Origin of the sequence: Paenibacillus contaminans (genome assembly GCF_003285015.1) — a bacterium.
Lineage (GTDB): Bacteria > Bacillota > Bacilli > Paenibacillales > NBRC-103111 > Paenibacillus_V > Paenibacillus_V contaminans.
Map to the genome: position 1 here is coordinate 1 of NZ_QMFB01000053.1, position 44,387 is coordinate 44,387.

41 protein-coding genes and 9 tRNA genes are annotated in these 44,387 nt (G+C 53.8%); 43 read left to right on the plus strand and 7 right to left on the minus strand.

Annotated features, from left to right (window positions below; translation table 11 throughout):
- The 9 genes from DQG23_RS43330 to DQG23_RS39990 all read left to right on the plus strand — a co-directional run.
- On the plus strand, positions 1 to 208 hold a 208-nt coding region (locus DQG23_RS43330; protein ID WP_238178247.1), incomplete at its 5' end, for a hypothetical protein.
- Positions 170 to 260 (plus strand) — tRNA-Ser (locus DQG23_RS39955). The genes DQG23_RS43330 and DQG23_RS39955, both read left to right, overlap by 39 nt.
- Before the next feature lie 69 nt (positions 261 to 329).
- Positions 330 to 406, plus strand: a tRNA-Met gene (locus DQG23_RS39960).
- Between the two features lie 36 nt (positions 407 to 442).
- Positions 443 to 518, plus strand: a tRNA-Val gene (locus DQG23_RS39965).
- Positions 519 to 536: 18 nt separating this feature from the next.
- Positions 537 to 612: transfer RNA gene (locus tag DQG23_RS39970), tRNA-Thr, on the plus strand.
- Between the two features lie 15 nt (positions 613 to 627).
- Positions 628 to 704, plus strand: a tRNA-Asp gene (locus DQG23_RS39975).
- 28 nt (positions 705 to 732) lie between these two features.
- A tRNA-Phe gene (locus tag DQG23_RS39980) sits at positions 733 to 808 on the plus strand.
- Between the two features lie 62 nt (positions 809 to 870).
- Positions 871 to 955: transfer RNA gene (locus DQG23_RS39985), tRNA-Tyr, on the plus strand.
- Positions 956 to 962: 7 nt separating this feature from the next.
- Positions 963 to 1,038: transfer RNA gene (locus DQG23_RS39990), tRNA-Lys, on the plus strand.
- A 194-nt stretch (positions 1,039 to 1,232) separates the two neighbouring features.
- On the opposite strand, the gene DQG23_RS39995 is transcribed toward DQG23_RS39990, so the two are convergent.
- Genes DQG23_RS39995 through DQG23_RS40005 form a run of 3 tightly spaced genes read right to left on the minus strand, consistent with a single transcriptional unit; the run spans position 1,233 to position 3,848 of the window.
- Positions 1,233 to 2,819 carry a GMC family oxidoreductase gene (locus DQG23_RS39995; protein WP_238178248.1) on the minus strand — a complete coding sequence of 529 codons (1,587 nt, stop codon included), beginning with the start codon at positions 2,817 to 2,819 and terminating at the stop codon, positions 1,233 to 1,235.
- Between the two features lie 37 nt (positions 2,820 to 2,856).
- Positions 2,857 to 3,450, minus strand: a complete 594-nt coding sequence (locus DQG23_RS40000) for a gluconate 2-dehydrogenase subunit 3 family protein (RefSeq protein ID WP_113036649.1) — start codon at positions 3,448 to 3,450, stop codon at positions 2,857 to 2,859.
- Positions 3,451 to 3,455: 5 nt separating this feature from the next.
- A complete protein-coding gene (locus DQG23_RS40005; RefSeq protein WP_113036650.1) occupies positions 3,456 to 3,848 on the minus strand; it encodes a hypothetical protein in 393 nt (130 codons plus the stop codon).
- 239 nt (positions 3,849 to 4,087) lie between these two features.
- Here DQG23_RS40005 and DQG23_RS40010 point away from each other — a divergent pair, with 239 nt between their 5' ends.
- The 24 genes from DQG23_RS40010 (at position 4,088) to DQG23_RS40125 (ending at position 29,007) form a co-directional block, all read left to right on the plus strand.
- Entirely contained in the window at positions 4,088 to 4,903 is an 816-nt protein-coding gene (locus DQG23_RS40010) for an NlpC/P60 family protein (protein ID WP_158560951.1), read from the plus strand.
- 182 nt (positions 4,904 to 5,085) lie between these two features.
- Complete coding sequence (locus DQG23_RS40015) at positions 5,086 to 6,195, plus strand: PucR family transcriptional regulator (RefSeq protein WP_113036652.1); 1,110 nt, start codon at positions 5,086 to 5,088, stop codon at positions 6,193 to 6,195.
- Positions 6,196 to 6,287: 92 nt separating this feature from the next.
- Positions 6,288 to 7,409, plus strand: coding sequence for an ABC transporter ATP-binding protein (locus DQG23_RS40020; RefSeq protein ID WP_113036653.1), 1,122 nt, complete (start codon positions 6,288 to 6,290; stop codon positions 7,407 to 7,409).
- A gap of 412 nt (positions 7,410 to 7,821) precedes the next feature.
- Positions 7,822 to 8,766, plus strand: coding sequence for an HPr(Ser) kinase/phosphatase (hprK, locus tag DQG23_RS40025; RefSeq protein WP_113036654.1), 945 nt, complete (start codon positions 7,822 to 7,824; stop codon positions 8,764 to 8,766).
- A 24-nt stretch (positions 8,767 to 8,790) separates the two neighbouring features.
- A complete protein-coding gene (gene lgt, locus DQG23_RS40030; RefSeq protein WP_113036655.1) occupies positions 8,791 to 9,783 on the plus strand; it encodes a prolipoprotein diacylglyceryl transferase in 993 nt (330 codons plus the stop codon).
- An 87-nt stretch (positions 9,784 to 9,870) separates the two neighbouring features.
- Entirely contained in the window at positions 9,871 to 10,530 is a 660-nt protein-coding gene (ppaX, locus tag DQG23_RS40035) for a pyrophosphatase PpaX (protein ID WP_113036656.1), read from the plus strand.
- An 85-nt stretch (positions 10,531 to 10,615) separates the two neighbouring features.
- Positions 10,616 to 11,116 (plus strand): acyltransferase, encoded by a 501-nt coding sequence (locus DQG23_RS40040; RefSeq protein WP_113036657.1) that lies wholly within the window; start codon positions 10,616 to 10,618, stop codon positions 11,114 to 11,116.
- 210 nt (positions 11,117 to 11,326) lie between these two features.
- Positions 11,327 to 12,523 carry an ATP phosphoribosyltransferase regulatory subunit gene (locus tag DQG23_RS40045; RefSeq protein ID WP_113036658.1) on the plus strand — a complete coding sequence of 399 codons (1,197 nt, stop codon included), beginning with the start codon at positions 11,327 to 11,329 and terminating at the stop codon, positions 12,521 to 12,523.
- 93 nt (positions 12,524 to 12,616) lie between these two features.
- On the plus strand, positions 12,617 to 13,252 hold the full coding sequence (hisG, locus tag DQG23_RS40050) for an ATP phosphoribosyltransferase (RefSeq protein WP_113036659.1): 636 nt from the start codon (positions 12,617 to 12,619) through the stop codon (positions 13,250 to 13,252).
- Positions 13,253 to 13,369: 117 nt separating this feature from the next.
- Positions 13,370 to 14,650, plus strand: a complete 1,281-nt coding sequence (gene hisD, locus DQG23_RS40055; protein ID WP_113036660.1) for a histidinol dehydrogenase — start codon at positions 13,370 to 13,372, stop codon at positions 14,648 to 14,650.
- 2 nt (positions 14,651 to 14,652) lie between these two features.
- Positions 14,653 to 15,243, plus strand: coding sequence for an imidazoleglycerol-phosphate dehydratase HisB (gene hisB / locus DQG23_RS40060; protein ID WP_113036661.1), 591 nt, complete (start codon positions 14,653 to 14,655; stop codon positions 15,241 to 15,243).
- A 3-nt stretch (positions 15,244 to 15,246) separates the two neighbouring features.
- Entirely contained in the window at positions 15,247 to 15,876 is a 630-nt protein-coding gene (gene hisH / locus DQG23_RS40065; RefSeq protein ID WP_113036662.1) for an imidazole glycerol phosphate synthase subunit HisH, read from the plus strand.
- Positions 15,876 to 16,640, plus strand: a complete 765-nt coding sequence (hisA, locus tag DQG23_RS40070) for a phosphoribosylformimino-5-aminoimidazole carboxamide ribotide isomerase (protein WP_113036663.1) — start codon at positions 15,876 to 15,878, stop codon at positions 16,638 to 16,640. Before hisH ends, hisA begins: the two co-directional genes overlap by 1 nt.
- A 31-nt stretch (positions 16,641 to 16,671) precedes the next feature.
- Positions 16,672 to 17,430 (plus strand): imidazole glycerol phosphate synthase subunit HisF, encoded by a 759-nt coding sequence (hisF, locus tag DQG23_RS40075; RefSeq protein WP_113036664.1) that lies wholly within the window; start codon positions 16,672 to 16,674, stop codon positions 17,428 to 17,430.
- Entirely contained in the window at positions 17,427 to 18,128 is a 702-nt protein-coding gene (gene hisIE, locus DQG23_RS40080; protein WP_113036665.1) for a bifunctional phosphoribosyl-AMP cyclohydrolase/phosphoribosyl-ATP diphosphatase HisIE, read from the plus strand. Before hisF ends, hisIE begins: the two co-directional genes overlap by 4 nt.
- Positions 18,129 to 18,740: 612 nt before the next feature.
- Positions 18,741 to 19,691, plus strand: a complete 951-nt coding sequence (locus DQG23_RS40085; protein ID WP_113036666.1) for a ribose-phosphate diphosphokinase — start codon at positions 18,741 to 18,743, stop codon at positions 19,689 to 19,691.
- Between the two features lie 163 nt (positions 19,692 to 19,854).
- Positions 19,855 to 21,621, plus strand: coding sequence for a tetratricopeptide repeat protein (locus tag DQG23_RS40090; RefSeq protein ID WP_113036667.1), 1,767 nt, complete (start codon positions 19,855 to 19,857; stop codon positions 21,619 to 21,621).
- Between the two features lie 137 nt (positions 21,622 to 21,758).
- Complete coding sequence (gene trxB / locus DQG23_RS40095; RefSeq protein WP_113036668.1) at positions 21,759 to 22,706, plus strand: thioredoxin-disulfide reductase; 948 nt, start codon at positions 21,759 to 21,761, stop codon at positions 22,704 to 22,706.
- Positions 22,707 to 22,874: 168 nt separating this feature from the next.
- The gene (locus tag DQG23_RS40100; RefSeq protein ID WP_113036669.1) at positions 22,875 to 23,819 is read left to right on the plus strand and encodes an ROK family glucokinase; all 945 of its coding nucleotides are present in this window, start codon (positions 22,875 to 22,877) and stop codon (positions 23,817 to 23,819) included.
- 47 nt (positions 23,820 to 23,866) lie between these two features.
- Positions 23,867 to 24,754 (plus strand): RNase adapter RapZ, encoded by an 888-nt coding sequence (rapZ, locus tag DQG23_RS40105; RefSeq protein WP_113036670.1) that lies wholly within the window; start codon positions 23,867 to 23,869, stop codon positions 24,752 to 24,754.
- Positions 24,755 to 24,766: 12 nt separating this feature from the next.
- Entirely contained in the window at positions 24,767 to 25,747 is a 981-nt protein-coding gene (locus DQG23_RS40110; RefSeq protein WP_113036671.1) for a gluconeogenesis factor YvcK family protein, read from the plus strand.
- A gap of 5 nt (positions 25,748 to 25,752) precedes the next feature.
- Positions 25,753 to 26,682 carry a DNA-binding protein WhiA gene (gene whiA, locus DQG23_RS40115; RefSeq protein WP_113036672.1) on the plus strand — a complete coding sequence of 310 codons (930 nt, stop codon included), beginning with the start codon at positions 25,753 to 25,755 and terminating at the stop codon, positions 26,680 to 26,682.
- 142 nt (positions 26,683 to 26,824) lie between these two features.
- Entirely contained in the window at positions 26,825 to 27,094 is a 270-nt protein-coding gene (locus tag DQG23_RS40120) for an HPr family phosphocarrier protein (protein ID WP_113036673.1), read from the plus strand.
- A gap of 131 nt (positions 27,095 to 27,225) precedes the next feature.
- Positions 27,226 to 29,007: a stalk domain-containing protein gene (locus tag DQG23_RS40125; protein ID WP_113036674.1), complete on the plus strand. Its 1,782-nt coding sequence runs from the start codon at positions 27,226 to 27,228 to the stop codon at positions 29,005 to 29,007.
- A gap of 288 nt (positions 29,008 to 29,295) precedes the next feature.
- On the opposite strand, the gene clpP is transcribed toward DQG23_RS40125, so the two are convergent.
- The 4 genes from clpP to DQG23_RS43565 all read right to left on the minus strand — a co-directional run bounded on the left by clpP (position 29,296) and on the right by DQG23_RS43565 (position 31,486).
- The gene (gene clpP / locus DQG23_RS40130) at positions 29,296 to 29,877 is read right to left on the minus strand and encodes an ATP-dependent Clp endopeptidase proteolytic subunit ClpP (RefSeq protein WP_113036675.1); all 582 of its coding nucleotides are present in this window, start codon (positions 29,875 to 29,877) and stop codon (positions 29,296 to 29,298) included.
- Positions 29,878 to 30,028: 151 nt separating this feature from the next.
- Positions 30,029 to 30,103: transfer RNA gene (locus DQG23_RS40135), tRNA-Arg, on the minus strand.
- A gap of 334 nt (positions 30,104 to 30,437) precedes the next feature.
- Positions 30,438 to 31,274: a transglycosylase domain-containing protein gene (locus DQG23_RS40140; RefSeq protein ID WP_113036676.1), complete on the minus strand. Its 837-nt coding sequence runs from the start codon at positions 31,272 to 31,274 to the stop codon at positions 30,438 to 30,440.
- Between the two features lie 80 nt (positions 31,275 to 31,354).
- Positions 31,355 to 31,486 carry a hypothetical protein gene (locus DQG23_RS43565; protein ID WP_272949092.1) on the minus strand — a complete coding sequence of 44 codons (132 nt, stop codon included), beginning with the start codon at positions 31,484 to 31,486 and terminating at the stop codon, positions 31,355 to 31,357.
- Positions 31,487 to 31,983: 497 nt separating this feature from the next.
- On the opposite strand from DQG23_RS43565, the gene DQG23_RS40145 reads away from it, so the two are divergent.
- The 10 genes from DQG23_RS40145 (at position 31,984) to DQG23_RS40195 (ending at position 44,297) form a co-directional block, all read left to right on the plus strand.
- Positions 31,984 to 32,472, plus strand: a complete 489-nt coding sequence (locus DQG23_RS40145; protein WP_113036687.1) for a PCYCGC motif-containing (lipo)protein — start codon at positions 31,984 to 31,986, stop codon at positions 32,470 to 32,472.
- Positions 32,473 to 33,300: 828 nt separating this feature from the next.
- On the plus strand, positions 33,301 to 34,872 hold the full coding sequence (locus DQG23_RS40155; RefSeq protein WP_113036678.1) for a methyl-accepting chemotaxis protein: 1,572 nt from the start codon (positions 33,301 to 33,303) through the stop codon (positions 34,870 to 34,872).
- A gap of 266 nt (positions 34,873 to 35,138) precedes the next feature.
- Positions 35,139 to 36,179: a sugar-binding transcriptional regulator gene (locus tag DQG23_RS40160; RefSeq protein ID WP_113036679.1), complete on the plus strand. Its 1,041-nt coding sequence runs from the start codon at positions 35,139 to 35,141 to the stop codon at positions 36,177 to 36,179.
- A 67-nt stretch (positions 36,180 to 36,246) separates the two neighbouring features.
- Positions 36,247 to 37,251, plus strand: a complete 1,005-nt coding sequence (gap, locus tag DQG23_RS40165) for a type I glyceraldehyde-3-phosphate dehydrogenase (RefSeq protein WP_113036680.1) — start codon at positions 36,247 to 36,249, stop codon at positions 37,249 to 37,251.
- Between the two features lie 260 nt (positions 37,252 to 37,511).
- Complete coding sequence (locus DQG23_RS40170) at positions 37,512 to 38,693, plus strand: phosphoglycerate kinase (RefSeq protein ID WP_113036681.1); 1,182 nt, start codon at positions 37,512 to 37,514, stop codon at positions 38,691 to 38,693.
- 58 nt (positions 38,694 to 38,751) lie between these two features.
- Positions 38,752 to 39,504 (plus strand): triose-phosphate isomerase, encoded by a 753-nt coding sequence (tpiA, locus tag DQG23_RS40175; RefSeq protein ID WP_113036682.1) that lies wholly within the window; start codon positions 38,752 to 38,754, stop codon positions 39,502 to 39,504.
- Positions 39,505 to 41,052 carry a 2,3-bisphosphoglycerate-independent phosphoglycerate mutase gene (gpmI, locus tag DQG23_RS40180; RefSeq protein WP_113036683.1) on the plus strand — a complete coding sequence of 516 codons (1,548 nt, stop codon included), beginning with the start codon at positions 39,505 to 39,507 and terminating at the stop codon, positions 41,050 to 41,052.
- A 98-nt stretch (positions 41,053 to 41,150) separates the two neighbouring features.
- Positions 41,151 to 42,437: a phosphopyruvate hydratase gene (eno, locus tag DQG23_RS40185; protein ID WP_113036684.1), complete on the plus strand. Its 1,287-nt coding sequence runs from the start codon at positions 41,151 to 41,153 to the stop codon at positions 42,435 to 42,437.
- Between the two features lie 250 nt (positions 42,438 to 42,687).
- Complete coding sequence (locus tag DQG23_RS40190; protein ID WP_113036685.1) at positions 42,688 to 43,386, plus strand: M50 family metallopeptidase; 699 nt, start codon at positions 42,688 to 42,690, stop codon at positions 43,384 to 43,386.
- 152 nt (positions 43,387 to 43,538) lie between these two features.
- Positions 43,539 to 44,297: a sugar phosphate isomerase/epimerase family protein gene (locus tag DQG23_RS40195; protein ID WP_202866028.1), complete on the plus strand. Its 759-nt coding sequence runs from the start codon at positions 43,539 to 43,541 to the stop codon at positions 44,295 to 44,297.
- Positions 44,298 to 44,387: the final 90 nt, after the last annotated feature.

Genomic DNA, 44,387 nt, shown 5'->3' on the forward strand with positions numbered 1-44,387 from the left:
CCGACAGGAGAGGGACTACGAAGAACAGGATGAACAAAGCAAACACTTCGCATCTAGTTTTCAGGGAATCAAGCCATCGTTTGACTGCGACAAGCGCGCAGGAAGGCGTAGCAAGACCGCATTTGGCGATGCGGACGGCCCTGTCCATAAAGACGTTAATAATGAGCTTGGAGAGATACCCAAGAGGCTCAAGGGGACCCTCTGCTAAGGGGTTAGACTGCGTAAGTGGTGCGAGGGTTCGAATCCCTCTCTCTCCGCCATCTCTATCTTACCTGAATGTGGCGGCGTAGCTCAGCTGGCTAGAGCGTANCTCTATCTTACCTGAATGTGGCGGCGTAGCTCAGCTGGCTAGAGCGTACGGTTCATACCCGTAAGGTCGGGGGTTCGATCCCCTCTGCCGCTACCATTATTTTTAATTCATACGCAATATTTTGATCATCAAGGGCGCTTAGCTCAGCTGGGAGAGCATCTGCCTTACAAGCAGAGGGTCGGCGGTTCGATCCCGTCAGCGCCCACCATTATCTAAACATGTACATGCCGTTGTAGCTCAACTGGTAGAGCAACTGACTTGTAATCAGTAGGTTGGGGGTTCAAGTCCTCTCGACGGCACCAGTAACAACCTCATATGGAGCTGTGGTGTAGAGGCCTAACATGCCTGCCTGTCACGCAGGAGACCGCGGGTTCGAATCCCGTCAGCTCCGCCATTTTCTTTTTTTGTTTGAAGGCTTATACGGCTCGGTAGCTCAGTCGGTAGAGCAGAGGACTGAAAATCCTCGTGTCGGCGGTTCGATTCCGTCCCGAGCCACCATTTACCTTCTAAAACCTTAATAAACCGGTGTTTATTAGGGAAAACCAAGGTAACGGCATTATGGAGGATTAGTGAAGTGGCTAAACACGGCAGACTGTAAATCTGCTCTCTTCGAGTTCGGTGGTTCGAATCCATCATCCTCCACCATTTCCATGAGGCATTAGCTCAGTTGGTAGAGCACCTGACTTTTAATCAGGGTGTCGTAGGTTCGAGTCCTACATGCCTCACCAGTTTTTTGACATGACAGAGCCCTTTAGGGGCTCTTTTTTCATATGTGACTTAAGGTGCACAATACAGTACTCAATGTGCGGTAGTTAGTGTCCAATACCATCCCTGCAGAAAAAAGCTTCCGAAGCTAAGACACCGGCTAACAAATAAAAACCTTCCCTTTGACCACAGGTAAAGGGAAGGTTTTTTGCTGTCTTTATTTGGCCGAAGCCAGCTCCATTCGTTTCGCTTTGCTTTTAATGTGATCGGCTGTACGGGCCGCTAACGCCATGACGGTGTTGGTCGGATTGGCTCCTCCGGACGTCACGAAAACGCTGGCATCGCATATGTATAAATTCGGAATATCATGCGATTGGCACTGCGCGTTTACGACCGATTGCTCCGGATCGCTACCCATGCGGCATCCTCCCATTAAGTGCCCGGTATCCTCGGTTACAAATTCGACCTTTCCTTCGGCTGCCCGCAGGATCGAGCTCATCGTTTCGACAGCATGCGTTATCAGTTTGCGGTCATTGTCGCCGTAGCTGAATGTAACTTTAGCGCGCGGGATGCCGTTGTCATCCTTATTGTCTGTAAGCGTAACGCGGTTCGATGCACTCGGAAGCACTTCGCCCACCATCGTAACCCTGCCGTAAAAATTGAAATCGAGCGCGGTTTGGCGGAGCTGTTTTCCCCACACCGGCGTACCTGTCATCTGGGATATTCCCTCTGCAAAACCGACCGGACGAGTACCGTGCGCATGCAGCGTATACCCACGCACATAACCGCGGCTGCGGTCCGTTTCATAAAACTGCTGGGTGCTTGCAAGTACGGGCGTTCCTTTGTACAGACGGATTTCTTCTTCAAATTTGGCATAGACGTCATTGCTGCTATGGGGCATGACCGCTTTTCCGACCCAGCCGCTGCTGTTAGCGAGTCCTTCGGGGAACATCGCATTCGCGGAATGAAGAAGAAGGCGCGGGTTTTCGACGACGAAGGCGGAGAGGATAACGATTTTCGCCCGCTGCTCGTAAGTGTTTCCGTTATGCACGAACGTTACGCCCTTGGCTAGCCCGTCTTTGCCCGTTAAAACTTGCGTCACCGTGCAGTCGGGCAGAACCTCGGCTCCGGCACGAATCGCTTTTGGAATATGGACGATAAGCGTGCTGAATTTGGCGTTCGGCATACAGCCCTGGTTGCAAAAGCCGCGGTTGATGCACGGCGGCCGGTCCTCGAACGGAGCGGACAAGATGGCAAGCGGCGTCACGGAGCTCTCGATCTGCAGCTTGCTGCAGCCGTTCTGAAACATATAGGCGTTCGGGCTTAGCGGATCGCGCTCCGGGTAAGGATAAGGCCCGCGAAAAGGTCCCCAAGGAAAATAGCGGGGTCCGGATACGGCGAGCTCTTTTTCGATTTTATCGTAGTAGGGCTCCAGGTCGGTATATCGGATCGGCCAATCTTCGGCGACGCCGTCCAGCGTGCGGACCATAAAATCGGATTCGTGGAAACGTAGAAATACGCCGGTAAAATGGACAGTGCCGCCTCCCACGCCGCGGCCGGAATTGTTATGCCCCAGCTTGATCGGATCATTGCCGTCTACAATCCGGGTATCCTGCCAAGCCAGGTTTTTCATGGACAACTCGTCGCTTGCGAAATCATTTTGCGGATCCCGCATCGGTCCGGCATCCAACACGACCACCCGCATGCCGGCTTCGCTCAGCTCCTTGGCCAATACGCCGCCGGCCGCCCCGGCTCCTACGATGACGGCATCGACTTCCTCGTTCGCATACTTTCGTTTTAGCACACAAGCCCCCGCCTTTCTTTCATAATGGCCCATAACATCATGTCATTCTGACGGCTTCCCAAGGGTCGGTTTGCCCGATTGCCGTCCGTACGTAGCCTCTCGGATAAGCAGGACCGCCGTAGCCCATCTCGGACCATACTTGGGGATGCGAGAAGTAAGCGTCAACCGTAAGCGACAGCAGCTTATGAAAAAGGTCCTTCGGCTTAACGATCCAATGTTCGCCGATGTCCAGCGTTCCTTCGCTCCAGTCCCTCACGAACTGCAGTTGAACGGCTTCCTCCAAGTCATAAAACGACCGTGTATGCTTGCCGAGGGTGAACGCCTCGATCGACTTCAAACCGTTGCGGACAAGCGTCCTTTCTTCGGGCACTCCGGCTTTGCGCTGCCCTTCTCCCACGGCTCGAGACAAGGTTTCGTCAATATGCCCGATGACAAACCGAATGATTTCCCCGCGGGAATCGTCGACCAGAAGCGCGCAGATCGAGCGGAGCAGCTCCGCTTCTTCGAGAGTGAGATACTTGTAATCCGTGGATCCGGTCAAACGGCTTTCGACGATTGTTTGCGTGTGGGGATCCCAGTTCGGTTTTTCCTTCATGACATCATAATCGGTGTAGTGAGTTGTTTGGGACATAGCGGCTACCCCCAGTAAACGGCTGCCAGCCCGAGTGCGCCGACGGCGGAAAATAAGAGCGGCTGAATAACTGGCGGACCGACTAGAAAATTGCGGGGCGCCCAGCCGCCTACTCGAATGCGGACACCGTGAAAATGGTAATAAAATCCGCCTATGCCGGCGACGATGGCGACCCACATGAGCAGAGCAAACAAGGTGAACAGCCATTCGCTTCTGGCCATGGCAAGCATGAGCCCCGTTATCGTGAAAATCGGCGATGCGACAACGGGAGCCCACATCGCTTTATGGTGGAAATTTTGCCGGTAATGCGACATCGTCACTTGCACGCCTATCAATAAATAGGCTATGGCGACGAATAAAATGAGAAACCGTTCGATCGTCCAGCCGGTCCAATTCATGAGTATCCTACCTTTCTATATAGGGAGGGTAATCTTTCCTGCCCACATTATCCCCGTTCTTCATACAAACCATCCGCGAAGTTCCTATCGGGGTATGAGAGCCAAATTTTACATGGGATATTGCATGAATCTTGTGTTAAACGGGGATTCTAGTTTTGGTTTGGACGGAAGACTGCATCTCAATTAACTCCAGGAGGTATTCAAGCGTTTTTATGAGGAAATGGATCAAGAGCAGTACGATGTGCGTAACAGCAGCACTGGCTCTGGCGTCAGGGTTGTTTGGGTATGAACGGTCGGCCGGTGCGGCAGCGGAACCGGTACCTGCGTCGGCAGGATCGGGAGCCGTAGCGAAGGCTTCGTACAAGCAAGCACGGAATGCGCATGCGGAGAGCTATATTTTTGACGCTTACGAGACGCTTCGATATCAATTGCCGGAGAAGCCGGATAGTCCGGAAGCGCTTGGAAAGCCCGCTGTCCGAACGCTGGGGGAGCTGGAAACCGGAGATGTCGTTTACTTCGGAGAAGGCGGGCAAGTTGACGAAAGAGGCATATATATCGGGAACGGAAAATATGTGAGCGACGCGGATAACCGCAGCGAACGGACGGTACAAAGCGTAGGCGCCGAACACGAGGCGCAGTTTCTCGGCGGCAGGCGTATTTTGTCCGACCGCGACAAGCTGCGAGTCAAGCTGATTCTCGATGCCAACGGCTATGTGGGAACGCCTTATGTCTATGGAGCGCCTTACGGTCAAACGAGAACGTTTGACTGCTCGTCTTTTACGAAGACGATATACAGTCAGAACGGCATCACGCTGCCGCGCGTTTCGCGGGATCAAGCGAGGCTGGGAACGCATGTAAGCAAGAGCGATCTGAAGACGGGCGATCTCGTCTTTTTTACGGATAAAAGCCCGAAAGGTCAAATCAGCCATGTCGGCATTTATGCGGGTGACGGCATGATGATCCATACATACCAGGACAAAGGCGTCACCTATTCAAGCATTAGAAATAACTGGTGGGCAAATCATTACGTGACGGCGCGCCGAATTATCGATTAAATCGTTTTTAACAAAATTTTATGGAAAATGAAACCCCTGTACCGCTCTTTGAAACGGCTTAGGGGTTTCTTTCGTATTGCAGAGCGGGTATCATATTACGTACAGGCAGTCGAATATGCTGATGTATGGGGATGCCTATGTAACCAGCGTTGGTTTCTCGGCAAACCTTGGAGGTATCGCTTATGGAATGGGAACGGATTAGAGTGCAGCTGGGGGCCATTTTACAAGCGCCGGTTCAGCTCGGCAAGCTGCAGCAGCAAGAGTGGGTCCGGCTGGCGCAGGAGCAGTCGGCAGGGAACAAGCCGGGTGCAAGCGTTACCGATAACGGGCAGCTATACTTTATGCTGGAATCCGCTGGCAGTCAAGCGAGCGTGTTTTCCGTTGAGGAGGTGCTGCTGACATCTGCCGAAAGGAAGCTTGTCGAACTGATGATCGAAGCTTGCCGGACGCAGGAGAAGCCCAAAATGTCCGCCGCCGGAGAAGATGAACGCAAGGCGAATCTCGTCAAGGATTGGTTTTATCGTCAGCTGGAGCTTGCGGATCCATACGGGGAAATGCCCGATTCGCTTGCCGCCCAATTGTCGATGTACGCTACCAAAATACCGCTGCTGCTTTACGGCGATTATTCGGATAACCGGAACGTGCAGTATCAGGATTTGAAGAAGCTGCTGGATTCGTTCTTCGACGCCGAGATCGTGCTTATTCCCTTGATGGATAAAGAGTGGCTGATACTCGGGTCCGAGCATTTGCTGTCGGAAAGCGGAGAAGACAGGGAGAACGACGGCGATGAAAGCCTCGAGGATTCGCTCGCTTCGATCTGCTCCGGCTTGTATGAGATGCTTTCCAGCGAATGGGTCGGGGAATGTCACTTATCCGTCCATTATCCGATCATTCCGGCCAAATCGCTGATGAGCACGATTCTGCAAATGCGCGAAACGATGGCGCTCGGGAGGACGTATGAGATCGGGAGCAGCATTCATCTGCCGTGGAAGCTGCATTTGGAGAAGCTTCTAATCGCGGTGCCCGAGACGGAGAAGCAAAAATTCGTGGAACGGGTTCTGAAGCACGTCGATCACATGCTCGATGCGGAGACGCAATCGACGCTGGAGCAGTTTTTCACTCTGGACTGCAATGTCAGCGAAACGGCCAAAAAGCTGTACATTCACCGCAACACGCTGTTGTACCGGTTGGATAAGTTCAAGCAAGAGACCGGACTTGACGTCCGGAATTTTACGGATGCCGTACTTGTGAAGGTAGCGATGCTTTTGTATAAAGTGACGAAAAGGAAGTAATTTTTTTGTACAGATTGTGCATAGCCATTTGGGCGCGGGTCAGTTAAGATAAGAATATACTTTTTGATAAACGAAATGTGGGAGGAATAGACATGGCAGGCGTACGCTTACACCATATTGTGAAGAAATATCCGGGTAACGATGAAGCAACGGTTAAAGACTTCCATCTCGACATTAAGGACAAGGAATTTGTTGTTCTTGTAGGTGGATCCGGTTGCGGTAAATCGACGACGCTGCGGATGATTGCCGGTCTTGAAGAAATTACTGCAGGCGAGCTGTACATCGGCGACCGCCTCGTAAACGACGTGGCTCCTAAAGACCGCGACATCGCGATGGTATTCCAATCGTACGCGCTGTATCCGCACATGAACGTTTATCAGAACATGGCGTTCGGATTGAAACTTCGTAAATTCAAAAAAGCCGACATCGACGCACGCGTTCGCGAAGCGGCTAAAATTCTCGATATCGAGCACTTGCTTGACCGTAAACCGAAAGCATTGTCCGGCGGACAACGTCAACGTGTCGCCCTCGGCCGTGCGATCGTTCGTGAGCCGCAAGTGTTCCTGATGGACGAACCGTTGTCCAACCTTGATGCTAAGCTCCGTGTTGCGATGCGTGCTGAGATCAGCAAGCTGCACAAACGCCTTGGCACAACCGTTATCTACGTAACGCATGACCAAACAGAAGCAATGACGATGGGCGAGCGGATCGTCGTTATGGAGAGCGGCGTTATTCAACAAGCGGCTACTCCTGAAGAAATCTACAACCACCCGGTCAACATGTTCGTAGCCGGCTTTATCGGATCGCCTTCGATGAACTTCATCACAGGCACATTGGCAGAGCAAAGCGGCTCCGTTCTGTTCAAAGCAAACGGCGTAAGCGTTGAACTTCCGGAAGGCAAAGCGAAAGTTCTTCGCGACAAAGGTTATGTAGGCAAAGAAATCGTCCTCGGCGTTCGTCCGGAAGACATCCACGAAGAGCCGATCTTCCTGGAAGGTTCCCCGAACACGATCGTGAACGCGTTCATCGAAGTTGCCGAGAACCTTGGTCACGAAATGTACCTGTACCTGAACGGCATGGGCAAAGATAGCGTAATCGCTCGTGTTGACGGCCGTGCAGGCTTCAAAGAAGGAACGAACGTTAAGCTTGCGCTCGACATGAACAAAGCGCACTTCTTCGATAAAGACTCGTCGCTTTCGATCTTCGCTAACTAATCGATCCGGCGTACCAAGAGGTCAGCTCATCAGAGCTGGCCTCTTTTTGAAAATATAAGACTTTATACGTTTTACATAACAAGCGCTAATATTTCAACGGTAAACGCGCGCGTCCCAGCTTCTGCTTACGAAGTTGCTTTCTTCGAAAGTGTTTAGGACGGCGAAACCGTTTATCCTTGAATCTCTGGAAGATTAACCTTGCCGATTGTTCGATGTCCCGGTAAACGACAACTTCACTCGGAAAAAACGTCGCAGCCGTTTATCCTTGGTTGATTTCATCTTCCAATTGAATTACGATGGAATTATCGTTGAAAAAATCGGGTTCGATTTCATAAATGGTTCCTGACAGCAAGCAAATGCCATCGAGCGTTCGAGTGGGGACGCAGGGCGTATCGGAGAGGAGTCTGGGGAGATGCCTAAAAAAATAAAGGTGTCAGACCTTGTGCAGCGGTTTTCGATGGAGGTCGTGTGCGGCGAGGCGGGATTAAAGCGTGTGATTACGGTTTCCGATTTGTATCGTCCCGGACTTGAGCTTGCGGGATATTTCAATTATCATCCCCGCGAACGGGTACAAATTTTGGGTAGAACGGAGCTTGCTTTCTTCGAAACGCTTACCATAGAAGAACGCAAAGAGCGAATGGGACTGCTTTGTTCGGAGGAAACGCCGTGTATATGCGTAACGCGGGGGCTGACGGTTCCCGAGGAGCTGATTGAAATTGCGACGGAACGCGGATTTACGGTGCTTCGCAGCAACCACCCGACGACTACGCTCTCCGGCAATATAACGGATTTCCTAGAGGGCCGATTGGCGCCATCCACGACGATACACGGCGTTCTCGTTGACGTATACGGAATCGGGATGCTCATTTCGGGAACGAGCGGAATCGGGAAAAGCGAGACGGCGCTTGAACTCGTCAAACGCGGTCACCGGTTGATAGCCGATGATGCGGTAGAAATTCGGCAAACGGCTGAAAATATTTTAATCGGCAATGCGCCGGATTTGATCAAACACCTGCTCGAAATACGCGGCGTCGGCATCATCAATGTCATGACGCTATTCGGTGCCGGCGCGATCCGGACGAATATGAAAATCAACGTCGTCGTCAAGCTGGAAACCTGGCAGCAGGATAAGCAGTACGATAGGCTGGGGCTTGACGAGGAGCTGACGCGCATTATCGATACCGATCTTCCGCTTGTCACGATACCGGTTCGTCCGGGACGGAACTTGGCGGTCATCATCGAGGTTGCGGCAATGAACTATCGTCTTAAGCGGATGGGCTACAATGCGGCGCTTCAATTTACGAACAGGCTTACGGAAACGCTCAACAACGAAGACGTATACGAAAACGAGACCTAAAACGGACGGAGAGGAGCTTTACCTATGGCTTTAAGCTTAAACCCGATCGCCTTTTCATTGGGTCCGATTCCGGTCCACTGGTACGGTATCATTCTGGGGTCCGCTGCGCTTTTCGGGTTGTTTCTGGCGATTCGCGAAGGCAAGCGTTTCGGGATTCCATCCGACTTCTTCATGGACTTGTTGTTGATCGGCGTACCCTCGGCTATCATTGGAGCGCGTATCTACTATGTGGCGTTCAAGTGGGACTATTATAGCCAAAATCCCGCGGAGATCATCCAAATTTGGCAGGGCGGCATTGCGATATACGGCGCTTTAATCGGCGCAATCATCGCGGCGTTTTTCTATGTGCGGGCGAAAGGCTACAACTTCTGGCGCATCGTCGATATATGCGCGCCCGGTTTGATCGCCGGGCAAATGATCGGGCGCTGGGGAAACTTTATGAACCAGGAAGCGCACGGCGGGGAAGTGACGGAGTCATTCCTGCGCGACACGCTGCATCTGCCTAACTTTATCGTGAATCAAATGAATATCGACGGGGTATATTACCATCCGACCTTTCTCTATGAATCGGTTTGGAATTTAGCGGGTCTGCTGCTTCTGTTCGTTTTGCGCCGGAGACCGTTCCTGCGGGCGGGCGAGCAATTCATGGCTTACTTCATCTGGTACGGGCTCGGCCGTTTCTTCATTGAAGCGCTGCGGACGGACAGCCTGGCATTCACCGGCCCGGATTGGCTAGCGGCCGTCGTTCGCGGTTTATGGTCGCCAATGACGATCTTGTTCGAGGAAGGCAATATGTCATACGGAAACATCCGCGTTTCTCAGATGCTCAGCGTGTTGATCATCATCGGCGCTATTTTATTTATTGTGATTCGCCGGGTTAAAGGGTATGCGGCGGTCCGGTATGCCGATCCGATCGTTTCGAGCAAAGCTCCGTCAGATCCGGCTGCGGACACGAAGCCAGGCCGGAAAGACGAGCAAAGCGGCAGTGCAGGCGATGGCGCGGCGGATCGCGTATAAACGGTATACGATCCGGTCGTACTAACGTCGTAATGCCCCGGACAAATGTTCGGCTGGATGGAAGGAAGTCAGCAAGGGAGTGCAGCAATGATTAAAACCATATTGTTTGATTTGGACGGGACGATTGTCAATACAAACGAGCTCATTATCGCAAGCTTTCTGCATGCGCTTGAAGGACAAACCCCCGGACCCTTTACGCGCGAGCATATCGTACCGAATATGGGCAGACCGCTGGTTGAGCAGATGCGTCATTTTAGCGGGCGGGAGCAAGTCGAAGACCTTGTTCAGGCATATCGCGAGTACAATATCCGGAGGCATGACGAGCTGGTCGAGGAGTTTCCTTACGTGCGCGAGGTGCTGGGAGAGCTGCACGCCGCCGGCATCCGGATGGGCGTTGTGACGAGCAAAATACGGCTGACGACCCAAATGGGGCTAAAGCTGCTTAAATTGGACGAGTACTTGAACGTTATCGTTACGGTGGAAGACGTAAAGGAGCCGAAGCCGAGTCCGGAGGGTATTTTGCAGGCGATGGGTGAGCTTGGTGCGGAACCGGCCTCTACGCTGATGGTCGGCGACAGCCAATACGATATTTTGGCGGCGCAGCGAGCAGGCGTGAAAGCGGCCGGGGTGGCCTGGACGCTGAAAGGGGAAGCGTTCCTGCAGGAATACAATCCTGACTTTATGCTCCATGATATGCGCGAGCTGCTCGCATTGGCCGGTTTGTCCGAAGCGGGGCGTAAAGCATAATTTGATCATTAGGCGGCTGTCGCGTTATCGTTGCCGGCAGCCGTTATGACAGGCGGCAGCAAGCTGACGTGAAGAGGGATGAAGAGTGAGAAACGTTCAGCGTTATCCGACCGAAGGGCCGAACGCGCTCTGGCAAGTATACACCACCGTAAGCAAATGGAAGACGATACGGAATTTCGTGTTTATCCAACTGACGCGATACTCCCCCTCCCTGCGCTTCAAAAACTGGGTTTATCGGAATGTGCTCGGTATGAAGGTCGGGAAACATACGTCTTTCGCGCTGATGGTGATGGTCGACGTCTTTTTTCCGGAGAAAATAAGCGTAGGCAACAATTCGATCATCGGCTACAATACGACGATTCTTGCGCACGAATACTTGATTCGCGAGTACAGGCTAGGCGAGGTTCGGATCGGCTCCAATGTGATGATCGGCGCCAATACGACGATTTTACCGGGCGTCACGATCGGCGATAATGCGGTTGTGGGCGCCGGCTCCGTCGTCCATAAAGACGTAGCGGCCGGAAGCTTTGTCGCGGGAAATCCGCTGAGGGTTATTCGCGAGAGCGGGGTATCCGGCGATACATAAGATTAGAGAGGGGGGCGTCGAGCCTCTCTCTTGTTTGCTTTTAGGGCGGCGATGGACGGAGATTGACGCTTGTTCGCATCCGTGATAAACTAGCCATTACATTTTTTGTTTCCTTTAATTTATTAGCATATTAGTATGGTCACATGGTAGCGCACTAAAGCGCTTTGTGATATACTGTTTGTAAATGGAATTCGTGTCGAGGTGAATGCAATGTCGAAGCCAAAAGTGTTTGAAAAACCGACCGGCGTGAAGGACTACTTGCCGGAAGCCGTCGCCAAGCTTCGCAGCATCGAGTTTCGGGTGCTCGGCTGCATGGAACGCTGGGGGTACAGCCAAATCGTGACGCCGACGTTGGAGTTTTACGATACGGTGGGCGCCGCCAGCTCTACGTCCGACAATAAGCTGTTCAAGCTTCTCGATCAGAACGGAAGAACGCTGGTGCTGCGCTCCGACATCACCGCACCGATCGCCCGTGTAGTGGCGTCGCTGCTCAAAACGGAGCCTCTGCCTGTCCGGCTTTCGTATCACGCGAACGTGTTCCGCACATTCGAGGAGGAAGCGGGACGCGAGTCGGAGTTTTACCAAACCGGCGTCGAGCTGGTCGGCGACCCTTCATCGGAAGCGGACGCGGAAGTGATCGCACTGGCGATTGCGTCGCTGCAGGCGGCCGGCGTGCAGCGTTTCAAGATCGCGCTCGGGCATGTGGGCTTTCTGAACGGGCTGTTCAACGAGACGTTGGAAGGGCGCGACGAGGAACAGACGGCGCTGAAGGAGCGTCTTTTGAACCGCGATTATGTCGGCTACCGGAAGCTGATCCGCGATTTTGCGCTTGAGGATACGAAGCGGGCGGAGCTGGAAAGTATTTTGCGGCTGCGCGGCGGGGATGAAATATGCGAGCAAGCGCGGTCGGTGACGAGGGATCCGCAGGCTCAGCAGTCGCTGACGCATTTGTGCGAGGTATGGGACGTGCTTAAAGCTTACGGCGTCAGCGAGCATGTTGTCATCGATTTGACGATGATCGGCAATTTTTCTTATTATACGGGGATGACTTTCGAGGGTTATGCGGCCGATCACGGTTTTCCGGTATGCAGCGGCGGGCGCTACGACAACCTGCTCGCCCAGTTCGGCAGACCGGCCCCGGCTACGGGGTTCGCGCTCAAGACGAACCGGATCATGGAGGTCGCCGGCGGCGAAATCGAGCAGCCGTATAAGGTACTGATCTTATACGATGCGAATCACCGCGAAGAAGCGTTCCGCTGCGCCAAGGAAATGCGCGGCCGCGAAGGCTTGAAGGTGGAGACGCGGCGCATCGAGAACGAGAGCGAAGGCGACAGCATGAAGCTGGTAGCCGAGGGCGTCTACGAGTATGACGGGCAGCGGTACGGAGACATAATATCGTTTTTCTAGCGGCCGTGCTTCCGTTTTCTATCGGAATATTCGGCGGATTCTTACGTATATGAAGTTAATTTTCCTGGCGGAAGGTTAGTAGGAGGTGCTCCCTTGCAACAACTATTGAAGGTTGCCATGCCGAAGGGGCGGATAAACAAATCTGCGATCAAGCTTTTGCAGGATGCCGGTTATGCGATACCGGACGATCTTGAGGATTCGCGCAAGCTGATTATTTCGGCTCCCGAAGTGGGCATGGAATTTATTATGGCAAAACCTGTCGACGTGGCGACTTATGTCGAATATGGCGTTTCGGACATCGGGATCGTCGGCAAGGACGTGCTGATGGAAGAAGACCGCGACGTTTACGAGCTGCTCGATTTGGGTATCGCGCGCTGCAGGATGTCGGTCATCGGATTGCCGGATTGGACGCCGGTCATGAACCCGCGCGTAGCGACGAAGTATCCGAATGTCGCTTCCCGCTATTTTCGGGAGCGCGGTCAGCAGGTTGACGTTATTAAGCTGAACGGCTCGATCGAGCTGGCGCCGCTGATCGGCTTGGCCGACCGGATCGTCGATATGGTCGAGACCGGGCGCACGCTGCAGGAGAACGGTCTCGTCGAGCTGGAATCGATTTTCCCGATCACAAGCAGGCTGATTGCCAACCGCGTCAGCTATCGGATGAAGAACGACGCAATTCAGCAGCTGTGCGACAGGCTGCAGACGGTTATAGGCGAGCCTGTGCTGTAACCGGCATGCACGCGTACGCATGCGAACGGCGAAGAGAAAGCTATATGAAGTTGAACGAAAGACAGATACGTGAAAAGAACCAAAGATAGCGATTGTATAAGGAAGGAGGCCGGACCGATGCGGATTATGCCGGCTCAACAGTTTTCAATTACGAGAGAAGTGGAATACGGCTCGCCGGAGCAGAACGAATCTGTGCAGAGGATCATCAAACGGGTGCGTGAAGAAGGCGATGCGGCGCTTCGCGCTTACGCCAAGGAGTTCGACGGCATACAAGTGGGCGAGCTGCGAGTAACCCAGGAAGAATTAAACGACGCTTACGCGAAGGTGGACGCGGTATTTCTCGAGGCGATTCGCGAAGCGGCTGCGAACATCCGTTCTTTCCACGAGAAGCAGAAGCGGAACTCGTGGGTAGATATGCAGCCGGACGGTACGGTGCTCGGGCAAGTCATTCGGCCGCTTAAGCGGATCGGTATTTACGTTCCCGGCGGAAAGGCGGCTTACCCGTCCTCGGTGCTGATGAACGCGATTCCCGCGCAGGTAGCCGGGGTACCGGAAATCGTTATGGTAACGCCGCCGGCAACTGCAGGCGAAGAAGGCGTGAACCCATATATTCTGGTCGCGGCAGCCGAAGTCGGCATCCGCGAAATATACCGCGTCGGCGGCGCGCAAGCGGTCGCTGCGCTCGCATACGGCACGGAGTCGATCGCTCCGGTCGACAAAATCGTCGGACCGGGCAACATTTACGTGGCGCTTGCCAAACGCAGCGTGTTCGGCGCCGTCGATATCGACAGTATCGCCGGACCTAGCGAGATCGTCGTGCTGGCGGATGAAACGGCCGATCCGGCTTATGTAGCGGCCGACCTGCTGTCGCAGGCGGAGCACGACGAGATGGCTTCGGCCGTGCTCGTGACGACGTCGGAGCGGCTCGCAGGCGAGGTGCAGGCCGAGGTGGCCCGCCAGCTCGAGGAGCTGCCGCGCAAGGCGATCGCGGCCCAATCGATCCGCGATTACGGCGCGATCCTGACGGTCGGCAGCCTGAGCGAAGGCATCGACGTCGTCAACCGGCTTGCGCCGGAGCATTTGGAGCTGATGATTGCGGAGCCGTGGAATTCGATCGGCTTGATCGAGAACGCCGGCGCCATTTTCCTCGGGCCTTACAGCTCGGAGCCGGTCGGCGATTATTTCGCGGGGCCGAATCATATTTTGCCGACGAACGGAACCGCGCGTTTCTCGTCGCCGCTTAATGTGGACGATTTCTTGAAGAAATCGAGCGTCATTTCCTACAGCAAGCAAGCGCTGCTGGCGAACGGACGCAAAATTGTGGCGCTCGCCGAGCACGAAGGGCTTCAGGGCCATGCGCGGGCGATTCAGGTGCGACTTGACAAGGAGGGCAATTAACGATGGCGGAAAGAAAAGGCGGCATTTCGCGCAAAACGAACGAAACGGACATTCAGCTCAGCTTTAACGTTGACGGTTCGGGAATTTCGGAAATCGAAACGGACGTACCGTTTCTGAATCATATGCTCGACTTGTTTACGAAGCACGGCCAATTCGATTTGCAAGTAAAGGCGCAGGGCGATATCGATATCGACGATCACCATACGGTCGAAGATATCGGCATTTGCCTCGGACATGCGCTGCGCGAAGCGCTCGGCGACAAGAAAGGCATCAAGCGCTACGCTAACGTATTCATTCCGATGGACGAGGCGCTCGCCCAGGTCGTGATCGACGTGAGCAACCGTCCGCATTTTGAATACCGGGCACAGTACCCGTCGGCGCAGGTCGGCAGCTTCACCACGGAGCTGGTACACGAGTTCTTGTGGAAGCTCGCGCTTGAGGCGCGCATTACGCTGCATGTCATTGTGCACTATGGCCACAATACGCATCATATGGTCGAGGCGGTGTTCAAGGCGCTCGGACGCGCGATCGACGAGGCGACGACGATCGACCCGCGGGTGAAAGGCGTTCCGTCGACGAAGGGAGTGCTGTAACCCGTGATAGCGATTATCGACTACGGGATGGGCAACCTTCACAGCGTCAGCAAAGCGGTCGAACGGCTCGGGGTCGAAGCGAAGGTCACCTCCGACGAGCGGGAAATCATGTCTTCGGAAGGCGCGATACTGCCGGGCGTAGGCGCCTTTGGCGACGCGATGGACAATTTGCGGCAAACGGGTCTCCATGATGCCGTTCTTCATTATGCTGCTACAGGCAAGCCTCTTCTCGGCATTTGTCTGGGGATGCAGCTGCTGTTTACCGAAAGCGAGGAGCACGGCAGCCACAAAGGCTTGAATTTGCTTCCGGGCAGCGTGGTTCGTTTTCGGGGCGACTATAAAGTGCCGCATATGGGCTGGAACCGGCTTGAGTTTCGGCAAGCCAGTCCTTTGTTCGCCGAGGCGGAGCAAGGGCATGTGTATTTCGTCCATTCTTATCACGTCAAGCCGGAGAGGGCGTCGGACTTGCTTGCCACTACCGATTACCACCAGCAGGTGACGGCGATCGTCGGCCGCGGCAACGTGTTCGGCATGCAGTTTCATCCGGAAAAGAGCGGTGCTCTCGGCATCAAGCTGCTCGGCAACTTCCTTAGGATAACGGAACACACTTCAATAGAAGCAGGGAACGCATAATGAAATTCAGGCCGTGTATCGATATCCATCAAGGCAAGGTAAAGCAGATCGTCGGCGAAACGCTGCAGCAGGACGCCAGCCGCGTCGTGGAAAATTTCGTCTCCAGTCAATCGCCGGGCTATTATGCGCGGATGTACCGAGAGGATCGCTTGACCGGCGGACATATCATTATGCTGGGCGGCGGCAATGAAGAGGCAGCCGAGGAAGCCCTGCGCGCTTATCCCGGCGGCTTGCAGATCGGCGGCGGCATTAAGGCGGACAATGCGGCCCGTTATATCGAGCTGGGCGCTTCGCACGTTATTGTAACCTCCTATATTTTTCAAGACGGCAAGCTTCAAATGGACAATTTGGACGCTATCGCGGCTAAGGTCGGCAAAGATCGTCTGGTGATCGACTTGAGCTGCAAGGAGCGGGACGGCAAATATTACGTAGTCACAAACCAGTGGCGGACCTTCAGCGATTTCGAGGTGAACGCTGCCGGTATCGCGCAATTGGAAGCATACTGCGATGAATTTCTCATTCATGCCGTGGACGTAGAGGGCAAACGCGAGGGCGTGCAGGAACGGCTCGCCGCGCAGCTGGCGGAATGGACGACGATTCCGACGACTTATGCGGGGGGCGCCAGATCGCTGGCCGATCTCGAACGGTTCCGCAGCATTACGGGCGGCAGGCTCGACATTACGATCGGCAGCGCGCTGGATATATTCGGCGGACAGCTTCCGTACCGCGATGTGGTGGAGTTCTGCCGAGCCGGAACGGAATAACCAAGGGCTGCGAGCCCGGGAGGGGGATCCCATGCTAGCAAAAAGAATTATTCCATGTTTGGACGTGAAGGATGGGCGCGTCGTGAAGGGCGTTAACTTCGTCAACCTGCGCGATGCGGGCGATCCGGTGGAGCTTGCGGCTATATATGACCGCGAGGGAGCCGACGAGCTCGTCTTTCTCGATATTTCGGCTTCCGTCGAAGGGCGGGCGACGATGGTCGAGGTCGTCAAGCAGACGGCGGGCGAAATAACGATCCCGTTCACCGTCGGCGGCGGAATCTCATCCGTTGACGACATGAAACGGCTGCTGCGTGCGGGCGCCGATAAAATCGGAATCAATACGGCGGCGCTCAAAAACCCGCAGCTCGTTTCCGACGGCGCGCGCAAATTCGGTTCCCAGTGCATCGTCGTGGCGATCGACGCCAAGTACAACGAAGCTTGGGGCGAATGGGAAGTGTTTACGCACGGCGGCCGTAATGCGACCGGCATCAAAGCCCTCGAATGGGCAAAACGTGCCGAGGAGCTCGGAGCGGGCGAAATTTTGCTCACGAGCATGGATGCCGACGGCACGAAGGACGGGTTCGATATCAAGCTGACCCGCGCCGTTTCGGAATCGCTCGGCATTCCGGTTATCGCTTCCGGCGGAGCCGGGACGAAGGATCATTTCTACGACGTGTTTGCCGAGGGTAAAGCGGACGCCGGGCTGGCGGCAACTATTTTTCACTATAAAGAGCTGACGATCGAAGGGGTCAAAGACCACCTCAAACATAAAGGGGTTGAAATCCGATGACAGAGCATAACGAAAACGGCCGATCGGTAAGCGGCGATCAAGCGCTGGAGAACATCCGCTGGAATGCGGAAGGCCTCGTTCCCGCCATCGTGCAGGATGCGGCGAGCAAGGAAGTGCTCATGATGGCTTACATGAACCGGGAATCGCTTGAGCGGACGCTGAAATCGGGCGAAACTTGGTTCTGGAGCCGTTCACGCGGCGAATACTGGCACAAGGGCGCAACAAGCGGCAATACGCAGAAAGTCAATTCGATCGCATACGACTGCGACGCCGACACGCTGCTCGTTAAAGTGACGCCGAACGGTCCAGCATGCCATACGGGCGCCTATTCTTGCTTCTTCAACGAAATAGCGCTGAACGAGAGCGCAGGAGAGGCGGCAGCCGCGCCAAGCGGCTCGGACCGCTTTGCGATGCTGTCCAAGCTGGAATCGGTCATCGCGGAGCGTCACGCGGAGCGTCCGGAAGGCGCTTATACGACGTATTTGTTCGAGAAGGGCGTCGACAAAATTTTGAAAAAGGTCGGCGAAGAATCGGCTGAAGTCATTATCGCGGCGAAAAACAACGATAACGACGAATTGCGCTGCGAAGCAAGCGACCTCATTTTCCATCTCATGGTGCTGCTGCGCAACCAGCAGCTGCCGTTTGACGAAGTGCTGCGGGAGCTTGACAACCGCCACAACAAAAAGAAAAACGGCTGATCGGGCTGTTAAGCGAAAGAGGACTCTTACTGCGAGCGAAAGCGCCCAATCAGGCGGCTCTCGGGCCGGTGAGAGTCTTATTTTTGCTTAAGAGACGAGGCGGAAATTGTCGGATTAGCGAAGCCGGATAGGTTACGCAGAAGTTCTTATTCATTGCCCCCACCCGTGAGGTTATGAAGCGGTAAAATTTCCTTAAGGGGGATTTATTTCCTCTAGTAAGCGGAGGCGGAGGCCGCAAGCCGGCGCATGTCCCGCCAAGCGATGCAATATTGCCGAAATTGCCACATTTTCGCTGTCTAATAAGCGAACGCAGCCTTTTGAAAATCGGCTCCGAGAAGGTATAATAGAAGCTAGTGATTGAAATTCACCACCCGCGTTTAGAACGCATGGCTAAGCGCTTTGCAGAGGTTTCGATGCGGAGGGGGTCAATCTGCGTTTCGTTCGCGAAGACAGGAGCAGGCGTTCCGAGATTCGCGGTTTTTCGCAAAGATAGGGAAGGTTAGTTTCATTCCATACCGTGCTAATTTATTTATGCCAAACGGGTCGTCACTTGGGCGGCGAGGTTGTTTATGCTTAAGCGTCGTTATTGACGAAAGACTTTAGGAGGGTACCATGAATACTGGTCAATGCAAGATCTTTTCCGGCTCGTCGAATCCAAAGCTGGCGGAAAAAATTTGTAAGGAGATCGGAGTGCCGCTAGGCAAAATCAAGCTTTCGCGCTTTAAGAGCGGCGAGCATTACTGCTTGTTCGAGGAAACGATCCGCAACTGCGACGTATTCCTTGTTCAGACGTTTTCCAATCCGATCAACGAACATCTTGTCGAGCTTCTCGTTATGATGGACGCAGCGAAACGGGCGTCCGCGCGCACGATCAACCTGGTTATACCGTACTACGGCTATTCCAGACAAGAACGCAAAGCGGCGCCGCGCGAACCGATTTCCGCGAAAATGTTCGCTGACGTGTTGACTGCCGTTGGCGCGCACCGGGTCATTACGCTCGATTTGCATGCACCGGCCATTCAAGGATTTTTCAACATTCCGGTTGATCATCTGACTGCGCTTGACATGATCAGCGATCATATCAAAAGACAAAACATTCCGAATCCCGTCGTAGTCGCACCCGATGCCGGCGGCGTTACCCGTGCCGAAAATCTCGCCAACATTTTGCAAGCGCCGATTGCGATCATGTTCAAAAAGCGCTATGCGCATAACGAGGCGACAGTGACGCACGTCGTAGGCGATGTAGAAGGACGGACGCCGATCATATTCGAGGACTTGATCGATACCGGCACGACGATCGTCAACGTTGTCGAGAGCTTGAAGGAGCGGGGCGCCAACGACGTATATATTTGTGCGACGCATCCCGTGTTTTCCGGCCCTGCGCTGCAGCGTTTGGACCACCCGAACATTAAAGAAGCGATCATCACGGATTCGCTTCCGATCCCTGAGGACCATTCCGAGCGGTTTACCGTGCTTTCCGTAGCGCCGCTGCTTTCGAATGCGATCCGGATCATTATGGACGGCGGTTCGATCAGCTCGCTGTTTAAATATGGCGGCGTGTAATCGGAGGGCATCTGTGTTATACTGGGGCTGACAATGAAAGGAAGCGTGCAGGCAGCCCGTCCGCGGTATCGGACGGGACTTGCAGGTTTTCCCGATTGACGCGCGGTGCCGCATAATATGCGGCGCCGAAGGCGTTTATCCGGCTGCCGGAGGTGCCAACAAGATGGAAAAGAAAAAGCATGTGGCGAATCAGCCCAAGCAGAAAGTCGTATCTTTACAAATGGACGCCACGTTCTTTTTCGAAAGGGCCGTCCGGTCACTGGATCGGTTTCATTACGAAAAGGCGTTGAAATATTTTAGGCTGGCTGCCGAGTTCGAGCCGTCGAACCCGGTCAATCATTGCAATTTGGCGGGTATTTTGTCCGAAATGGGCAACTACGGGGAATCGAACCGCATTTTGCAGCAGATTCTGGATGAAGTCGATCCGACGATGACGGAGTGCCACTTCTATATGGCGAACAATTATGCCAATATGGAGCATTTCGAAGAGGCGGAGAAGGCGATCATTACGTATCTGGAGCAAGATGAGCACGGACAGTTCCTCGATGAAGCCGAAGAGATGGTCGAGCTGCTCAGCTTTGAATTGGAGCGCCCTGTGACGGTTACGTTCATTAAAAGCCGCGAAGGGCTGTTTGAGCATGACAAAGCCAGATCGATGCTTGAAGAAGGCAAGTTCGTAGAGGCGGTCCGCATTCTGCAGCGGCTTATTAAGAAGCATCCCGAATTTACCGCGGCGCGCAACAATTTGGCGCTGGCTTATTATTATATGGGCCAATTTGATAAGGCGCTGGAAACGATCCGGCAGGTGCTGGAGATGGATAGCGGCAACCTGCACGCGCTTTGTAATTTGGCTATTTTTTATCAGCATAACGGCTCGCGCGAGCAGCTGGACGAATTGCTCGACTTGCTCCGCAAGACGTATCCGTTCCATACGGATCATTTATTCAAGCTTGCTACGACGCTTGGCATTCTCGGCGAGCACGATGCGGCTCACCGGCTGTTCCGCAGACTGCTGAAGGCAGGCGGCGAGGCGAGCGGCGATCCGTGTCTGCACCACTACACCGCGGTATCGGCTTACAATACCGGACGCATGGAAACGGCCGAGAGGCTGTGGCGCCAGACGGAAAAGCTTGACCCGCAATCGGAAATTCCGCGGTTCTACTTGAGCATGATCGGCAAGCAAGAGCCTGCCGGCGAGCGCTCGTCGATCAGTTATCACTATCATTTGCCTTTCGAGGAGCAAATCCGGATGATCGAGCGAACGTCCGGAGGGATACCCGAGCAAATGCAGAGGGATCCGCTGGTGCGGTCTTCGTTCTTCTGGGCGCTGCGCCATGGCGATGCCGAGACGAAGCTGCAGGTGATTCAAGCGTTCGGCATCATTGCCGACAGCGAAGTGGAGGCGGCGCTGCGCGAGTTCGTGCAGGAGCCGGGCGAGGACGATTATTTGAAGAAGGTCGCGTTTTTCGTGCTCCGCAGCATCGGCGCAAGCGGTCCGCTGAAGGTCGTGCTTAACGGACGTACCAATGAAATGTCCGACAAGCCGCTCTCATCGACGCTTCCCGTGTGGGAGCCCAAATGGCAGATTATCGTAAATACGGCGCTCGGGCATATGGAGCAGCGATACGATATCATACAGCGGCATGATATGGAAACACTATGGGTGGAGTTCCTTACACGCGTATATCCCGATGTGCCGAAGCTCGGCAAAACGGAAGGCTGGGCGGCCGCGCTGGAATATTTGACGGCCAAGATGCACCGCCGGACCATTTCTTACGAGGAAGTGGCCTCCAGATACGGGACGTCGGTCGCAACCGTGAGCAAGCATGCGAAACGGATCGACCAGGCGTGCGGATTGAAGGAGAAGATGGACGCCATCTTCCCGAAATTCGCGAATATCATGAGGCAAAGCGGCGGGGACACGCAATAATCAAGTTCAAAGCCGACTTTTTGAGTTTATCGGAAAGCATATCGCGGAAGCGGCTATAAACCTGCGGTAAACGCCGGCGTCAAAGACACGGGAGCGTTTATCCTTGACACAGCTTACCAGACGAGGAGGAATGAACGATGTATAAAGCAGTTGTAGTTGGAACAGGGCCTGCCGGATTAACGGCGGCAATCTACTTGGCGAGAGCGAATCTGAATCCGCTTGTGATCGAAGGACCGGAGCCGGGCGGACAATTGACGACGACTACGGATGTAGAAAACTTCCCGGGTTTTCCCGACGGCATTATGGGACCCGAGCTTATGGATAACATGCGCAAGCAGGCCGAGCGCTTCGGCACGCAGTTCAAAAGCGGCTGGGTGAACAGCGTCGATCTGTCCAAACGCCCGTTTAAGCTTACCGTCGAAGGAATCGGCGAAATCGAAACGGAAACGCTCATTATTTCCACCGGCGCTTCGGCGAAATATTTGGGCATTCCCGGCGAGAAGGAAAACTTGGGCCGCGGCGTCAGCGCTTGCGCAACATGCGACGGATTTTTCTTCCGCAATAAGAAAATCATCGTGGTCGGCGGCGGAGATTCGGCTATGGAAGAAGCGAATTTCCTGACTCGTTTCGGCTCTGAGGTTCGTCTTGTACACCGCAGAGGCGAAATGCGCGCCTCCAAAATCATGCAGGACCGCGCCCGCGAAAATTCCAAAATCGTTTGGAGCCTGAACCGCACGCCGCTGGAAGTGATCTCCGGAGATAGAGGCGTAACGGGGCTGAAGGTGAAAAACAACGAAACCGGCGAAGAGGAATTGTTCGAAACCGACGGCTTGTTCGTGGCGATCGGCCATACGCCGAACACGGCATTTTTGAACGGGCAGCTGGAAACCGACGAGCTTGGTTATCTGGTAGTCAAGCCGGGAACTTCCGAAACGAATATTCCAGGCGTTTTCGCATGCGGAGACGTGCAGGATCATAAATACCGCCAAGCGATCACAGCTGCGGGAAGCGGATGTATGGCCGCTCTCGACTGTGAGAAGTTTCTGGAAGGAAACAGCGTGCAGGATTGGAGCAAGGCTCTCTAAAAAGCCCTGCGGCAAGCTAATTTACAAAAGACGGACCCGGTCATTCGGCTTGGTCCTCTTTTTATGAAGCGATGCCTGCAATCTTGACCTCGCCGTAGGGTTCGCTTATAGTGGGAACAGAAGTAATATAGGATCGAACACATAACTATTCGTTAGAGGTGAACGTGGATGTCGGGGAAAATTTACGTTGGCGTCGATATGGGCGGTACGAACATTAAGGTCGGCTTATGCGATGAGAATGGGCAATTGCTTCAAACATTCGAAGGGCCTACGGGTTCTGACGGTTCGGAGGCGGTGCTTACGCGCATAGCGGATTACGTACGGAAAATCGTGGCGGACTCCCCTTACGAGTGGGAACAGGTTGCGGGTATCGGCGCAGGGATCGCGGGCTTTATGGATATTCCTGAAGGCTTCGTCAAGCTGTCGCCCAATCTCGGATGGCGCAACGTACCCGTGAAGAAAACGCTCGAGGCCAAGCTGGGCAAGCCCGTCTCGATTGACAATGACGCTAACGTAGCGGCGCTTGGCGAGGCATGGAGCGGCGCGGGAGCCGGCATTCCGAACGTCGTGTGTTATACGCTTGGGACAGGCGTAGGCGGCGGCATTATTATAAACGGCAAAATTTATCAAGGCTCTACCGGAATGGCGGGCGAGCTTGGACATATGTCCATCGTACCGGACCTGGAAGCGATCAACTGCGGCTGCGGTCAAGTGGGCTGCTTGGAAACGGTATCGTCGGCGACCGGCATTATCCGTATGGCGAATGACGCGGTTGTCCGCGGAGATAAAACGACGCTTTCCCTGATCGAGAACATTACCGCCAAGGACGTATTCGATGCGGCCAAAAGCGGGGACGAAGCCTCGCTGCGTATCGTAAACCGCGCTGCTTATTATTTGGGGCGCTCGATGGCAGTGCTAGCGGTAATCGTCAATCCGCAGCGTTTCGTGATCGGCGGCGGCGTATCGAAGGCAGGCGATATTTTGTTCGACCCGATTCGCGAGATTTTTAAGAAGTATACGCCGGAAGCGGCACAGGAAGGCGTTGACATCGTGCCTGCCAAGCTGGGCAACGATGCGGGCATCGTAGGCGCGGCCGGTTTGAACTTGCGTTAAGCCATTCCTCAGGCTGATGAGGGAAAAGTGGGAACGGGGGGAGTCGGATGGAAGAGAATCATGCCTTAGCGAAGCTTGTCATCATTACCGGGATGTCTGGTGCGGGCAAAACGATTGCGGTGCAAAGTCTCGAGGATTTAGGTTTTTTCTGCGTCGACAATTTGCCGCCCGTCCTCATCCCGAAATTCGCCGAATTGATCGAGCAGTCCAACGGCAAAATCGGGAAAGTGGCGCTTGTAATCGATTTGCGCGGCAGGGAGTTTTTTACCGCGTTGACCGAATCGCTGCGTTATTTGAACGATAACTATACGTTGTCTTATGAAATCCTGTTTTTGGACGCGACTGATTCCGTGCTTGTACAGCGTTATAAGGAGAGCAGGCGCAGACATCCGCTTGCCAGCGACGGCGCTCCGCTCGAAGGCATCCTGCAGGAACGGAAGCTGCTGGAGGAACTGAAGGGCCTCGCCACACAAGTGGTTGATACGAGCAACCTGAAGCCGGCTAAGCTTAAGGAAACGATTATTTCCAGGTTTACGAATCTGGAGTCGGTCGGGATTAATGTCAATGTCATTTCATTCGGGTTCAAATACGGCATACCGATCGATGCGGATCTTATTTTTGACGTCCGCTTCTTGCCGAATCCGCATTATGTCGACAACCTCCGCCCGAATACGGGACAGGATCCGGAGGTTTACGACTACGTGATGAAGTGGCCCGAAACGCAGGAGTTTCTGACGAAGCTGCTCGACATGATGAACTTCCTCATCCCTCAATACATGAAGGAAGGCAAAAGTCAGGTAGTCGTCGGAATCGGCTGTACGGGCGGGAAACACCGTTCCGTTGCCATTGCTGAATATTTGGGTCGTGTGATCGGGAGCAGCGAAACGGAAAGGGTGCGGGTGAGTCACAGGGATTCCGACCGTGATCGCCGGTAAGAGGGTGAGAGGATGAGCGCACGGGAGAGGCCGCCTCGAATCGTCGTTATCGGCGGCGGCACCGGACTTTCGGTTATGCTTCGGGGATTGAAGGAAAAGCCGGTGGATATTACGGCGATCGTAACGGTTGCCGACGATGGCGGGAGCTCCGGTATTTTGCGCAATGAGCTGCAAATGCCGCCGCCCGGCGATATTCGCAGCGTATTAATAGCGCTGGCCGATGTAGAGCCTATGCTGTCCAAAATGCTGCAGCATCGTTTTCAGGCTGGGAATGGATTAGCCGGCCACAGCTTGGGCAACCTAATTTTGGCAGCGATGAAGGAGATTACGGGCGATTTCGTTTCCGGCATACGGGAGCTGAGCAGAGTGCTTGCGGTGCGGGGGCGCGTGCTGCCTGTTTCCGAGCAGCCGATCGTGCTGAAGGCGCTTATGGAGGACGGCTCTACAGTCGAGGGCGAGTCCAAAATACCGAAAGCAGGCGGACGCATCAAGCGGGTGTCGATCGAGCCTCCGGACGTCAAGCCGCTCGACGAAGCGCTTGAAGCGCTCGAGCAGGCCGACGCCATTTTGATGGGGCCGGGAAGCTTGTATACCAGTATCATTCCGAATTTGCTTGTGCCTGACATCGCCAGGAAAATTCTGGAGTCGAAGGCGGTCAAATTGTTTATTTGCAACGTGATGACGCAGCCGGGCGAGACGGATGACTATTCGGTAAGCGACCATTTGCAAGCGATTCATGAGCATATCGGCGTCCACTTGTTCGATTATGTGATCGTCAATAACGGCGAAATTCCTCCCCAGATTCAGCTCAAGTATGCGGAGAAAGGCGCCAAGGCGGTCCATCTCGACCTGGAGGAGGTATCGCGCCGGGGGTATCAGGTGGTGGCCGACAGGCTGGTTCTGTTCCGAACGTATTTGCGGCATGATGCCGAGAGGCTTAGCAATCATATTTATCAGCTGGTTGAAAACTGGATGGATAAGGAAAAGAGGTGAGTGCGGTGTCCTTTGCGGCGCAAACCAAAAAAGAATTGACGCTGGTCGAGACGGATGCGTGCTGCGAGAAGGCGGAGCTTTCCGCTATGATCCGCATGAACGGATCGGTTCAATTAACGAACCAGAAGGTCGTGCTCGACATTTCCACCGAAAACGCCGCAATTGCCCGACGCATCTACTCCTTGATTAAAAAAAGGTTTCAAATTCATACCGAGCTCCTTGTTCGCAAAAAAATGCGGTTGAAAAAGAACAACGTTTACATCGTCCGCGTGCCGAATCAGGTGCAGGCGATTTTGGCGGATCTGTCGATCGTATCCGAAGGGTTCCAGTTTACACCCGGCATCGAAAAAGGCATCGTCAAAAATCCGTGCTGCAAACGTGCGTATTTGCGAGGCGCCTTTATGGCGGGAGGCTCGGTCAATAATCCGGAGGGCTCCTCTTACCACTTGGAGATTGCCTCGATGTACGAGGAGCATTGTCAAGCGCTGGTGAAGCTGGCTAACCGTTTCGATCTGAATGCGAGGTTTATCGAGCGGAAGAAAGGCTTTATTTTCTACATCAAGGAAGGCGAGAAGATCATCGAGTTTCTTAGCCTAATCGGGGCGCATCAGGCGCTGCTCCGCTTCGAAGACGTACGCATCATGAAGGATATGCGCAATTCGGTCAATCGGATCGTCAACTGCGAAACGGCCAATTTGAATAAGACGATTGGGGCGGCTGTGCGTCAGATCGATAATATCCGGCTTTTGCAGAGGGAAGTCGGGCTCGAGAATTTGCCGGATAAGCTTCGTGAGGTGGCGGAGATTCGACTGAAGCATCCCGATATCAATTTGAAGGAGGTCGGCGATCTGTTGAAGGGCGCGGTGAGCAAATCGGGCGTCAATCACCGGCTTCGCAAGATCGATGAGATGGCGGAAAAGCTGCGAAATTCGTAGCGGGCTGAATGATTCAACCGTCGGTTCATTGGAACTAGTGTACAGACGTAAAAAATGTTATAATGGTGGAAAAACATCATCTCAACCCGTTCCGTCATCTGACATAATGGACTCGTAAACAAGTTTTAGGGGGTAAAGGTTCATGTCGAAACGACCCGTAGTCGTCAAGTTAAAAACAGGATTGCATGCGAGACCGGCAGCTTTGTTCGTTCAGGAAGCCAACAAATTTTCTTCCGAAATTTTTGTTGAGAAGGACGACAAGAAGGTGAATGCCAAGAGCATCATGGGCATTATGAGCCTCGCGATCAGCACCGGCACCGAAGTATACATAAGTGCGGAAGGTACGGACGCAGAACAGGCTGTAAACGCTTTAGTTTCCTTGGTTAGCAAAGAAGAGCTGGAAAACCAATAACGCGCAAGGCGCCGTGTACGAATACGCAACCTTTTCTATTCTCCCGCGTCTAACATCAAGGGGAGAACGGAGAAGGTTTTTTCGTATGCTCCCGCACATAGAGACACACAAAGAAGGAGCAGGAGAAGACCATGCACAAGAACAAATGGCTGGCTGCATTGCTGGTTGTCGCCATGCTGGCGATTGGCGGAGTCCCGCAAGCGCTGGCTGTATCGACAACTACGATGCAGGTTGCGCTGGATCTGGACAAACAAGAGGCGATCGTCAACGGAACCCAGACCCCGCTTGACGCAGCGCCGAAATTGATCGGTGACCTCGTTTACATTCCGCTTAAAGCGGTGGCTACGCTTTTCGACGTGAAGGTGGAGTGGAACAATGCGATCAAGCAGGTGGAGATGTCGCTGCCGCGCGTAAAGGTACAGTTCGATATCGATAACAAGCTGGTATCAATTAATAGCGTCGAGACGGCGTTCGATACGATTGCCGCGATGGACGGCGACAGACTGATGGTAAAGTTGAACTGGTTCGCCGATTTCATTGGAGCGAAGCAGGAGATTAACCCGATAAATCAGCAAATCAAGCTGGTATACGTAAAACAACCTGACGATCTTTATAACGAGGGGACCGACTCGAATGCGCCGGTTGCCAAGTTTACTTTCGGTAAATCCTCGTATCGGTTGGGCGAGCCCGTCAAATATGTCGATTTGAGCTACGATCCCGATGCGGAAGGAATTGCGAAGTACGAGTGGAAGGGGAAGAAGGAAGCCTTCTTTACGCCGGGCAAATATCCGATTTCCCTCAAAGTAACGGACTCCAAGGGGCATGTAAGCAAGGAATATACGCGTTATATTACGATCGACAATATTTCGTATTTGGATGAGTTTTCCTACAATATGTACAATAAAGAAGTAGGTACGCGGATCAGTCTGAAGAAAGACGGCAAAGTGGACTGGAGCCTCGTATGGGCGAAGTTCCAAAACCTGCCGATCATCCCTACGAAAGTGACGGAGGACCGTTCCCGTACGCTTATCGTAAGCGACAGCCCGGAGACGTTTACGGAGAAGGGTATTTTGTACCGCGAGCGTATTAACGGCAAAGCCCGGTTGTACGCCGATCACGTAAACGGCACGACGGAAAATATCCAGTTTGTCATTATGGCGAAAAATACGACGAATAAAACCGTGACCGTCAAAACGACGAATAAAGGCGAGGTATATCCGTCGATTTATGCGAATCTGATCGGACACGAAGCATCCGTAGACTTTATGCTTAACGATCCGGTCGACAAGGGACCGCTCGTCATTCCGCCGGGACAAAGTTATGTGTACTCGATGATGCCGGACTTCTACCCGGGTCAAGGCGTTAATCTGTTCTATGACGTCGAATCCGACGGCGAGGTGGAATATTCGTTCGTCGCGATGTCGAAGGTGGCGACCCCTTCAGAAGCGTCGCTCGCGCTGCTTAAGGAGCTCGATTTCAACGGCCACGTACGCGGCACGTTCCCGGTAGCGTCCAAAACGTGGAATCTCGATTTGAGCAGCTTTAAGACGACCTCGCGGATTACGATCGGCGACGGCGAAGTCGATCCGTTCGATAAAGGCTACGACAGACAGCGTAAGCAGGTCGTGCTCAACGAGGGCAACTACGGCATGATGTACAAAATCCACGCCGAGAAGCCGCGTAAAATGGTTGTCCTGCTCTTCTCGAAGGGCGGACCGTTCAAGGGGCCGTTCAAAATCAATGGCGAATTCGTTATGGCGCCGCCGTCGGGCGTTATCCAGGCGTTCGAGGAAGTCCAGGTGCTTGCGCGCACAACCGGTGACGAAGCTTCTCTGGACATCGAGTTTACGCCTCCGGCAGGCTCGGCGTTCCCGATTGATATTGTGTTTTATCCACTGGAGGAGTTGAAATAGCCGCTGGGGCTATGGTGAGAAGTGGCAAAGAAGAATAATCAATTTAAGCAACGAGGAAGGGTACATACCTCCGGGCCACTCTTGAAATCGTGAATCTGATTAGACTCAGAGGTAATTTCACGATTTCAAAGGCGGCACGTAAACTCCTCCAGTATGTACCCCTCCTCTTTTGCTGATTGTTTTATTTGACACCTTGTCAGCCTCATCGGCTATTTGGGGAAGAGGAAAAGCCCGCGTCTGGTAGCTGAAATTGCAGCTGCCTAGCGCGGGCTTTTTTTGCTTGCTTGGTTACACTTTGCTGATGACTTTGTCGACGATGCCGTATTCTTGCGCTTCGGCAGCGCTCATGAAGTAGTCGCGGTCCGTGTCTTTCTCGATGCGGCTAAGCGGCTGGCCTGTACGCTCCGCCAGGATGCCGTTCAAGTGGTCGCGCATTTTGATGATGCGTTTGGCGCGAATTTCGATGTCGCTCGCCTGACCCTCGGCTCCGCCGAGCGGCTGGTGGATCATCACTTCGCTGTTCGGCAGCGCATAACGCTTGCCTTTGGCGCCTGCAGTCAGGAGGAAAGCCCCCATCGATGCGGCCATGCCCACGCAAATCGTCGAGACGTCCGCTTTAATGAATTGCATCGTGTCGTAAATGGCCATACCCGAAGTAATCGAGCCGCCCGGGCTGTTAATGTAAAGGCTGATGTCCTTGGACGAATCTTGGGCTTCCAAAAACAGCAATTGGGCGATAATCGAGTTGCTCACCACGTCATTAATCGGGCTCCCGAGGAAAATGATGCGATCCTTGAGCAAGCGGGAGTAAATATCGTAGCCGCGTTCGCCGCGACCGTCCTGTTCAACTACCATAGGTACAAAATTCATCGGTGACATCCTCCTTATAAAGTTCGGATAGGAACATCATAGCGGAAATTTTCGAAAAGGTCAAGAAAGGTCAAATTATTGGAATAAAAAAACCAGCAATATGCTGGTTGCCGATTATTTGATTGCGTTATGCTTATCAAGAGAAGCTATATGGCGCACCCGCGAGGAATCGAACCTCGATCTCAGGCTCCGGAGGCCTACGTCATATCCATTGGACCACGGGTGCACATGTACATTTGCTTATTTAGAGCAAGCAAGAGTTATTATAGGTTAATCGCACATAAAATGCAAGCTTATTTTCGTTATCCGGCTTTCAAGCCGTTTTCGAGGAATTATTGAAAAATAAATTCGTAACTCTAGGCAGAAAGTTTAAAAGAGGGAGCGGGCTAACCGTGCTTGAAACCTTGGCGTCAATTTTCCGCATTGCGTGCGATTCCCGGCGAGCGATGCTGGTCGCACGTCGGCTGTCACTTCATGCAATCGCCAGGCGCCTTTTGCTTGCGCGGGCTGCGGAGCCGGACAGCCGATCCGGTGCTCGTTTCCGCAGCCTGGCGAAAAAATTATCCTTGGGAACGTGCGTATACCTGTGCGCTGGGAACGATCCGGAGCGGCTGTTTGAGGGCGTCCAGCTTCTCCTGCTCCGTAATCAGTCCGAGTTTGGACATGCGCTCCAGCACAAGCTTTTGCCGCTGCAGCGCCTTTTCGGGAAACTTCACGGGCGAATAATGCTCGGGCGCTTTTGGAAGCGCGGCAAGCATGGCCGCCTCATGCAGGCCGATCGCTGACTTGCCCGGTTCCGTTTTGCTGCGGATCGTTTTGCCGAAATAATAGTTCGCGGCGTTGTCGAGTCCGTAAATCCCGTGCCCGAAGTAGATGGAGCCGAGGTACAGCTCGAGGATTTCATCCTTCGTATATTTGCGCTCCAAAGCGACGGCAATGGCGATTTCCTTCAGCTTGCGCGTGTAAGTCTTATCTTGGGTCAGGAAAAGATTACGGGCCAGCTGCATCGTGACTGTACTGCCCCCTTGCGCTTTCCCTCCCTCCCGCAAGTCAACCCATAGAGCTCGGGCCAGCGAGCGGAAATCGACCCCGATATGGTTTTCGTAGCGGTGATCCTCGACCGCAATGAAGGCATTGTACACGTAATCGGGCATTTCCTTCAGCGGGATGGCCGCCGAAGCGCCGTTATTCGCAGAAGACGAAGGGACAGGCAGTTCTTTGCCCGCAATAAGCATTTGGCCGGCTGCCAGCAATCCTGCCGCGAACAGCATGGCTGCCGCTATAAGAAGGATGGCAATCCTTTTGAAGGCTGTGGCGATCCGGCTTTTCTTCTGCTTGGGGACCGCGGGACGGGGCTCGGAGCTTTTTGACGATGACATCGCTAATGCGGTTTGCATCTTGCGCCGCCTCCTTTATAGTTCGTGTTTAAAAAGGCTTTTTCAGCATCGGGAAGGTTGCAGGGGATTTCATCTTCCCTTTATAGCGTGATGAGCTTCCTTTCGGGAGCGTTGGTTTGTTCGACGAATGAAGATTTGGAGCCGAGTACGGCAATGGATAAAACGATACGGAACGTCTCGCGAATTGTCGCGGCAACGGATATTTTAGTCATATGGAAAACCTCCTATAAAGTTGATGGAAGCAAGCCAGCTCTGAGTTGATAAGTTAAGCATACCTCGTTCGCCAAACCAGGCGAAACGGCCGGGAGGTCGGTTTGGCGCTAGACCTAAGTCTTGCTTGGCCGGCCAATCGGGCGTTCGGCTAAGCATCGGCGCTTACACTTGTTTTGAGTAATTGCCGGCACCGCTGAAATACTTGGAGTCGGCTTCGTCAGCCTCATTTTTACTTGGTTGCTTGTTTCTATCTTATCGGTTTGCGGCGGAAGGCGACATCGATTTGGCTTGCGGAAAGCTTACACTTTCGTAAGGAATAAAAGGGAAGGCGCTCGTAATGTAATGGTTGACCGGATTTCCTGCCGCCAGGCCGTTTTAGACGTAGGTCGAACGAGGCGCAAAGTGGAAGATTGTCCCTCGCAAAGGTATAATGTAAGCAGTCATCGAGAAGCGAATGAGCAATTATATATAGGAAACGAGGTCGCCTGGAATGTCGATGAAAAAACTGTTTGCCGCAAAGCTTGGGCTTGCGATCGTATTAAGCTTGTCTGCGTGCGGAGCTCCGAAGGACGAAGCGTCGTCGTCGCATGCGCAGCATCAGCTGCCGAATGGGGATGTGCAGGAAAAAACCGCTTCCGCAGACAAATTGCCCAAGTTCCTTGACGGACAAAACGATACGATGGTTGCCGCTTACAAGCTTGCCGCCAAAAACACCGATTTGCTCAAATGGATCCCATGTTATTGCGGATGTGCGGATAGCGCCGACCATAAAAGCAATCAAAACTGTTTTGTGAAGGAAAAGCTGGAGGACGGCTCGATCGTTTGGGACGACCACGGTACCCGGTGCATCGTATGCGTCAATATCGCGGTTACGTCCATCAAGATGAAGGAAGAAGGAAAGACCCCCAAAGAGATTCGCACCTACATCGACCAAACCTACAGCAAAGGGTACGCGCCGCCGACGAAAACCGAGATGCCGAGTTAAGGAGGGAGGAACCCCTCCTTTTTTTGTTTCCAGTGATCAAGGGGGCGGTGTAGATCGGCCGAAATGTTGTACGGTTGTACGGTGTATAACGTTATGACTCATCACGCTTGTAGATTGCGAATTTGCTTGGAAATGCGAGGGGAGGTCAAATATGCTGGAACTCGAATTTGCCCGCTTGGAGCAAGGAATTGAGGTTCCCTATATGCTGTAGTCCGAAATTGCCTTCTTGGAGAACGGATTTAACAGTGCGCCGAGTCTAGGAGCCGCTGGAAGCGGGCATTTTCGGACTGCAGGCGAGGAAAGGAACCCAAGTTCGATTCCAATTGGGCAAAATCGGACACCAGCGCCTGCAAGCGGCGTTCTTTCCCAAACCGCACGCGCCTTTTGGCGCAAGGTGCTCAGTCACGCGACAGCTGTCATACCTTGTGTGGCTATATGAGGAGCAGGTTTGGGGATAGCGTAGTAGAAGAGTCTTGTGGAGCGGCGACTCCGGATATTCGCACCGCTCCCGGCGAGCGGTGTTTCGCTGTACAAAGGACTTAGCAGAAAGCGGCAAAGGTGAACAGAGGGAGGGGATATGGGGTGGAAAAGCGAAGCGGCCGCCTTTGAAATCGTGTTATTCCCGGCAAGTACGTTCCAGATAACACGATTTCAACGAGCGGTTGGAATCCCATATCCCGTCCCTCCGAAACGCGCTAACGTAGAGCCATCCTCCGCTTTAAATAGGAAACCTTTCCTAGGTCATTCGAATCAAATGAGAAGCGGGAGCGATAGGAATAAGGCTTCATATATCGCACAATTTCATTATAGAATCAAGGAGGGAAAATAATGAGATTGACGATCCGTATGAAGCTGCTCGCCAGCTTTGCCTTTGTCCTCGCGCTTCTTATCGCCATAGGAATGATCTCGCTCGTAAAAATGAACGATACCGGCGCAAAGATGAAGGAAATCGATCAGAACAGTTTGCCGAGTATTATTGCGCTTGCGGATATCGGAAAGGAATCGTTGAACGTGCAGCGGCTGCTCCTGCGCATCGTCATCGACGTTACGGAAGCCGAGAAGATCAGCCACGAGAAGGAACTGAACGATTCCGCAAACCGCATCAAGCAGCTGCAGGCGGAAACGGAAGCGCTGCTAACGAGCGATGCGGAGAAGAAGGCTTACGAGAAATTTTCAAGCGGCTGGAATGCCTATATGGCGGAAGTGCCCGGTCTGCTTCAGGCGGCAAGGGGGAATAATTCCGCTGTCATTTTGCCGCTGCTGGACAAGTCGGTGGAGCTGGGGCGCACGGTGCGGAAGGATTTGGACGAAGCCGTTGCGCTGAAGAGAGATGCGGCCGCCCTGAAGGCCGATCAAACCGTTGAGGCGAATCAATCGGCGCAATTGATCGTTTTCGTGCTTGGTTTGATCGCAGTAGCCGCCGCTGCAGGGTTGGCGATTTATATTTCCGGCGCGATTTCCAAGTCGATCAAAAATGTGACTCGGGTCGTCGCCAAGGTGGCTGAAGGGGAGTTGACGGAAGCTTGCGAGGTTCGCCAGAAAGATGAAATCGGTCATCTGGCTGAATCGATCAACGAAATGGTAGTTAAGCTGCGCGGGTTGATCGTGCAGGTAATCGGCGCTTCGCAAAGCGTAGCCGCCGCTGCCGAGCAAATATCCGCCGGCACGGAGGAAATCGCGGCAGGCGCATCCAGCCAGGCGGTTGCGGCGCAAACGATTCAGGAGCTCTTTATCGAGCTGTCCAAATCGATCGAAGCGGTTGCCGATAATGCGGAGCATGCGGCGCAGCTATCGGACGATACCCGCAAGCAGGCGCAGGATGGAGGACGTGTCGTCGAAGCGTCCGTTCAGGGGATGAACCGCGTTAACGAGCAAATGTCGCTGCTGCGCGACGATTCGAGTAAAATTGAAGCGATCATCGAAGTCATCGATGAAATCGCCGAGCAGACTAACTTGCTGGCGCTTAATGCGGCGATCGAAGCGGCGCGTGCCGGGGAGCAAGGCCGCGGATTCGCGGTCGTCGCCGAGGAGGTCCGCAAGCTGGCTGAGCGCAGCGGCGCCGCCGCCAAGCAGATCGGCGCTATCATCAAGGGCATGCAAGGCAATACATGGAATAGCGCTAAGGCTGTCGAAGATGCGGTTCGGCTGTCCGAAGAAACCGGCAAAACGCTGGAGCAGATCATCGTAAAAATTAACGGGAACGCCCATCAGGTGTCCGAGATCGCGGCGGCTTGCGAGGAGCAAGCGGCTCAGACCGGCGAATTCGGCAAGTCGGTGGAGCTTATTGCGTCGACGAGCGAAGAAGCGGCTGCAGCTGCGGAGGAGACGGCAGCCTCGACGCAGTCGCTTGCCAGACTGGCGGACGAGCTCAACGTTTCGGTGGCGATGTTCAAGGTTTGACGAGTCGATCGATTGGAGAGTTTAGTGGACAAGCGGGAGGGGCCGGTAAGAGAGCAGAAAATCGGCCTCTCTGTTAAATAACTGTAAAGGCAGCCCAAATGTGTCGAAATTGTTGCATTTATTTCGCCGATTGGGTACAATAGTAAATGTTCAACGACGTTTGTTAGCAAAACAAGGCTAACAAATCTTTTTTTAAGCAAGTGGGACGAAAAATGCTTACGTGGGACATATAATGTCCAACCCAATCGGGAGAGCGTGATATAACGATGCGTAATTTGCTCGATCTCCAAAAGCAGCTATTACCAGACTTGATCGAAGTTTTCAAAAAGCGGTATACGATCCTCCATCATATCGCGGTTTCGCGCGTAGTCGGCCGGCGGACGCTGGCTTCATCGCTCGATATGACGGAGCGGGTGCTGCGCGGTGAAGTCGATTTTTTGAAGGAGCAAGGACTGCTCGAGGCGGATAGCGCAGGAATGCGGGTAACGGCCTCCGGCATGAAGCTGCTGGAGCAGATGGAGCCGATGATCAAGGAGCTGTTCGGGCTTACCGACCTTGAAGAGCGTATCCGCGGCATTTTCGGATTGGATCAGGTTATTGTCGTTCCGGGAGATTCGGACGTTTCGCCCTATACGAAGAAGGAGCTTGGCCGCGCGGGAGCGGCGGTGCTGCGCAAGCAAGCGGTCAAAGACGGCGTTATCGCCGTAACGGGCGGTTCGACCATGGCCGAGGTGGCCAACCATCTGACTCCGTCGACGCAGCTGAAGGGGAACTGGTTCGTACCGGCTCGCGGAGGCTTGGGAGAGAGCGTGGAGCTTCAAGCGAACACGATCGCCTCTACGATGGCGAAGCGGGCGAGCGGGCAATACCGGCTGCTGCATGTGCCCGACCATCTTGGGGAGGAAGCGTACCAGTCGCTTATTCAAGATAAGACGATAAGCGAAATTATCGAAGTAATCCGAAGTGCGAGTATGATCGTACACGGGATCGGTGAGGCTATGGTCATGGCCCGGCGGCGCAAAGTCGATGAAGAGACGAAAGCGAAGCTGCTGGCGGACGGCGCGCTTGCCGAAGCGTTCGGTTATTATTTTGACCGGAGCGGGGTTCCCGTACACAAAATGCCGACCGTAGGACTCAGGCTCGAGGATATTCAGAGGACCGAAACGGTCATTGCGGTAGCCGGCGGTCAGAGCAAAGGCGAAAGTATCGCGGCGGTGCTTCGTTTCGGACATGAGAATGTGCTCGTTACCGACGAAGCGGCGGCAAGAGGAATCTTGCAGCATGCGGATGAACAAGAGCAAGACTAACTTTGTTGAGAAAACGTCGTACGGCGTTTTTCCCATAAATATTTAACCATTCAGGAGGTTTTCGATTATGGTGAAGGTTGGTATTAACGGATTTGGACGTATCGGACGGAACGTATTCCGCGCAGCGCTGAACAGCCCGGAAGTGGAAATTGTAGCGGTTAACGATTTGACGGACGTAAGCACGCTTGCGCATCTGTTGAAATACGACACGACGCACGGACGTTTGAACGCTACGGTGGAAGCGGCTGAGGGCGCGCTGATCGTAAACGGCAAAACGATTAAAGTATTCGCCGAGCGCGATCCTGGAAATCTTCCATGGGCTCAAGTAGGCGTTGAAATCGTCGTAGAATCGACAGGTATTTTCACGGCGAAAGAGAAAGCCGAGCTTCACTTGAAAGGCGGCGCGAAGAAAGTTATCATCTCCGCTCCTGCTACGAACGAAGACATTACGATCGTTATGGGCGTTAACGAAGACAAATACGATCCGGCCGTTCACACGATCGTTTCGAACGCTTCCTGTACGACGAACTGCTTGGCTCCTTTCGCGAAAGTGCTGAACGACCAATTCGGCATCGTTAAAGGTATGATGACGACGGTTCACTCTTACACGAACGACCAGCAAGTGCTTGACCTGCCGCATAAAGATCTGCGCCGTGCGCGTGCTGCAGCAGAGAACATCATTCCTTCGACGACCGGCGCTGCCAAAGCGGTATCGCTTGTCCTTCCCGAGTTGAAAGGCAAACTGAACGGCATGGCTATGCGCGTTCCTACGCCTAACGTTTCGGTAACCGACCTTGTCGTCGAGCTGAAATCGAACGTAACGGTTGACGATATTAACGGCGCCCTGAAAGCAGCTGCAGAAGGCCCGCTGAAAGGTATCTTGAATTACTCCGACGAGCCGCTCGTATCGAGCGACTACAATGGCGATCCGGCTTCCTCGACGATCGACGCGCTGTCGACGATGGTCGTTGGCGACAACATGGTGAAAGTCGTTTCCTGGTACGACAACGAGTGGGGCTACTCCAACCGTGTCGTCGACCTCGCCGCTTTCATCGCCAAAAAAGGGCTGTAAGACGATCGAAGGGTCGCACCGCCAAGCAATAGACATAGACATCCCGGCATCGCTTCACGTTGGCTTTATCAGATAAAACAATGTGGAAGCGACACTACACCTGAGGTAAGAGCCAGTGTCAAAAGACGCGCTAGGCGATTATCCTTGTGAGGCGGATAGCGAATCAAGAGGAGAAGCGATTCTCCTCTTTCCCCTGTTAAGCCAGTGTTTGAGTTTGATCTCGTTGTGTTACAATGATTCGTGGAGGAGGGTACACAAAGATGAATAAGAAAAGTGTCCGCGATGTGGAAGTAGCCGGCAAACGAGTGTTTGTCCGGGTCGATTTTAACGTACCGTTAGAAAATGGGGTTATTACGGACGATACGCGTATCCGTGAAACGCTGCCGACGATCAAGTATTTGATCGAGGGCGGAGCGAAGGTCATTCTTGCCAGCCATCTTGGCCGTCCTAAAGGACAAGTCAACGAAGATATGCGCTTGACGCCGGCTGCAGTCCGGTTGTCCGAGCTGCTCGGCAAGCCTGTAGCGAAAGCCGATGAGGCAATCGGCGAAACGGTCAAGGCGCAAATCGCCGATATGAAAGACGGCGACGTGCTGCTGCTCGAAAATGTCCGTTTTTACGCAGGCGAAGAGAAGAACGATCCGGAGCTGGCCAAGGCGTTCGCCGAGCTGGCCGATCTTTATGTGAACGATGCTTTCGGAGCGGCGCACCGCGCGCATGCCTCGACGGAAGGCATCGCCCATCATTTGCCGGCTGTTTCCGGTCTGCTGATGGAGAAGGAGCTTGACGTGCTCGGCAAAGCGCTGAGCAACCCTGAGCGTCCTTTTACCGCGATCGTAGGCGGAGCGAAAGTGAAAGACAAAATCGACGTGATCAACAACCTGCTGAACATCGCTGACAACATCATCATCGGCGGCGGGCTTTCCTATACATTCCTGAAGGCGCAGGGCTATGAAATCGGCAAATCGCTCGTGGATAACGAGAAGCTGGACCTTGCCCTCGGCTTTATTAACAAGGCGAAGGAAAAAGGCGTCAACTTCCTCCTTCCCGTCGACGTCGTAGTGGCGGACGATTTCAGCGCCAGCGCGAACACGAACATCGTACCGATCAATCAAATGCCTGCGGACTGGGAAGGCATCGACATCGGACCGAAAACGAGCGAGCTGTATGCAGCGACAATCGCGAATTCCAAGCTGGTCGTATGGAACGGACCGATGGGCGTATTCGAAATCGAGCCTTTCTCCCATGGCACGCGTGCGGTTGGCGAAGCATGTGCGGCAACATCGGCATACACCGTTATCGGCGGCGGCGATTCCGCGGCGGCAGTCGAGAAATTTGGACTGGCCGATCGAATGGATCATATTTCCACCGGCGGTGGCGCGTCGCTCGAGTTCATGGAAGGCAAGGCGCTTCCGGGCGTTGTTGCGCTTAACGATAAATAAGACTTACAAATAACGGCACGAATCATTACCTTTATTAACATAAACGAGGTGAGCATACATGAGAAAACCGATCATCGCAGGCAACTGGAAAATGTTCAAAACGGTGTCCGAGGCAGTCGCATTCGCTGAAGCCGTTAAAGGTAAAGCGGAGGTTGACGGTGTGGAGAGCGTCGTATGTGCGCCGTTCACGAACCTGCCGGCACTGGTTGAAGCGTTCAAGGGCACGGCAATCGCCGTAGGCGCGCAAAACCTTCATTGGGAGGACAACGGGGCGTTCACGGGTGAAATCAGCGGCGTTATGCTGAAGGAGCTTGGCGTGCAGTATGTCATTATCGGCCATTCGGAGCGCCGCGCGTACTTTGGCGAGACGGACGAAATCGTCAACAAAAAAGTTCACGCCGCATTCAAGCACGGTTTGACGCCGATCGTTTGCGTTGGCGAGAAGCTGGAAGAGCGTGAAGCAGGACGTACGAAGGCGGTTTGCAAAACGCAAACCGAGGCCGCTCTCCAAGGTCTTTCCGTCGAGCAGGCGAAACAAGTCGTGATCGCATATGAGCCGATTTGGGCGATCGGAACGGGCAAATCGTCGACAGCCGACGATGCGAACGAAGTCATCGCGTATATTCGCGATCTCGTAAGCGGCCAATTCGGAGCGGAAGCGGCTAACGAACTGCGGATTCAATACGGCGGCAGCGTGAAGCCGAACAATATTAGCGAATATATGCAGATGAGCGATATCGACGGCGCGCTTGTGGGCGGAGCCAGCTTGGAGCCGGCCTCGTACATTCAACTCGTCGAGGGGGCGAAGTAAATGTCCGCTCCTAAACCGGTTGCGCTTATTATTTTGGACGGATTCGGACTTCGCGGGGAAACGCAGGGCAATGCGGTCGCCCAGGCGAATAAGCCGAACTACGACCGTTACATGGCGGCTTATCCGAACACGACATTAACGGCGTGCGGAGAAGCGGTCGGTCTGCCGGAAGGTCAGATGGGTAACTCCGAGGTCGGCCATCTGAACATCGGCGCCGGACGTATCGTGTATCAGGATTTGACGCGCATTTCGAAATCGATCCGGGAAGGCGAGTTTTTCGATAACGAAACGCTGCTGGCAGCCGTTCGCCACGCCAAAGAGAACGGCAAAAAGCTTCATCTGTACGGCCTGTTGTCAGACGGCGGCGTCCATAGCCATATTAGCCACTTGTACGCGCTGCTGGAGCTGGCGAAGAAAGAGGAGCTGGAGGACGTGTATATCCACGCGTTTCTTGACGGCCGCGACGTTTCGCCTGACAGCGCCAAAGGATACATGGAGCAGCTGCTTGAGCACATCGAGAAAATCGGCATTGGCAAAGTGGCCACCGTACAAGGGCGTTACTATGCGATGGACCGCGACAAGCGCTGGGATCGCGTCGAGAAGTCGTACCGCGCCATGGTATATGGCGAAGGACCTCAGGCGTCCGATCCGCTTAAGGCGATCGTGGATTCCTATGAGCAGTCGGTTTACGACGAATTCGTCTTGCCTACCGTTATCGTCGGGGATGACGGCCAGCCGGCCGGTCTTGTGGAATCGGGCGATTCCGTCATTTTCTTCAACTTCCGTCCGGACCGTGCGATCCAGCTTTCGCTCGTGTTTACGAACGAGGACTTCCGCGGCTTCGATCGCGGGGAGAAAGCGCCTCAAGACCTGTATTATGTCTGCTTAACGCTGTTTAGCGAAACGGTAGGCGGGTTTGTCGCGTATACACCTAAGAACCTCGATAATACGATTGGAGAAGTGCTGGCGCAGAACGGCTTGAAGCAGCTGCGTACGGCGGAGACCGAAAAATATCCGCATGTCACGTTCTTCTTCAGCGGCGGGCGCGATAAGGAGCTACCGGGCGAGACACGTATCCTGATTAACTCCCCTAAAGTAGCGACATATGACCTGCAGCCTGAAATGAGCGCATACGAGCTGGCGGCTTCCACGGTCAAGGAAATCGAAGCGGGGAACCACGACGTCATTATTCTCAACTTCGCCAACCCTGACATGGTAGGTCATTCGGGCTTGCTCGAGCCTACGATCAAAGCGGTCGAAGCGACTGACGAGTGTCTGGGTCAAGTCGTCGAAGCGATTCTTGCCAAAGGCGGGGTAGCGATCATTACCGCCGACCACGGCAACGCCGACATCGTTCGAGACGAAAAGGACCGTCCGCATACGGCACATACGACGAACCCGGTTCCGATCATCGTGACGAAGCAGGGGATCGAGCTGCGCGAAGGCGGAATTTTGGCAGACATTGCGCCGACCCTGCTTGATATTTTACAATTGAAGCAGCCTGAAGAAATGACAGGGAAATCAATTATTAGTTACCCCACAAAGTGACGTGATGCTTCGAAGCATATTCCGACTACTTTGCGGGGGCCCCGTAAATTCCTGTAAACCGTTCAACTAGATTACAAACCAAAAGGAGTGTTAATGAAATGACCATCATTTCCAACGTATATGCGCGCGAAGTGTTAGACTCCCGCGGCAATCCGACGGTAGAAGTAGAAGTGCATCTAGAGAGCGGCGGCTTCGGACGCGCGATCGTTCCGTCCGGCGCATCCACAGGCGCCTATGAAGCGGTAGAGCTTCGCGACGGCGACAAAAGCCGTTACGTAGGTAAAGGCGTACTGAAAGCGGTAGAAAACGTGAACGACATCATCGCGCCGGAAATTATCGGCTTCGACGCCCTTGATCAAGTGGCGATCGATACAAGAATGATCGAGCTCGACGGCACGCCGAACAAAGGCAAGCTCGGCGCGAACGCGATTCTCGCGGTTTCGATGGCGGCGGCACGCGCAGCTTCGGACGCCCTCGGCGTATCGCTTTACACATACCTCGGCGGCTTCAACGCCAAAACGCTTCCGGTTCCGATGATGAACATCGTAAACGGCGGCGCGCATGCCGACAACAACGTCGATGTGCAAGAGTTTATGGTACTGCCGGTTGGTGCGCCAAGCTTTAAAGAGGGACTGCGCTGGGGTACGGAAATTTTCCACAGCCTCAAATCGGTTCTGAAGGAAAAAGGCTTAAACACGGCAGTTGGCGACGAAGGCGGCTTCGCGCCGAACCTGAGCTCCAACGAAGAAGCGATCACGACGATCATTACGGCGATCGAGCGTGCAGGCTACAAGCCGGGTGAAGACGTATTCCTCGGTATGGACGTCGCTTCGACGGAATTTTTTAAAGACGGCAAATACCACCTCGAAGGCGAAGGCAAGTCCTATACGTCGGCTGAGTGGATCGACTTCCTTGCGGCTTGGGTAGACAAGTATCCGATCATCACGATCGAAGACGGCTGCTCCGAAGACGACTGGGAAGGCTGGAAGCTGCTGACCGAGAAACTGGGCGGCAAAGTGCAGCTCGTAGGCGACGACCTGTTCGTTACGAACACCGAGCGCTTGTCCACAGGTATCGAAAAAGGCATCGGCAACTCGATTCTGGTTAAAGTCAACCAAATCGGCACGCTGACCGAAACATTCGACGCCATCGAAATGGCGAAACGCGCAGGCTATACGGCCGTTATCTCGCACCGCTCCGGCGAAAGCGAAGACAGCACGATCGCCGATATCGCGGTTGCGACGAATGCCGGCCAAATCAAAACCGGCGCGCCTTCCCGTACGGATCGCGTAGCGAAGTACAACCAATTGCTTCGCATCGAGGACGAGCTTGGCCGCGTAGCGCAATATGCGGGACAGAAAGCATTTTACAACTTGAAAAAATAATCGGGCTTAACCCGAAACGAGACGCTTATGCCGCCGTATTATGCGACATAGGCGTCTTTTTTGATGTATCGGAAAGTACACGCGGGAACGGCTCTAAACCTCCGTAAACGCGTCGCGCGATCCTCAACGCGTGATTGCGGCTCCATCCGGCTATATATGGGCTGTTTCGCACGGTTAGCGCATAGGATAGGATGTATGAGACAGGCTGCCGCATTCCCCGCAATGGGCTTGCGCAAGAAGGAGTGATTCCGTGGGCAAGTGGATGTTGACGATATTGATTCTGATCGGGTTGGCGCTGCTGACCCACTACCTTCCATTCTCGGATTTTTTCCGAAATCTCGATACGATGATTCACGAATCCGGCCATGCCTTGACTACGCTTCTGCTGCAAGGCAGCGTAATGGAAATCGAGCTGTACGTCGATCACAGCGGGGTGACCCGCAGTGCCGTTTCGCAGCCGTGGGCGATTATTCCGATTGCGCTGTCCGGCTACATGATGGCGTCGCTGTTCGCCTGGCTGCTGTTTGCGTTGTATGCCAAGGGCAAGCATAGGGCGGGGCTGATCCTGATGGCGTCGCTTGCGGCCTTAGTGCTGCTGCTTTTCGTGCGCAACGAGTTCGGCGTGTTATGGCTGATCGGTTTTCTGATCTTCACGATTTTGGCGATCGTGTTCGGAGGAAAAAACGTGGTCGGCAAATGGGTGTTTCTGATCGTGGCGTTTCTTACGCTGGAGGAGTCCGTTTTTGGACCGTTCTCGCTGGTCTACTATGCGCTTTCGCGTCCGGGAGGAGCGGGCGATGCAACCATTCTGAGCAATGAAACCCCCATACCGGCTCTCATTTGGGCGATATGGTTCACGCTATTTTCGCTCTGGTGCGCGAAGCAGGCGATTACGGCTTTTCTGGGCGGGAAGAGACGAACGGAGGGACCTTTGCGCTCGCGGGGATAGCGAGGGCAAGTAAGGCAAAAACACATATATTTTCGCCAATAAAGCTGACTATACGCGAGTCGCTCAACCTGTTATTTTGGGGAGGTAGCGGGATTTGAGTTTGCTGCTGACGATGCTGCGTTTCTTGCGAAACGCTTAAGGAGATGACAAGATTGAGTAAAATTCCGGTTGGATTGCAGTTGTACACGCTTCGCGAAGAGACAAAACAGGATTTTATCGGCACATTAAAAAAGGTTGCAGCGTTAGGTTACCAAGCGGTCGAATTTGCCGGCTATGGCGGCATTGAGGCTAAAGAGATGCGCAAGGTGCTGGACGATCTCGGCCTGCAGGCCATTTCCAGCCATGTCGGCATTGACGCATTAAACGGCGAGCTGGAGCAGCAAATCGTTTACAGCCAAGAGATCGGCGCCTCCTACATCGTATGTCCTTGGCTGCCGGGCGAAAAATTGAAGGAGCCGCAAGCGTTCGACGCGTACTGCGCGACCTTCCGTACGGCCGGAGAAGCGTGTAATGCCGCCGGCCTTACGTTTGCCTACCATAACCATGCGTTCGAGTTCGAGAAGGTAGACGGGCAATTTTTGCTCGATAAACTGTACGCATCCGTCAGCAGCGATCTGATGAAGGCGGAGCTTGATTTGTACTGGGTGCAAAAAGGCGGCTTGAACCCGCGCGACTACTTGCTTTCCCTGAAAGGACGCGCACCGCTCGTCCACGTCAAAGATATGACCGGCGATGAAAGCGGAACGTTCGCCGAAGTCGGCCATGGCATCATCGACTTCGCTTCTATTTTCAATGTTGCGGAAGAGGCGGGGGTACGCTGCTACATCGTGGAACAGGACCAATGCCAGCGTTCGCCTTTGGAAAGCGTTCAAATGAGCATTGAACACTTGAAATCGATCGGAATCGCCTAAATAAGAAGACCTCCGCCACCAGTATGGTCAAGACCCTTATTTGTGGACACTGTAAAAAGCCCTAGGCAACAAGCTGGCGTCGGTACTCAA

Coding starts and splice junctions, on each gene's coding strand:
- DQG23_RS40000 (WP_113036649.1), bottom strand. CDS start 3,450: ATGTCCCAAACAACTCACTACACCGATTATGATGTCATGAAGGAAAAA.
- DQG23_RS40005 (WP_113036650.1), bottom strand. CDS start 3,848: ATGAATTGGACCGGCTGGACGATCGAACGGTTTCTCATTTTATTCGTC.
- DQG23_RS40010 (WP_158560951.1), top strand. CDS start 4,088: ATGTGCGTAACAGCAGCACTGGCTCTGGCGTCAGGGTTGTTTGGGTAT.
- DQG23_RS40015 (WP_113036652.1), top strand. CDS start 5,086: ATGGAATGGGAACGGATTAGAGTGCAGCTGGGGGCCATTTTACAAGCG.
- DQG23_RS40020 (WP_113036653.1), top strand. CDS start 6,288: ATGGCAGGCGTACGCTTACACCATATTGTGAAGAAATATCCGGGTAAC.
- hprK (WP_113036654.1), top strand. CDS start 7,822: ATGCCTAAAAAAATAAAGGTGTCAGACCTTGTGCAGCGGTTTTCGATG.
- lgt (WP_113036655.1), top strand. CDS start 8,791: ATGGCTTTAAGCTTAAACCCGATCGCCTTTTCATTGGGTCCGATTCCG.
- ppaX (WP_113036656.1), top strand. CDS start 9,871: ATGATTAAAACCATATTGTTTGATTTGGACGGGACGATTGTCAATACA.
- DQG23_RS40045 (WP_113036658.1), top strand. CDS start 11,327: ATGTCGAAGCCAAAAGTGTTTGAAAAACCGACCGGCGTGAAGGACTAC.
- hisD (WP_113036660.1), top strand. CDS start 13,370: ATGCGGATTATGCCGGCTCAACAGTTTTCAATTACGAGAGAAGTGGAA.
- hisB (WP_113036661.1), top strand. CDS start 14,653: ATGGCGGAAAGAAAAGGCGGCATTTCGCGCAAAACGAACGAAACGGAC.
- hisA (WP_113036663.1), top strand. CDS start 15,876: ATGAAATTCAGGCCGTGTATCGATATCCATCAAGGCAAGGTAAAGCAG.
- hisF (WP_113036664.1), top strand. CDS start 16,672: ATGCTAGCAAAAAGAATTATTCCATGTTTGGACGTGAAGGATGGGCGC.
- hisIE (WP_113036665.1), top strand. CDS start 17,427: ATGACAGAGCATAACGAAAACGGCCGATCGGTAAGCGGCGATCAAGCG.
- DQG23_RS40085 (WP_113036666.1), top strand. CDS start 18,741: ATGAATACTGGTCAATGCAAGATCTTTTCCGGCTCGTCGAATCCAAAG.
- DQG23_RS40090 (WP_113036667.1), top strand. CDS start 19,855: ATGGAAAAGAAAAAGCATGTGGCGAATCAGCCCAAGCAGAAAGTCGTA.
- trxB (WP_113036668.1), top strand. CDS start 21,759: ATGTATAAAGCAGTTGTAGTTGGAACAGGGCCTGCCGGATTAACGGCG.
- DQG23_RS40100 (WP_113036669.1), top strand. CDS start 22,875: ATGTCGGGGAAAATTTACGTTGGCGTCGATATGGGCGGTACGAACATT.
- rapZ (WP_113036670.1), top strand. CDS start 23,867: ATGGAAGAGAATCATGCCTTAGCGAAGCTTGTCATCATTACCGGGATG.
- DQG23_RS40110 (WP_113036671.1), top strand. CDS start 24,767: ATGAGCGCACGGGAGAGGCCGCCTCGAATCGTCGTTATCGGCGGCGGC.
- DQG23_RS40120 (WP_113036673.1), top strand. CDS start 26,825: ATGTCGAAACGACCCGTAGTCGTCAAGTTAAAAACAGGATTGCATGCG.
- DQG23_RS40125 (WP_113036674.1), top strand. CDS start 27,226: ATGCACAAGAACAAATGGCTGGCTGCATTGCTGGTTGTCGCCATGCTG.
- clpP (WP_113036675.1), bottom strand. CDS start 29,877: ATGAATTTTGTACCTATGGTAGTTGAACAGGACGGTCGCGGCGAACGC.
- DQG23_RS40140 (WP_113036676.1), bottom strand. CDS start 31,274: ATGCAAACCGCATTAGCGATGTCATCGTCAAAAAGCTCCGAGCCCCGT.
- DQG23_RS43565 (WP_272949092.1), bottom strand. CDS start 31,486: ATGACTAAAATATCCGTTGCCGCGACAATTCGCGAGACGTTCCGTATC.
- DQG23_RS40145 (WP_113036687.1), top strand. CDS start 31,984: ATGAAAAAACTGTTTGCCGCAAAGCTTGGGCTTGCGATCGTATTAAGC.
- DQG23_RS40155 (WP_113036678.1), top strand. CDS start 33,301: ATGAGATTGACGATCCGTATGAAGCTGCTCGCCAGCTTTGCCTTTGTC.
- DQG23_RS40160 (WP_113036679.1), top strand. CDS start 35,139: ATGCGTAATTTGCTCGATCTCCAAAAGCAGCTATTACCAGACTTGATC.
- gap (WP_113036680.1), top strand. CDS start 36,247: ATGGTGAAGGTTGGTATTAACGGATTTGGACGTATCGGACGGAACGTA.
- DQG23_RS40170 (WP_113036681.1), top strand. CDS start 37,512: ATGAATAAGAAAAGTGTCCGCGATGTGGAAGTAGCCGGCAAACGAGTG.
- tpiA (WP_113036682.1), top strand. CDS start 38,752: ATGAGAAAACCGATCATCGCAGGCAACTGGAAAATGTTCAAAACGGTG.
- gpmI (WP_113036683.1), top strand. CDS start 39,505: ATGTCCGCTCCTAAACCGGTTGCGCTTATTATTTTGGACGGATTCGGA.
- eno (WP_113036684.1), top strand. CDS start 41,151: ATGACCATCATTTCCAACGTATATGCGCGCGAAGTGTTAGACTCCCGC.